Origin of the sequence: Nocardia sp. BMG51109 (assembly GCF_000526215.1) — a bacterium.
Classification (GTDB): domain Bacteria; phylum Actinomycetota; class Actinomycetes; order Mycobacteriales; family Mycobacteriaceae; genus Nocardia.
This window is the reverse complement of the sequence record NZ_JAFQ01000004.1, coordinates 226,107-283,777: the sequence shown is the minus strand read 5'-3', so window position 1 is coordinate 283,777 and position 57,671 is coordinate 226,107. Positions and strand designations below refer to the sequence as shown.

The following is a 57,671-nucleotide window of genomic DNA, read 5'->3' as shown; positions in this document are numbered from 1 at the left end:
GGTGAGCACGTTCGACGCTGAACGGCGTCTCCGGTGCGTAGTGGGTTTCCTGCCCGGTCAGCGCAATGGTTTGATGCATGGCCAGGGTGTGCATTCGGAAGTCGCCGAACCCCAATGCGGACAACGTTTCCGGTGCGGTATCGCCGTCGAGCGTGCGGGCCGCGTCGAGCACGAGCCATCTGTCGAGGCTGCTCAGCATCCATGCCGCGCGCAGCACATCCGTGCACAGATGTGCCTCGGGCACAAAACCGCTCAGTGCTGCCGCGATCTCGCGTTCGGACGGGACGGTGACAGTCATCCTCACCTCGAATCTCGTGGTTGTGAATCATTGGGGAATCGGCTGCTGTCCGGGGTCAGTTCGCCGTTGTCGACCAGCCAGCGGTAGGCGTCGCGCTTGCTGGCGCACCAGTGCCGGTCGCAGTTGCGATGCAATTGCATCCCACGATGGGCGGTCGTCGAATCGGCGATCGGTGCACCGCGGCCCTCATGGTCGAGACGGAGCCGGATCGTGTACGTCCCCCTTTCCGGTTGCGGTTCCGGTGCCGGGGTGTCGTCGGCAGGAATCACCTTCGCGAACCAGTACAGGGTCATGCACACGAACGCCCAGACCGCCAGCGTCATGCCCAGCGCGGGCGCCTCGCCGCTCACGGCCGGTCCACCCGCCGGCCGCGTAGCCAGCATTCGCGCGGCTCGACGGCCATCACGGACGCGAACGCGGATGCCGTGATCAGGCCGTCGCCGAGGTGTTCGCTACTCGGGGTGAATACGCCGTCGACGTCGGCGGCCGCGCACGCGCTGATCAGTTGTGCCGTGGGCGCCGCCCACATGCTCGCGGCACCGATGTACTCGCGCACCAGCTCGTACGGGCCGTCGTCGATCTCGCGGCGGATCATCCGATAGTGCCGGTCGGCGCTTGGGCCCGACAGATCGGCGCGTATCCAGATGATGACTCGCATCGGCCGGTCGGCCCCACTGGCGGACGGCTCCACTGTGCGGGCGTTCACTCGTAATCCCCCATTCCGGCGCTGGTGTACGCGGCCGCGGCCAGGTACGACGGGCACACACCCGGCGCCGCGTGGTCGGCGTGCATCCTGAGTAGCCACCCTGCATATTCGCGATCGGTGATCATCGGCTCCGCGCTGCACTCGTTTCGCTCTGTCCCGCAAGTCATCTCGACTACCTCGGTCGACTCGACAGGGTCGGATGCCTGCCGCCGGGGCGATGAAGGAAGACCCCGGCGGGGAGGCGCCCGGAGACGCCGAAGGCCAGAACCGCGAGGGATGGCGAAATTGCCGCGAGGACACTCCGCCACTTGTGGGTCCAACTCCAGCCCATTTTCGGATTCCCTTTGACTCAGATCGGGCAATCTTTCTGTTCCAGTACGTAACAAGGCTGGACCTGCAACGATCCTGAGCAAAGGGTAGGACTACACGGGCTTTAGCGATTTCTAGCGAGGCGATGTGACCACTTGGTGGACGGGCGCGGCAGTGAAGGCGCTGCGCATGGCGCTGCGGATGAGTCAGGCCGACTTCGCCCGGATGCTCGGCTGCGGCCAGAGAACTGTAAGTGGTTGGGAGAGAGGACAATCCGGTATTAATAAGACCGCCCAGCTTGCGCTGGACGAGGTTTGCGCAACACTGGATCCTGTGGTGCGAGCACGTTTCGAAGTGCTCGTCGAGGAGGATGACGTGGATCGAAGGGAATTCCTGAAGACAGCGGCTCTGGCGGCAGCCACAGCGGGTTCGGCTACGCCGACTGTCACCCCGGCGTCAATCGGGCATCTGCGGCAAACCGTGCACACGCTGAAGCTGCTGGACGACTCACTGGGTTCCGACGCCGCTAAACCGCTCATCGACGCCGCGGCGCGTACCTGCACGTCGCTGTTGCCGTACTGCCCGGAGCTGTTGAAACCTGATCTGTCACGGCTGACCGCTGAATCGGTTGCTTCCAGCGCGTGGGCGGCATGGGATCAGAAGGAGACCAGGCTGGCCGACCGGCTGTACAAGCAGGCATACGAGCACGCACTAGAGGCGGGCGACACCGACGTGCAAGCCGGGATCCTGGTAGATCGCACCTGTCTCGCTGTGGGGACCCACCGGTACTCCGATGCCGCCGACTACGCCGAGGGTGCGCTGGCCATCCGAGTACGTGACCCCCGGATGGCCGACCTCTTGGCATTGCACGCTGCGGAGGCGTACGCGCACGCCAACCGACGACAGGATGCCCGTAAACAGCTGGAAACTGTCTCGCGAAAATACACGGACAGGACGACGCCCGCCCAGTCGTACGCCTACATGATGGCCGAATGGGTCTCCATCTACCTCAACGGTTCCGTCTTGGAAGCGACCGGCGACCGCCGGGGTGCGGCTGAGGCAGTGGAGGAGTCGTTGCCACTCATCCCGTCGGATGCTGTACGCGATCAGGCTTCGACACTGCTCCGATTGGCTCGGCTCACCGCACCGCAGGACCTCGATCGCGCCACCGACGCCGCCAAGCAAGCCGTTCAACTCGCCAGGAAGAACACCTCGCCACGGTTGCGGGAGAACTACCGGAAGACCCGTGATCTGCTGTCACCGTGGGACGGTAGTTGTGCACTGCGCGATCTCGATGCGGTCGCCGATGAGGTGCTGTTCATCCGATGATCGACCGAATACAGTGACATAGGATTATCGCACGCATTAATAGAATTACGCGTTGTGCCACAACAATACTGGATGCTACGGGATGTGGTCGAGCCGCTCATTCGGCGGCCCCCCGCCGGATGAGCGGCTCGCCGAATCGGATGTCTCCCAGAGGATGAGATCGTCGTCTTCGGCGATCGTGACCATAAGCCGCCCGTCCGGACTGAACGCTATCGAGCGCACGTAGTTATCGTGCTCGGTGAGCGGCGCATTCACTACGCCTGGGCGCGTTGGCGGACACAACCGCGAGCGACATCCCGAACCTGTAGGCTCGAACTCTAGACGACTCCCGTTCCGGCAGGTCGGGCTGCCCGGTGGGCGGGCAGGGTGAACCCCTGTTGGCCGTGGGTGTTCCAGGCGTGGATGATGCCGAGGCCGAGCATTTCGTATTGCCAGAGTTCGGCGGTCTTCAGGGCGTGGTGGAGTCGGCACAGGCATTGCAGATTGCCGAGGACGCTCCAGCCGCCCACTGCCGGGTTGCGGTGGTCGAAGGGGACGATGTGGTCTATCTGGCAGTCGGTGGCGGGGGTGGTGCAGCCCGGGTGGCGGCAGGTCCCGTCGCGCAGCCGGACCGCCGCGGTGAGTGCGGCACCGGGTTGGTAGGTGAGGGCACCGGGTGGTGCTTGGTGAAATCCGCCGTGCCCGTGTGGATCCCAGGCGCGAATTGCCGCGGGATTCTTGTCGGCCATGGCTTCGAGGTTGTCGATGACCTGTTGCCAGAGCACGGGGGAGGGGCGGGTGGTGCGGCGCGGAGCCGTGCCGAATACGGCGCCGGCGGGTAGGCGGCGGGTGCGGGCGACGCTCACCCCAGTGTCCGGGGGCGGCTGGGGGACCAATTCTCGTGCGGCGGCGCTGTGTTCGACGGATGTGTCCGGACGTGGCCGTGACGGCGAACCCGCACTGACGGCGTCGGCTGCGGGGGAATCGTCAGAATATGTTTCGAAATGTCTTGTGCCGCAGTCGATATGCGGACTGTTGTCGATATGTGGACTGTTCCGGGTGCGGTCGCGCCTCGGCTCGGTGCGGCGGCGAATCTTGTGGCCAGGATATGTCGCCAGCAACGGATTGTTGGCGGCCATCGCCTCCGCGCCGACATCGGCAGGCGCCATGCCCGCGTGGACCGCTGAGCGCGTGGGAGCGATGTCGAGCCGCTCGGCGGTGTGGATGATGGCTTGCCAGGTCGCGTCTTTCGCGAGTTCACGGGTGGTGGCGGCGTCCAGGCAGCCGTAGCCGTCGAGGACGGCCGGGCTACCGCCGATGCCGAGCAGGGTGTCGACATCGCAACTGATGTGCAGCTGAACCTCGGGCGTGGCATGGACCGGGTTGTGGCGGGCGGCGCAGTCCGCGCTCTGGCAGGTGCATCGCAGGCTACTGTGTCCGCGCACCACCGCCATGTAGGCGTCGGCATAGCGCTGCTGCACATCGCGGTGATCGAGGGCGCACACGGTCTTGACCATCTGCCGCAGCTGCTGCCAGATCTCGGTGGTCTCCGCGGCGGTAAGCACCGCCCTGACCGCACCCATTCCGTGCGGCGCCCGCTGCGAATTCACCCGCCGACTCTGCTGTGCCCGCTCGACAGCATGCTCGGCGCCCTCCGGATCGGATTCCAGCAGTAGCCGATCGATCTCGACCCCCAGCGCTCGTGGCGCCAGGCGCTGCGCCACCGCGACGACGGTGGGTTCGATGGCGAACACGACCGCCGCCGGGGCCGCGGCGGTGTGTTCACAGATCGTGCGCACCTGTGCCGTGCCGATCCGGCCGGTAACGAACGCCTCCCGGATATCGTTGTGCCGCTCCAGAGTTCGGGTGGTGCGGATCCATGCACCGACGGCCGGATAACTGTTCGTGGTAGCCAGTGCCACCTCCGCGATCCCCGACCTCCGAGCAGCCTCCGCATCGAAATCGGCCCCGGGTGCGGCAGCGGCGTGATCGGACCGCAGGGCGACATACTGTGCCGCCAGCGCCATCTTCCGGGCGGCCGCGGCGGCCTCCTCGCGAGCGGCCGCGGCGATTTCGGCGAGCAGTTCCCGCTCGCCGTCGAGGATCGCCACGCTGTCGCTCATGTGTTCGATATTAGTGTGGACTTGATTGTTGGACAACGCTTTTCACATCGGCCTCGGAGAGCATCTGCGGTGCATTCCGGGTGCCGAAACCGGCCCGGCCCCGGTCACCGTTGACTCGAGTTCGTATCCGCGGTGGTGCGGCCGAGTTCGGTGCGGGCTCGGAGCAGCCTGCGGTCACCGCTGCCTACTATCGGATCCGCGTCGTCGAGCTGTTCGGCGGAGGCGACTTGTGATCTGCGGGGTGCTCAGCGGGTTCGGGTCGGTGGGACCGCCGGGGATTCCCAGGCTCGGGCGTAGCGCCGCTTGTCGGGGGCGTCTTGTTCCTTGCTGCGATAGACGATGTAGGGGCGGGTCAGGTAGCCGATGGGGGCGCTGAACATGTGGACCAGGCGGGTGTAGGGCCAGATGCCGATGAGGGTGAGGACCAGCAGGCCGTGGGCCTGGAAGGTCCAGGGGGTGCCGATCATCAGCTCGGGTTCGGGGTGGAGCGTGAAAAGGCTTCGGAACCAAGGGGATACGGTTTCGCGGTAGTTGTGCCTGCCCCAGAGCAGGTTGCTGCCTACGGTATTGAGCAGGCCGGTGATCAGGGCCCCGGCGAGCAGGACGTACATCACCTTGTCGTTGGTGGTGGTGGCCTGCCGGACGGCGGGCACGGTGAGGCGGCGGTAGAGCAGGATGGCGATGCCCGCGATGACGGCCACGCCTGCGATCGTGCCCGCCGAGACCGCGACCAGGTGGTAGACGTGCTCGGAGATGCCGACCGCCGCCGTCCACGACTCCGGGATGAGCACGCCGAGCACGTGCCCGCCGATGACGCCGAGCATCCCGAAGTGGAACAGCGGGCTGCCCAGGCGCAGCAGGCGGCTCTCGTAGATCTGGGAAGACCTTGTGGTCCAGCCGAATTGGTCGTTGCGGTAGCGCCACAGGTGGCCGAGCAGGAACGAGGTGAATGCCACGTAGGGCAGGGTCATCCAGAGGACTGTGGTCATCGTCGGCCTTCCGTTCCGGCGAACAGCGAGGGGTCCATGGCGAACGGGTCCAGGCCGACCTCTTCCTCCGGCGGGCCCTGGGCGGCGAGCTCGGCGATGCGGCGGCGGTCCGCGGTGGTCAGCGGCGGGAGGGTCGCGACCACGGCGGCGAGGACGCCCGCGTACGGAGATCCGCTGTCCGACAGCGACAGTCGCAGCAACTCGATGACGGGGACGTGCTCGCCGAGCAGGCGTTCGCCGCCGATCGGATCGACGGTGGCGGCGAACTCCAGCAGCACCGGGAGGTGGTCCGGCAGCTCCGTGTCGTCGAGTTCGGCGCCGGCGTGGCGGTAGGCGTGCTTGAACCTGAGCAGGGCCATGCCGCGCTTGCGGGTGTCGCCGTAGGCGTAGTAGGTCAGGTGCAGGCTGGCGCGGCGGCGCAGGTCGAAGGTCTCGACGTACTGCTGGGCCAGGGTGAGCGGTTCCGTGGTGCACAGATGGACGAGGAAGCGGTCCAGGTCGTCGCGCACCCCGTCCGGCAATTCCGCGATGGCGGCACTCAGTTCCTCCGCCATACCCAGGGTTTTCTCGCCGGGGTAGTCGAGCAGTAGTGCCGCTATCCGCCACACCAGGCGGCGGTCGCGCTCGGGCATCCGCACGGCCGGCTCGGGGCGGCGGCGTAGTTTCAGCAGGCTCATCGGGTGGTCCTTCCGTCGCGGCCGTCCCGTCGTCCGGGCGGACGTCGGCGATCGGGCGTTTCCGGTGGTCGAGCGGACCGGCGAGAGATGCCGCCGGAACCCGGCTCTCGCCGCGACGATGCGACGTGCCACGTGCGGGCGGGCCGGGCTACCGTGTCGGGTCGGATCGGATCGGACGGGTATCGAGCCCTCGGCCGCGACCTCCGCGGTCGTTGTGCCGCCTCCGACCGTCGGGGCCGGATGTGGGGGTGAGACGTCATCTCGCCACCCGGCTCGGCGCGGGCGTGGTGGCGCCGGAACCGCCTGTTGTATCGGCGTGGGAGCCATTGCCGTTCGTATCGACCGCCGACACGCGGTCGGCTCCGTCGGCGCCGGACCCGTTGTGCCCGTTGCCCTTCGCCCCGTTCCGCTCGGGCAGCAGGCCGTCGGTGTGCTTGCCGTCCCAGTTGAGCAGGTTGACGCGGTTCGACTTCTCCTCGGGTGCGGCGCCGTTGGTGTCGGTGAGGTGGAACTTCTCTACCATGGTGTCGAAGGCGGTCATACCGGGGCCGCCGTCGGTGTCCAGGCTGCACCCGGTCGCCAGCGAATCCAGTTCGTGCGCACGGGAGGTCGCTCCGCTGGGGATGACGTAGCGGTCCTCGTATTTGGCGATGGCCAGCAGCCGGTACATGGCCTCGATCTCCTCGGGCTCGAGCCGCACCGACTCCGGGATGGACAGGTCGGGCTCCTGGCCGAGGTTGATCGAGCGCATGAACGACCGCATACCGGCCAGCCGCTGTAGCGCCGCGCGCACCGGGCCGACATCACCCGCGGTGAACAGTTCGGCCAGATACTCCACGGGGATGCGCAGGGCGTCGATGGCGCCGAACAGGTTCGACACGTTCTCGCCGTCGTTCCCGGTCTCCGACAGCACATCGACCACCGGCGACAGCGGCGGCACGTACCAGACCATCGGCATGGTCCGGTACTCCGGATGCAGCGGCAGCGCGATCTGATAGTCGACGATCAGCTTGTAGACCGGCGAATCCTGCGCCGCGGCAATCCATTCGGGCGAGATTCCGGCGCGCTCCGCCTCGGCGATCACGCGCGGATCGTGCGGGTTCAGGAACACGCCCAGCTGCGCCGGGTAGAGGTCGGTGTCGTCGGTCGCGGACGCCGCGTCGAGCACGGCGTCCGCGTCGTACAGCATGACCCCGATGTAGCGCAGCCGCCCCACGCAGGTCTCCGAGCACACCGTCGGGATGCCGACCTCCACGCGCGGGTAGCAGAACGTGCACTTCTCCGCCTTGCCCGTCTTGTGATTGAAGTAGATCTTCTTGTACGGGCAGCCGGTGACGCACTGCCGCCAGCCGCGGCACTTGTCCTGGTCGACCAGGACGATGCCGTCCTCGGTGCGCTTGTAGATCGCGCCGGAGGGGCACGACGCCGCGCAGGACGGGTTGAGGCAGTGCTCGCAGATGCGCGGCAGGTAGAACATGAAGGTCTGCTCGAACTCGAGCTTCACCTGTTCGGACAGCTTGGCCAGCAACGGATCCTTGCCGACCTGCTCCGGGCCGGAACCCAGGTCGTCGTCCCAGTTGGCGCCCCAGGTGACCTTCGTATCCTCGCCGGTGATCAGCGATTTCGGCTTGGCCACCGGGGTGGTGTCCATGGCCGGTGCGCTCAGCAGATTGTCGTAGTCGTAGCTCCACGGGTCGTAGTAGTCCGACACCGTGGGCAGGTCCGGATTGGCGAAGATGTTGAGCAGCCGCTTCATTCGCGACCCGGATTTCAGGGTGAGCCGGCCCTTGCGGTCCAGCCGCCAGCCGCCCTTCCACTTCTCCTGATCCTGGTACTGCTTCGGATATCCTTGTCCCGGACGGGTTTCGACGTTGTTGAACCACACGTACTCGGTGCCCGCCCGGTTGGTCCACGCCTGCTTGCAGGTGACCGAGCAGGTGTGACAGCCGATGCATTTGTCCAGGTTCATCACCATGGCCAGCTGTGCCATGACACGCATGTCAGTACTCCTTCCGTGACGACGTGTACCGCCGCCGGACGGTGGTGGCGTTGCCGGTCGTTCCGGCGCGGGGCATGTCAGTACTCCACGTGCTGGGAGCGTTTGCGGATGGTGGTGACCTCGTCACGCTGGTTGCCGGTGGGGCCGTGGTAGTTGATCGCGAAGGACTGCTGGGCGTAGCCGCCGATCAGATGCGAGGGCTTGATCATGATGCGGGTCAGGGCATTGTGGATACCGCCGCGCTTACCGCGGCCGACGAAGGAGTCGCCGTTGGCACCGCCGCCGGAGGAGGTCCCATTTGTACCGCCGCCGGAGGAGGCCCCATTTGTACTGCCGCCGTTGTTCTTCGGTCCCTCGATGCGGGGCACGGCGACGGCACGGTCCTGGGCGTGGTACATGAACACGGTGCCCTCGGGCATGCGGTGGCTCACGATTGCGCGGGCGACGACGACACCGTTGCGGTTGATCGCCTCGATCCAATCATTATCGGCCACACCGATTTTCGCGGCGTCCAGCTCCGACATCCAGATCGCCTGACCGCCGCGGGAGAGCGTGAGCATGTGCAGGTTGTCCTGGTAGGCCGAGTGGATCGACCATTTCGAATGCGGGGTCAGGTAGCGCACGGTGACGCCGTGCTCGCCGACCTCGCCGACGCCGGGCTCCCGGAACAGGGCGGTCATATCGAGGGGTGGCCGGAAGATCGGGAGTTGTTCGCCGAGTTCGATCATCCAGTCGTGGTCGAGGTAGAAGTGCTGGCGGCCGGTGAGGGTGTGCCAGGGCTTGAGCCGCTCGGTGTTGATGGTGAACGGCGAGTAGCGGCGCCCGCCGGTCTCGGAGCCGGACCATTCCGGCGAGGTGATCACCGGAACGGGCCGGGCCTGGGTGTCGGCGAAGGTGATTCGCTTGCCCTCGTGCTCGGCCGCCAGGTCGGCCAGCTCCGTTCCGGTGCGGCGTTCCAGGGCCTGGAATCCCTCGACCGCGAGCCGCCCGTTGGTGGTGCCGGACAGCGCCAGGATCGCCTCGGCCGCGTGGATGTCCTTGGCCAGCGACGGACGGCCCTGTCCGGCACCGGAAATCACGGTGCCGTTGACGCCGGCGAGATAGCTCACCTCGGCCTCGGGGTGGGTGGTGACGCCCTTGGTGGTGAGGCCGAGCGACTCGACCAGCGGCCCGAGCGCGGCCATCTTCTCCGCGAGCTTCGGGTAGTCGCGCTCGACCACAACGAGTTTCGGCATGGTCCGGCCGGGGATCGGCTCGCACTCGCCGGCCTTCCAGTCCAGCACCCGGCCGCCGGGCTGGGCCAGCGCGTCGGGGGAATCGTGTTGCAGCGCCACCGCGACGAGGTCCTTGCGGACACCGAGGTGCTTCTCGGCCAGCCAGGAGAATCCGCGCGCGATGCGGTGGAACGCCTCGAAATCGGTCTTCGCCTCCCACGGTGGGGAGATGGCGGGGGAGAAGGCGTGCACGAACGGGTGCATATCCGTCGAGGACAGGTCGTGCTTCTCGTACCAGGTCGCCGCCGGCAGCACGATATCGGAGAACAGCGTGGTCGAGGTCATCCGGAAGTCCAGTGACAGCAGCAGATCCAGCTTCCCGCTGGGCGCCTCGTCGCGCCATTCCAGCTCCTGCGGCCGGATTCCGGTGGTGTCGGTCGTCTGCAGGTTGGAGTCGGCGCCGAGCAGATGCTTGTGGAAGTACTCGTTGCCCTTACCGGACGAGCCGAGCAGGTTCGCCCGCCACACCGTCAGGCAGCGCGGGAAGTTCTCCGGCGCGTCCGGATCCTCACACGCGAACCGCAGGTCGCCGGACTTCAGCCCGTCGACCACGTGGTCCTGCGGCGTCTTGCCCGCGGCCTCGGCCTCGTCGACCAGGTCCAGCGGATTGCGGTCGAAGGTCGGATACGACGGCATCCAGCCCAGCCGCGATGCCAGCGCGATGTTGTCGGCGGCGGTGCGCCCGGCGAACCGCCCCGATGCCAGTGGGGAGGAGAAGGATTCGGCGGTGAACGGGTCGTAGCGCCACTGATCGTTGGCCAGGTACCAGTACACCGTGCCCTGCATCTGCCGCGGCGGCCGCTGCCAGTCCAGGCCGAATGCCAGTGTCGCCCAGCCGGTCACGGGTCGGCACTTCTCCTGGCCGACGTAGTGTGCCCAGCCGCCGCCGTTCACGCCCTGACAGCCGGTCAGCAGCGTCAGCGTGAAGAACGACCGGTAGATCTGATCGGAGTGGAACCAGTGATTGGTGCCGGCACCCATCAGGATCATCGAGCGGCCGCCGGACCGATCGGCGTTGTCGGCGAACTCGCGGGCGATGCGCGCCGCCTGCACGGCCGGGACGCCGGTGATGGCCTCCTGCCAGGCCGGTGTGTAGGGCCCGTCGGGATCGTCGTAGCCGGTCGGCCAGTTGCCCGGCAGGCCGTCACGGGCCACGCCGTACTGAGCGAGGAGCAGATCGAACACGGTCGTCACCCGCTTGCCCGCAACGATTCTGGTCGGTACCCCGCGGGTGAGCACCCCGCCCTCGCTGCCGTCGAAGCGGGGAAACTGCACGGCCGCAGCGTCGTTGGTGCGGCCGTGCAGCGTCAGCAGGGGATCGACGTCCCCCAGGTCCAGATTCCAGTGCCCGGCGCCGGATTCGGAGAAGCGGTGGCCCAGCGTGCCGTTCGGCACCACCGGATTTCCGTCGGCGTCCAGCAGCACCGTCTTGTGCTCGGCGCCCTCGGAGCCGAACTCCGCGAGCCCGCTCGCGGCGAGATCGGCGGCGGTGAGGAACTTTCCGGGCACCCAGGTATGTCCGCGGTACTCGCCGTCGGCGTTCCAGCCCTCGTGCTCGTCGAGGGTGATCAGGAACGGCAGATCGGTGTACTGCCGCACGTAGTCGAGGAAACGGGGCGTGGACTTGTCGACGAAGAACTCCTTCAGCACCACGTGCCCCATCGACATGGCAAGCGCCGCATCGGTTCCCGGCCGGGCCGGCACCCACTCGTCGGCGAACTTGGTGTTGTCGGCGTAGTCCGGCGAGACCACGACCACCTTCTGCCCGCGGTAGCGCGCCTCGGTCATGTAGTGCGCGTCCGGGGTGCGCGTCACCGGCACGTTGGAGCCCCACATGATCAGGTAGCCGGCGTCGAACCAGTCGGCGGACTCCGGTACGTCGGTCTGGTCGCCGAACACCTGCGGCGAGGCCACCGGCAGATCGGCGTACCAGTCGTAGAACGACAGCATCGACCCGCCCAGCATCGAGATGAACCGCGCCCCCACCGCATGCGACACCATCGACATGGCCGGGATCGGCGAGAACCCGGCCACGCGGTCCGGTCCGTACCGCTTGATCGTGTGGACGTGCGCGGCCGCGGCGATCTCGGCGGCCTCCCACCACTCGGCGCGCACGAATCCGCCCTTGCCGCGGGCGGCCTTGTACCGCTTCGCCTTCTCCGGATCCTCGACCAGCGACTCCCACGCCATCACCGGGTCCTTCAGCCGCGCCTTGGCCTCTCGATACATCTCCAGCAGCACCCCGCGCACATACGGATACCGCACGCGCGCAGGCGAATACGTGTACCAGGAGAACGACGCGCCGCGCGGGCAGCCGCGCGGCTCGTACTCCGGCTTCTCCGAGCCGACCGACGGGTAATCGGTCTGCTGCGACTCCCAGGTGATCACGCCGTCCTTGACGTAGATCTTCCACGAGCAGGATCCGGTGCAGTTCACCCCGTGCGTGGAGCGCACCACCTTGTCGTGCGCCCACCGGTCGCGATAGAACTCGTCGGCGTCGCGCCCGCCCACCTTGTGCACCGTTCGCAGGTCGTCGGCCACCTCGCCGCGGTGGAAATATTTGCCCAACCGGAGTAGCGCGTCGCCCGAGCCGTCGGCTCGTCCATTCGTATGCGAAATAACCACAGCGCCCCCTTCGAGCTGAGAATCCGGGCTGCTGCTCCGAGAGTAAGGACGTCGGGAGGTGCCGTAAAACGCTTCTCTCACAACGCTCCGAGGGGGCCGGTGAGCTGTGAGGCCGGGGAAACGTGGTGGTCACTGTGCCGTAGCGATGCGACCCGACCTGCTCGGAGGCGACCTGGGCGTATACCGGTTTCCGAGGTTTCGGGGGGTCGTGCCGGGCCGGTCGGGTGATGCTTTGGAAACGGCTGGTTCTCGGGCACTTTACATTTGTTTACATATCCGGGAGCCGTGGCAGGGGCCGATTTTCCCACCACGGCGCGACCGGCGACGCCCAGGCTACGGCGCCCGAATTACCGCGTGGTAAATCGTTTGCCAGGCGGTCGCCACCGGATTTCCACCACCCCCCGCCGGTGTCCGGATAGGGTGCGGATCATGGAGCGATTCGAGGCCACCATCCGTGCGGCCCGCGGTGGTGGCGCGTACGTCCCGGTGCCGGCCGGCGTGGTGGCGGCGCTCGGCGGCGGTGGCCGGATCCCGGTGCGTGCCACCTTCGACGGCGTCGAGTACGTCGGGTCGATCGTGTCGATGGGCGACGGCCCGTGCATCGGGCTGCTGAAGGCGATCCGCGCGGCTCTCGGCAAGGAACCCGGTGAGACGGTGCGCGTCACCGTGGAACGGGACACCGCCGAACGCACGGTGGCGGTCCCCGACGACCTGGCCGCGGCCCTCACCGCCGCGGGCCTGCGCGAGCAGTTCGACCGGTTGTCCTACACCCGCCGCCGCGAGCACGCCGCCTCCGTCTCCGACGCCAAGCGAGCGCAGACCCGCGCCCGGCGCATCGACAAGATCCTCGACGGCCTGCGCGGATAGCCTCACCAGCAGAAACGCATCGGGTTGGCGAACATCGCCGCGACCACGACCAGGTCGACCACGACGGCCACCCAGGCGGCGGGGACCGCCCAGCGCGAGCGAAACACGAACGCGCACAGGGCGAACGGCAGCGTCCAGATGGCCAGGGTGGCGATGACCCACCAGCCGCCGGCCATATCCACTCGGGGCGTGGTGGATCCGCAGCGGGTGTCGGCGGCCGCGAACAGGCCGATCGCAACACTGCAGGCCGCCACGGCGGTCCACACGGTCGCGGCACCCGCGGCGGCCACCCACGGAACGTGCCGATGCGGCTGCACAATCCCTATCCTGCATCGATGCGCTCTCCGTTGGGGCCGATTTCGGTCCGATCGGTGTGCCGTCTTCGACGGGACCCGGTTATTCGGCTACGAGTTCGGCCTCCGACTCGACGGCACGGGCCGTCCGCTCGGGGACGCGCAGCTCTCCCGAGGTGTAGGTGACCGCGCGCAGGTCGCCGGTGTAGCGGAACGGTCCGCGGCGTTGACGCAGGTCCCAGTCCACCGGTCCGCGGGCGTCGAGGCCGACGGAGATGCCCGTCCACGGCGACATGCCGACCAGCTGAACCCGATCGGGCAGGCGCGCGGCCGTCGTGCCGTCGATGCCGAGGGCGAAATCCCAGCGCAGCCGCGGTCTTACGGACGCGGTGATGCTGATCTCCCGCGCCCCCACCGGGAGCGGGGCCGTCGCGGTGGCGTAGCGGCCGTAGCCGTTGTACCCGAACACGACTCGGCCGTCCTCGACATACAGCAGGTAGCCGCCCTGCGGGTCGCCGTGCGCCACCAGCACGCCCTCGTCCCCGGAGCGATATCCGCCCAGTTCGGCGGTGACGGTGAAGTCGCGATAGGCGATCAGCCGCTGGGATCGGTACCGCTCCAGGGTCGGGGTGCCGGGTAGTAACCGCACCGGCTCGGCCAACCGGGCCTCCTCGGGCCTGCGCCGTGCCAGATCCGCGCGGGTGAGCAGCGGGAATACGGTGTTGCGCCAGGCGGCCTCGTCCCAGGCGCGGGCCAGTTCGGCGACCTTGTCCGGAAAATCTTGCGCGACGTCGTGTAGTTCGGTCGGGTCGGTCCGCACGTCGAACAACTGCCAGCGCGGGTCGTCGATATCCGTGCCCGGTTCGTGCAGGGCCAGCAGTTTCCAGCCGTCGCGGTAGAAGCCGCGGTGCCCGGTCATCTCCGAGTACTGCTCGAGGTGCCGGGAGCCGGCCCGCGGATCGCGGAGTACCGGCACCGCCGAGACGCCGTCGAAGTCCTTGGCGGGCTTCCCGTTGCGCACGCCGGGCCGGTGCAGGCCCGCCAGTTCCAGCAGGGTCGGGGCGAGGTCGGTCACGTAGGTGTACTCGCGGCGGATCTCGTTGGCGGGCAACCCCTTCGGCCAGGAAACGACGAACGGTACTCGCACGCCGCCGGCGAAGGTCTGGCCCTTGTAGAACCGGAACGGCGTATTCGACGCCTGGCCCCAGCCGCGCGGATAGTGCACGCCGAGCCGGGCGGTGCCGATCAACTCCTCGTCGTGCGGCACGTCGCCGACCCAGTCCGGATCGTCGACGTGCGCGAACTCCGCCAGGTAGCTGCGGGTTCCGATCGGACCGCCCTCGGCGGTGCCGCCGTTGTCGGAGGTGAACACCACGATGGTGTCGTCGAGTTCACCCAGCAGGTCCACCGTATCGAGCAACCGGCCCAGGTTCTGGTCGATGTTGTCGACCATCGCCGCGTAGACCTCCATGTAGCGGGCGAAACGGCTCTGCTGGTCGGCCGGTAGCGAATCCCATTCCTGGGCCTCGTATCCCGGCTCGGTGTTGCGCGGCTTCTGCCGTGTCCCGGCCGGGAACAGGCCCTGCGCGAGCTGGGCGGCGAAACGGCTGTGCCGCAGCCGGTCCCAGCCCTCGGCGTAGCGGCCCCGGTACTTGTCCAGATCGACCTGCTTCGCTTGCAGGGGGCCGTGCACGGCGACGTGGGCGAAATACAAGAAGAACGGTTTCGTCGCGTCGTGCGCCCGCAGGTCCTTCAGATACGACATCGCCCTGTCGGTCAGGTCGTCGGTGACGTAGTAGTCGTCGGGATAGGACTCGACATCGACTACCGAGCTGTCGGAAACGATCTGATTCGGGTAGAAGAAGGAGTTGAACCCCTCCAGCGACCCGTAGTAGCGGTCGAAACCGCGCTGTGTCGGCCACGAACCACGGTGTGCCGCAGGGTTCATGGTGGCGTCGCGTACCAGATGCCACTTGCCGACCGCGTAGGTGGCATAGCCGTTCTCCCGCAGGATCTCCGGCAGCGTGAGCACATCCTCGGCGAGCTCCAGGCGCAGCCCCGGATAGCCCGGATCGGCATTCGCGACGAATCCGAAACCCGCTCGGTGCGCATTGATTCCGGTGAGCAGCGCGGCCCGCGACGGCGAGCACAGCGGGGTGGTGTGATAGTTGGTGAGCCGGATCCCGCGCTCGGCCAGGCGGTCCAGGTTCGGTGTCTCGATCTCCGAACCGAACGGCCCGATATCGCTGAAGCCCATGTCGTCGACGAGGACCACGATGATGTTCGGGGCCTGCGCGGGGGCGGTCGGCGGAGAGGTCCATCGCGGGGTGGAATCGGCGGCGGTGCGGCCGGCGGTTCCGGTGAAGTTCTCGTAGCCGCGGGCGTGGTCGGGCACTGACATCGGTCCAGCGAAACCGCCCGCCGAGGCGGTTCACCAGAGTTTGACGCAGAGTGCGCGCAACCGGTGCCCGGCCGCATCCGGCTGGTTAGCGTGAACGCCATGCACGCGAGTCGACCCCGGCCGCCCGGAGACAGTTCCGGCGAGCCGTCGTGCCGCTGCCGTTTCGGATGTGACTGACGCCGGCATCGGCGCGCCCCACCGAATCCGCTTCGCCCCCGGTGCCGTGCGAGCACCGCAGCCGACCGGCACACGGTCGTATTCCGAGGATCCCGATATGAGTTCACCATCCGCAGCCCTGGGGCGGCGCACCTTTCTGCGCGGCGCCGGAGCCGCCGCGCTCGCGGTCGCCGGCGGCGGTGCGCTGGCGTCGTGCACGTCGGCCGTGCGCGAACTCGACGCGGCCGGCGACGACGCGACGCCCGTGCACGGCGGAACGCTGAAGGTCGGCACGCCGTGGGATATCGTCCCGGCCAACCTGCTCACCAACACCGCCACGATGCCGGCGCTGGTCGGCCTGGTCTACGAGACCCTGGTCCGCTACCCGCACGACCGGCTGGAACCCCAACCGCTGCTGGCGAAGTCGTGGAGCCTGGCGCTGGACGGGCTGTCGCTCGCGCTGGACCTGCGCGACGACGTCACCTTTCACAGCGGACGCCCGTTCACGTCGGCCGATGTCGAGTTCTCGCTGCGCACCTACGCCGACCCGAAGTGGACCGCGCAGCTGAAGAGCACGGCCGCGGCCGTCACCGGCTTCGACACCAGCGCACCGCATCGCGTCGTGCTCACCTTCGCGCACCCGCTGGGCAATATCTTCGACCTGCTCAACACCGCGCCGATGCTGGATCGCGACACCCTCGACCGGGCGGCCGTGGGCGAGGAGTTCGTCGGCACCGGCCCGTTCCGGCTGACCGAGCGAATCCCCAACAGCCGGTTGGTGTTCGAGCGCAACGAACGGTACTGGGTGCCCGATCGGCCGTATCTGGACGGCGTGCAGCTGTCGATCATCCCCGACAGCCAGGCCCAGCTGAACTCGCTGAGGTCGGGCCAGGTCGGGCTGGCACACGGGCTGAACTCCCGCGATATCGAAAACCTCGCCAAGCGAGCCGGATTCAAGTCCATCACCTACGACGGCGCCGAACTGCAGGTGTATGTCGGTGTGAACGTGCGCAATCCGGCGCTTGCCGATGTCCGGCTGCGGCAGGCGATCGCGTACGCGATCGACCGGGAACGCATCATCACCGAGATCTTCCGCGGCGCCGGCTACCCGCTGAACGTCCCGTGGCCCAAGACTTCTCCCGCCTACGACGAGGGGCGCAATACGCGGTTCGCGCGCAACCCGGACCGGGCGCGCGAGCTGATGGCGCAGCTCGGCAAGCCGCCGGAGATCCCGCTGACCTACAACGTCACCCTCCCCGTCTACGCCGCGACGGCGCAGATCGTGCAGGCCAACCTGGCCGAGATCGGCATCGACGTGACGCTCGACCCGACCGACGACGCCACCTTCGTGAAAAAGCTGATCGGCGGCCAGTTTCCGGGCCTGTGGGTGACCGACCACTCCTGGGCGCAATACACGCCGTCCACGCTCAACGTCAGCGCCTATCCGTTCAACGCGCGCAAGAACGCGTCGAACTACGAATCCCCGGCCTACGTCGCGGCCGCCGACGCCGCCTGGCGGCGTGCCGATGGCACCGGACCCGGCGCGGTCGCGGCCTACCGGGACGTCAGCGACCGGCTGCTGGAGGGGCTGTTTCTCATCGAGATCGGCGCGCGGCTGCTGCAGGCCGCGGCGTCCAAGCGGGTGCACGGGGTGAACTGGACCCGCAGCCGCGAGACCCTACTCACGGAGGCATTCCTGTCGTGACCCGATATCTGTTGCGCCGCTTGCCTTCCGTGGCCCTGGTGCTGTTCGTGGCGTCGGTGCTGATCTTCCTGCTGATGCGGCTGGTTCCGGGTGATCCGGCGAGCACGCTCGCGGGACCGGACGCGACACCGCAGAGCATCGAGGCCATCCGGCACCAGCTGGGGCTGGATCGTTCCCTCCCGGCGCAGTACCTGAGCTGGCTGCGCGGCCTGGTCACCTTCGACCTCGGCCGGTCCTACGTCCTCGGCGGGCAGATCACCGAGCTGGTGGGGCAGGGGCTGGCCAATACGCTGGTGCTGACCGGTTCCGCGCTGCTGCTCGCGGTGGTGGCGAGCCTGAGTCTCGGTGTGGCGTCGGTGGTGTGGCCCAGCCGGTGGTTGCGGACCGTCGTCACGGCCGCCGACACCGTGGCCGTCGCGCTGCCTCCGTTCGTGACCAGTGTGCTGCTGGTGCTGGTGTTCGCGGTGGTGATTCCCGTGCTGCCCGCGGGCGGGGTGCCGCCGGACGGTTTCCTCGCGCGGCCGGATATCGCCGTGCAGTATCTGGTGCTGCCCGCGGTGTGCCTGGCGCTCCCCGTGGCCGCCGCGCTGACCCGCTTCCTCACCGAGGCGCTGCGCACCGAACTCGCCAAACCCTATGTGCTGACGGCCCGTTCGCAGGGGATACCGCGCCGGCAGATCGTCGCCCGGGGCGCGCTGCGCAATGCGCTGCCGGCCATGCTGACCGCGCTGGGTATCCAGACCGGCCATCTGCTCGGCGGCGCCGTGCTGGTCGAGGCGGTGTTCGCGTGGCCGGGCATCGGTCAGCTCATCGAGCAGGGCATCAACCGGCGCGACTATCCGGTGGTGCAGGTGCTGTTGCTGCTGTCGGTGACGGTGTTCGTGGCGATCCAGCTGTTCACCGACGTCGTGCACGCCTGGCTGGATCCGCGGATCCGGATCGGCGGGCAGGCATGACCGGCGCGGTCTCGCAGAGCGAAACCCTCTCGACGGCAGCGGATTCCGTCGGCCGCCGGTCCTGGTGGCGTGGACAGACGCTGGCCGGCCTGATTCTCGTCGGCGTCATCGTGCTCGCCGGAGTGTGCGCGGGGCTGCTGGCCCGCTACGACCCGCTCACGCAGAGCGTCGGTGCGAACCTGGTGCCGCCCGGCGCCGAGCATTGGCTGGGCACCGACGACCTGAACCGCGACGTGTTCGCGCGATTGCTGTACGGCCTGCGGGTCGATCTGCTCATCGTCTTCGTCGCGGTGCCGGTCGCCGCGGTGCTGGGTTCGGCGATCGGACTGGTGGCGGGTCTGCACCCGGTCGCCGACACCGTGGCGCAGCGGGTGTTCGATGTCGTGCTGGCATTCCCCGCGCTCATCCTCGCCATCGCGCTGGCCGCGATCACCGGTCCCGGGGCGCACGCCGTGATCATCGTGATCGTCGCCGCCGAGGTGCCGGTCTTCGGGCGCCAGCTGCGCACCGCGGTGCTGCGGGTGCGCGAGCAGGCGTTCATCGAGGCCGCCGAGGTGATCGGCGCCGGAACCTGGTGGACGCTGCGAAAACATGTGCTGCCCAACGTGTTGGAACCGCTGGCGGTGCAGCTGGCGTTGTCGATGTCGATCGCCGTGGCGGTCGACGGGGCGATGAGCTTCATCGGGCTCGGGGTGCGGCCACCGCAGCCGTCGGTGGGATCGCTACTCGCCGAGTCGTTGTCGACCATGGATGCCAATCCGGCGATGGCGGCCGGGCCGCTGGTGGTGGTCGCGGGGCTGACGCTGGGGTTCCTGCTGATCGCCCAGGGGCTGGGCCGGGCGAGGAGGATCGGATGAGTATCACCGATACGGTGCCGCGCGTGGCGGATTCGCCACGCGTGCCCGGCGGGACGGCCGACGTCGTGCTCGATGTCCGCGGGCTGTCCGTGCGGTTCGGGGCGCGGACCGTCGTCGACGGCATCGATCTGACCGCGCGGCGCGGTGAAGTGGTGGCGCTGGTGGGGGAGTCGGGCTCGGGCAAGTCGATGACCGCCCGCTCCGTGCTCGGATTGCTGCCCGAGGGGGCCGAGCCGCAGGGGTCGATCGTGCTGGGCGGCACCGAGATCATCGGCGCGAGCGAGCGGGAGTTGCAGGACGTGCGCGGCACCCGGGTCGCGATGGTGTTCCAGGAGCCGCAGACCGCGCTGAATCCGGTGCAGAAGATCGGCACCCAGATCGGCCAGGCGCTCCGCGCTCGCGGACCGATCTCCCGCGCGGACGCCCGCGCACGCGCGGTGGAGCTGCTGGGACTTGTCGGCATTCCGGAACCGGAGCGGCGGGCCGGCTGGTACCCGCATCAACTGTCCGGCGGGCAGAAGCAGCGCGTGGTCATCGCCCTGGCCCTGTCGGGAGAACCGGACCTGCTCATCGCCGACGAGCCGACGACCGCCCTGGACGTCACGGTGCAGGCGGAGATCCTCGATCTGCTGCGAGAACTGCAGCGCCGCAACGGAACCACCATCCTGTTCATCACCCATAATCTGGGCGTGGTGGCCGAGGTCGCCGACCGGGTGGTGGTCCTGCACGGTGGACGGGTGATCGAACAGGGGCCGGTGCGCGAGCTGTTCGCCACACCCCGGGAGTCCTACACGCGTGACCTGCTGTCCTCGGTGCCGCTGTTACCCGGCACCGGTACGGAGGTGAACGATTTTGGGGCAGTGGAGGATACGACGCCCGGTCCGCTGTCGCCGGAATCCGATCCGAAACCGGTTCTGCAATTGACGGAACTCTCGGTCGTCTACCGGTCGCGCGGCAAGCGGTTCCGGGCTCTGCACGATGTCTCGCTGTCCGTGGCGCCCCGCGAGGTGATCGGTCTGGTAGGCGAATCGGGTTCGGGCAAGAGCACGCTCGGCCGTGCCGCGCTCGGGCTGGTGCCCGCGCAGAGCGGCGAGGTGACCCTGCACGGCACCTCGCTGAGCGGGTTGAGCCCGCGCGAACTGCGTGCCGTCCGTAAGAATGTCGCGCTGGTGCATCAGGACGTGGCCGCCTCGCTGGATCCCCGGCGCACGATCGAGGACTCCGTCGGGGAACCGCTGCTCGTACACCGGGTGGCCGGTGGAACCGTGCTGCGGGCCAAGGTGGGCGACCTGCTCGAATCCGTTCGCCTGCCCCGTGATTACGCCCAGCGCCGCCCCGGGGAGCTGTCCGGCGGCCAGCGCCAGCGAGTCGCCCTGGCGCGTGCCCTGGCCCTGGCGCCGCGCCTGCTGGTCGCCGACGAACCCACCAGCGCCCTGGACGTCTCGGTCCAGGCCCAGGTCCTCGACCTGTTCGCCGACCTCCGCGCCGAATACCACTTCGCCTGCCTGTTCATCAGCCACGACCTCGCCGTCGTCCACCGCGTAGCCGACCGCGTCGTGGTGCTGCGCGACGGCTCGATCGCCGAAACTGGTTCCCCCGGACAGGTTTTCGGCAGCCCTCGCGCCGAATACACGCGCCGGTTGCTTGCGGCGGTACCGATCCCCGACCCCGATCGCGCCCGCCGCCGGTCCCTCGGTTTCGGGAGCTGAACCCGCGCCGTGGCCGGAAGTGACTGTGCGTGAACGAGATCCGCGCGACCCGCCGTCGGTGACCGGCGCCTTCTCCGATTCCGGGCATAGCGTCGCGTCGTGATCGACAGCGGCGGTGGCCGGTGCGCGCCTTGCCGGTCGACGGCGGATATTCGATGTCACACCGCAGTCCGGTCCCAAATCTCATACCAGGGGACTACACGTAACGAGAGTTCAGCCGATAGCTTCGGGGTATAGCAATAGTCACCCAGCCCGCGGCACACCGAGCAGTGCCCGCGGGATCAGATCTCCGGTCGGCATCGAGGACGGGCGGAGGTGGCATCTTCGACTCAGCTCTCAGGAAGATTTATGACGACACCGGCCTTGGTCCCAGAGTCCTCTACGCGGTCATCGCGGCGCGGCGGCACGGGCGGTGATTACGCCCGGCTGCTGCGCCGGATCTCCGACGCGGGACTGATGGACCGGCGGCCCGTCTACTACGCCGTCCGGTTCGGCCTCGTCGCCCTCGCGTTCGTGGCGGGTTGGGCGGCATTCGTCCTCGTCGGCGACTCGTGGTGGACGCTCGTGGTCGCGGCGCTCATGGCCGTGACGTTCGCTCAGGTCGCACTCGTCATGCACGATGTCGCGCACCGCCAGGTCTTCCGGCTGCGACGGCCGACGGAGGTCATGGGCCGGGTCGTCGGCAACGCCGGCATCGGCCTGGGCTACGGCTGGTGGCAGGACAAGCACACCCGGCATCACGCCAATCCGAACCACGAGGAACTCGATCCCGATGTCGCGCCCGACATTCTGGTCTGGTCACAGCGGCAGGCGCGGGCCAGCCGCGGTCTGCCTCGACTCGTCGGGAGGGCGCAGGCATTCCTGTTCTTCCCCCTGCTGATGCTGGAGGGCGTGAACCTCCACGTGTCCGGTGTACGCGCACTCGGGAATCGTTCGATGAAACACCGCGTCATGGAGGGCGCGCTGCTCTTCGGCCACTTCGGCGCCTATCTGGCCGCGGTGTTCGCGGTCCTGCCCGCCGACAAGGCCCTCGCGTTCCTCGCGGTTCACCAGGCGCTGTTCGGCCTGTACATGGGCTGCATCTTCGCCCCGAACCACAAGGGCATGCCGACCCTGACCGGCGACGACCGCCCCGACTACCTGCGCCGGCAGGTGCTGACCTCCCGCAACGTCCGGGGTGGCCTGCTGACCGACGTCGCCCTCGGCGGGCTCAACTATCAGATCGAGCACCACTTGTTCCCGAACATGCCGACGCCGAATCTGCGTCATGCCCAGCCGATCGTCCGCGACTACTGCACCGAAATCGGCGTGCCCTACCACGAGACCGGACTGATCTCCTCCTACAGCGAGGCGCTGCGGCACCTGCACCACGCCGGCGCACCCCTCCGCCCCGCCGACCGGATGCCGGGCCACGCATAGGGCCGCGGTTACGGTGTACGGCCCAGATCGTTCGAGTAGCCGGGGAGGGGTGACCAGGTCGCCGGGCAGCCGAGATTCCCGAGCATCCTGGGCGGTTTGTTTGTTGATCGGTTGTCGGTGGCCGGGCGTAGGGTCGCCGTCATGCCCGCGGAGTGGTCCAACCCCCATGACTCCTATGCCCGGAAAGTGCTGGGGCGTGGTGAGAACGCGGCCTCGGAAATCCGCCCGCTCGTGCCCGAAGCGCTCACCGTCCGGGTCGACTGGGCGAACCTGGAACTTCAGCCGGGCAGTTTCATCTCACCGGAATTGCGGAACCGCTTCAGCGACCTACTGTTCCGCACACGTCTGGATGGTCACGCTGCCTACATCTACATACTGCTGGAACACCAGTCCGGTAGCGATCGGTTCATGGCGTTCCGGATGCTGGAATATATGGTCGCTATCTGGCGCCAGCATCTGACCCGCAATCATGACGAACACAAACACACTCCCGGCCGCGTCGCGAAGGCCACCACACTGCCGGTGGTGATCCCTGTCGTCGTACACGTGAATGCGCGAGGACGGGCGTGGTCAGCCCCCACCGAACTCGCCGAACTGCTCGACATCGACCCGGCCGGACGGGAAACGATGGGCCCGTATCTGCCGCGGTTGCGGTTCCTGCTCGACGACGTGGCGGTGGTCGATCCACAGGAGTTGCGTGCGCGGGATCTGACGCCGGCAGTGCGGGTGTTGCTGGTGTTGTTGCGGACCGCACCCCGCAATACCGAGCTGGACCGGGTTATGCTGGATTTGCTGGAAGAGCTGCGTGCATTGGAGGCCGGTCCGGATCCGCTCGGTGATTTGAAGGCTGTGCTGACCTATATCTTCAAGGTCGGCGAAACGTCCGAAGGTGATCTGACGACGGTGTTCGAGCGGCTGGGTCCGCACGCGAAGGAGGCAATCGTGACCACGGAAGCAGTCATCGAGGCGCGGGGCGAAGCGCGGGGAGAAGCGCGGGGCGAGGCACGGGGGCGCGCAGAAGGTCGCGCGGAGGCGTTGCTCGAGCAGATGACCGTGAAGTTCGGCCCGTTGTCGGCCGCCGTCATCCAGGAAGTCCGATCCGCAGATCCGGCTCAGGTTCGCGCGTGGACGACCCGCGTGCTGACCGCCGCCACGCTCGACGAGATGCTCGCCTGACCCTGGAACGCACGCCGACGTCGGCTGTCGAGAGCACGCGGGCGGCGCCGAACTACTGGCAACTTGCCGTGCCGACTACCTGTGGTGCGGGCGAATCCGGCTGGGTCCACCGGGCTTCCGGGCCGGTGCGCGGTCAGCGCCGGAACACCACCCAGCGCATGGCGCAGTACATGTACACCGCCTCGCAGGCGCCGGCGGTGATGCGGGCCAGGTGGTATTCGACGCCGATCGCGCTCAGCAGGCTGGATACGCCGAGGATGAACGCCAGATAGTTGATCACCACGACTATCACGTACACCGTGAGCTGCGGGCCCACCGCCGCGTGCGAGCGGAAGTTCAGGGTTCGGTTGCCCAGGTACGCCAGCCCGAACGCGCAGGCGTAAGCCACCGTCACGGCGATCGGCAGCGGCATGCCCCACCAGCCGTGCAGGGCCGTGAGCAGGATCAGATCGATCGCGAAGGTGCAGCTGTTGATGAGCGCGAAACCCAGGAATGTCGCGGGAACCACCCGGTCGAGTCCCCAGGGGAGTCGCGAAACCACCACTTCGCACCATCGATGGAACCACGCGGCTCGCCCCGCCGTCTCGGCACTCGTGTCGGCCAGCATGCCGCCACGGTGCCATCGGCAGGTAACCGAAAGGTGATCGGCGGGTTATCCGCGCTGCTACTGCTACTGCCGCATCGCTGCGAACGGGGGTGTTCGCGGTCGCGACAACAGGAACTCCCCGGGGATCGCGGGCGGAGGCGCGAAATCAGGCGGGCAGTGGCAGAAACTCGACGCGGGCGCCGTCGGCGGCGTTCGGTGGGACGATCACCAGGCCGTCGCGGTTCAGCAGGCCCGCGAGGTGGGCGGTGCGGATGTGCGGGTCGCCCAGCCAGCCGTCGGGAACGGCGCGTGCGGGGACGATGCGCGGTGTCGCACCGGCGATGTCACCGGCATTGAGCAACGGGCCGGTGCTCGGTCGGCCCGGAATGCGGCCGGTGCGGCCCTCGACGATGGCCGGCGCCACGGCCAGCAGGGTGGCGACCGCCGCGTACGGATTGCCCGGCAGCCCCAGAACCGTGGTGCCGTAACCGGTTTCGGCGATCACCGTGGATCCGCCCGGCCGCATCAGCAACCGGTGCACCAGGATTCGCGCGCCGGCCCGATCGAGGGCGGCGCGCAGCTGATCGGCCGCCCCGCCGCCGGTGGCGCCGACGACCACCAGCAGCTCACCGTCCGCCGCTGCCGCCAGCAGCTCGTCGAAGCCGCTCGGGGTGTCCCGCAGATGCGCCCGGTCCATCGGGTGAATTCCGCACCACGCCAACAGCTCCGGAAGCACCGGGCCGATCGAGTCGCGGGTCTGGCCGGTTTGCAGCGGGCCCTCGCTGCGGATCTCGTCACCGGTCATCACGATGCGTGCCCGCACCGGCCCGCGCACCGCGGCCGTGCCGACCTCGGCGGCCGCGGCCACCGACAGCAGCGCCGGACCGACCGGGGTGCCCTCCGGTGCCACCGTGTCACCCGGCAGCCAGTCGTCGCCGCGGTGGCGCACGTCGTCGCGAACCGGCGTGTCCGGCAGCCGCGACAGCAGATCGCCCTCGTCGCGATGCACGAACTCGTCGCGGATCACCGTGCTCGTGCCGTCGGGCACGTGCGCGCCGGTCGCGATGCGCACCGCCTCGCCGGGCCGCAGCCCGGCCGGGCGCTGCCCGCCCGCGAAGCCGATGTCGTGGCGCAGCCGCCAGGGCCCCTCCCCGGACACCGCGTATCCGTCCATCGCGGAGACGTCGAACCGGGGCAGGGCCTCGGTGGCGACCAGCGGTGCCGCCAGCGCCGCTCCGCGCGCCGCCGCATGCAGTGGCGCATGCCGGATAGGCAGCCGGGTCAGCGTGCCGCGCAGTATCTTTCGCGCATCGTCCAGCGCCAGCGGCGCCGCCTGCGCGCGGGCCCGCCGCAGGTCGTCGTCGGTGTCGCAGTCGGCGACGCCGGACAGCGGCACGAGTGCGGTCGCGGCCGGAACCAGCGCCTTCATCGGCTGGTTGGGAAGCGAGTCGAGCCGGTCCAGGGCCGCCAGCAGGGCAGTGCGCCGCCACACCCCGACCAGATACTGCGGGCGCCCCGACTCGTCGGTCGCGAAGACCGCATCGGCGCCGGATTCGTCGGCGTGCCGGAGCAATTCGGCGATCGCGTCGGCGGTCAGGAACGGCATGTCGGCGGCCAGCACCACCACCGAGCCGGCCGGAGCGCCGGATTCCGCCAGCGACCGCATCCCGGCGGCGATGGCCGCGACCGGCCCCGCACCGGCCGGAGTCTCTTGCACCTGCCGGATCCCGGGGCCGAGTTCGGGGCGGGGCGGGCCGACCACCACCGTGCTCGCGCAGCCGGCGACCGCGCTCAGCGCGGCATCCAGCATCGACCGCCCGCCGACCACGATCGCGGGCTTGTCCACGCCGCCCATCCGGGTGGCGCGCCCGCCGGCCAGCACGATCGCGTCCGCGTCGATCACGAGGCGCCCGGGAGGTTGTTCATGGCGCCGATCGTAGTTCGTGGGCGTGTCGGTGCCGTGTCGCCCGGCGCACCCGGCCGGCTCACTCGCTGTGCGGGCGCAGCAGGCAGAACTCGTAGGTCTCCGGATCGGCCAGTACCAGCGGCGGATCGGTCGAGCGAGAATCGCTGGGCCGCACCGGAACCGCACCGGCGGCCCGCAGCCGCGCGACCTCCTCGGCGGGGTCGTCGGTGGCGTAGGGGACCAGATCCAGGTGCACCCGGCCCGATACCCGGATGCCGCCCGGGTTGCGCAGGAACTCCAGCCACGGGCCCTGCCCCGTCGCCGATCGGATGCCGGTGAGCCGGTCGTCGTCGAGGATCACCGGCCAGCCCGCGGCCGTCGACCAGAACCGGGCCAGCCGGCCCGGATCGCGGGTATCGACCACGATGGCGGCGATCGAACCGGTGTCGACGTACTGCTCCCGGGGCTCGAGCACGCAGAATTCGTTGCCCTCCGGGTCGGCCAGCACCGTCCACGGCACCGTGCCCTGCCCGATATCGATCCGCCGCGCGCCCAGCGACAGCGCCCGATCCACCTGCACCCGTTGATGATCCAGCGATCTGCTGGCCAGATCGAGATGAATGCGGTTCTTACCGGACTTGGGGTGGCGCGCCGCCAGGAAGGTCAGCGCGACATCGGCCGCGTCGGGATCGGGGGCGGCCACGTCGACCAGGCCGGGCCGGTCCACGGTGACCTCCCAGCTCAGCAGTTCGGCCCAGAAGCGGGCCACGGCACGCGGCTGCACCGCGTCGAACACCACGCACGCCAGACGGGTGGACATGGCTCCACGGTAGCCGCCGAGCCGGGCCTCGCGGGCCGGTTCGGCCGCGTGTCCTCGAGCCCGGGCGGCGCCCGTCCGGACCGGACCGGGTCAGGTTGTGCCGCCGGGGGATTCGAAGCGGTGCCGGGCGACGGCCAGATCCACCCGGTCGCCGCGGACCGGGCAGCCCTCCTCGGCGAGCAGCCGCAGCTGGCGGTGGTTCAGGTGCGGTGCGGGCGTGCCGTTCGCGCGCAGCACGCGGTGCCACGGCAGATCGGCGGCGTCGGTACGCATGATCCAGCCGACCGTGCGCGGTGTCGACAGCCCGGCCGCCGCGGCGATGTCGCCGTAGGTGGCGACCCGGCCCGGCGGGATCGTGGCGACCAGTTCGCGGACCCGTTCTATCTCGGCGTCGGTGGTGGGCATCGGGTACGTCGCCTCCGGATGTGTCAGAGCGCCGCGCGCAGGACGGCGGCGGTCTCGGCGGGGCGGGCCTGGGCCACCATGTGGTCGCAGTCGAATTCGTGCACCGTCAGGCTCTCGCCCAGCTGCCCGGCGAGCGTCGCGCGCAACTGCGGGGTGACGAACGGGGCCTTCAGTGCCTGCACCACGACAGTCGGCAGGCCGGCGGGGGGAAGGACGAGATCGCGGGCGAGCTGGCCCCAGTAGGAGACGACGGCGGGCAGGCTCATCCGCCACGTCAGCCGGCCGGACGGGGCAGCCACCAGATGTTCGGCGAGTTCGGCCTCGAGCAACTCGGGCGCGACCTCGCCCCAGGACGTCTCCAGCTTGTCGCGGCGCGCGGCCTCGGCATCGGGATAGTCGGGCCGGGCGAGCAGGCTCTCGGCGGTGTCGAGCATCAGGGCCGGATCCAGGGCGATGGCCGGATCGAGCAGGACGAGGCCCCGGACCAGCTCCGGATACCGGTGGGCGAGATGGATTCCGGCCGCGCCGCCGAACGAATGCCCGACCACCACCGCCGGCTCGCCGTCCAGCAGCGGGACCACATCGTCGACCACCGCCTCGAACGTCCACGGCGGCAGCGCGGTGGACCGGCCGTGCCCGCGCAGATCGGGCGCGACGATCCGGACATCCGGCAGCTCCCCGGTGGCCAGCGCCTCCCACCGCCTGCCGTGGCCGGTGAGCCCGTGCAGGGCGAGGACCAGGGGGCCGGTAGCCGGGCCGTAACGATGGACGTGGAGATCGGGCACGCGCCCATTGTGCCGGGTGGGTCCGACAGGTGCGACTGCTCACTCCTGCAAGCGGGCCGAATCTCTGTCACCCTGTTCGCGGACCGCATGTGCGGCACCGAAGATCCAGGAGAAGCATCATGATTCGTAAATTCACCACAACGGCCGCCGTTGCCGCGGCCATGATCGGCGCTGGTGCCGGCATCTCCCAGGCCGCCGCGCCCGCGCCGGAGCCCGCCCCGGTGCGGCCGGTCGTCGAGCCGGTCGCCGCCGGGCAGACCCAGGCCGTCCCCGGCCAGGTCGTCGGCGGTGTCGTGGGCGGCGCCGTCGGCACGGTCGCCGGCGCGGGTGTCGGCGCGGTCGCGGGCGGCGCCACCGGATGCGTGGCGACGACGGTCGCCTGCCCGGTCGGCACGGTCGCCGGCATCGCGGTCGGCGCGGGCATCGGCGCCGCGACGGGTGGGGCCCTCGGCGCCGCGGCGGGCGCGGGCGTGGGCGGCGCTGTCGGCGCGCAGATCCCGGCCTGACGTAGATCCCGGTCCGGCAACGGCAACGGCGCCCCGGGTCCCGATGTGGGGGACTCGGGGCGCCGTCGCGTGTGCGGGTTGCGTGGCTCGATGCCGACGTCGTGCCGAAAGGGATGGTGCGGTAAACGGAAATTCGAAAATACGTTCGAATTAGGATCGAGCTGTATCCGCGTACGGAAATGACGGTGCGGCAGATAATCGTGTGACGGATAACAACGGCCTCGGGACGCCTATCACGGCTCGGATACGTCCGCACGGGCTCGGCAATTTGCTGGGCCCGCAATTTCTGTCGGGGGTGTCTGTTGAAATAGCGGTCGTGATGCGATCGGATGGCTCGGTGCGATTGGTGCGTCGCGGCGAGCCGGCCCCCCGAACGCGAGAATGGGGCGCCGATGTCCGCGCGCTGTTCAGCGAGGGCGCCGCGGCCGGATGGCGGCCGTGGCAGGTGCTGGGCGGTCCGGGCACCGGCAAGACCGCGCTGCTCGTCGACCTCGCGGCCGACCGGATCGCGGGCGGCGCCGATCCGGAATCGGTGCTGCTGCTCACCCATTCGAAGCAGGCGGCGCTGCGGGTCCGCACCGCCGTCACCGCGCGGCTGGCCGACTCGCTGGGCGGCGTGCCCGGTGCCACGCGGGAGCCGCTGGTGCGCACCGTGCATTCCTATGCCTTCGCGATCGTGCGCAGGCATGCCGCCGCGCACGGCAATCCGCCGCCGCGGCTGCTCACCGGCGCGGAACAGGATGTGGTGCTGCGCGAGATGCTGCGCGGCGAGCTGGCCGATATTCAACAGGGCACCGGCGGGGACACCGAGTTCTGGCCGCAGCGGCTGCATCCGGCGCTGGGGACGGTCGGATTCGCCGAGCAGTTGCGCGATCTGATGCTGCGTGCCACCGAACGCGGTCTGGGGCCGGAGGATCTCGTCGAACTGGGTCGCCGGCACGATCGCCGGGAATGGGAGGCGGCCGGCCGCTTCGCCGAACGCTACGAGCAGGCGATGCTGCTGCGCTGGTCGGTCGGCGTCGAGGCGCCGGAGGCGAGCGCGCCCGCGTTGGACGCCGCGGAACTCGTGGGCGCGGCGCTGGACGCGCTGGCGCTGGATCCGGAGCAGCTGGCCGCGGAGCGCGAGCGCCTCGGCTGCCTGCTCGTCGACGATGCCCAGCATCTGGATCCGCTTGCGGCGCAACTGGTCGGCGCCATCGGTTCGGGCGCCGCGACGGTGGTCGTAGCGGGCGACCCCGACCAGGCCGTCTTCACCTTCCGCGGCGCCGACGCCCGCATCGTCGCCGATCTGGACGCCCCGGCCGACCGGCGTATCGTGCTGCGCGACGACCGGCGCTGCACCGGCCCGGTGCACGAGGCCGTCGCCCGGATCTCGGCGCGACTGCCGGGCAGCGCGCCACACCGGTTCGACGGCCGCGAACATACCACCGGCGCAGCGGAACCGACTGGCGCGGGCGCCGTGCAGGTCCGGGTTCTGACCACTCCGGCGAAGGAGGCGGCCCTGATCGCCGACCATCTGCGCCGCGCCCACCTCACCGACGACGTGCCCTGGTCGCGGATGGCGGTGATCGTCCGATCCGTCCCGCTGTCGCTGGCTCCGCTGCGCCGCGCCCTGCTGGCCGCGGGAGTGCCCGTCCTGCAACCGAAACCGGATGTGCCGCTGGCCCGCCGCCGCGGCGCGGCCTGGATGCTGCTCGCGCTGCGCGCCCTGCTGGCCGGCGAGCGCGCCCGCCCCGACCTGTTCACCGAGGACGACACCCTCGACCTGCTGTCCGGCCCGCTCGGCGGCGCCGACCAGATCAGCCTGCGCCGCCTCCGCCGCGGCATCCGCCGCACCCTGCTGGAACGCGGTCGCTCCCGCCCCGACGATGACCCGTGGCGGGAGCGTGCGGACGGCGATACGGGCCCCGCCGAGCTGGAACATGCCGGCGCACCGGAAGAACGGGAAGCCGCTGGTGATGTCGGCGCAGCCGCCGAGTCGGCCGAGTGGGCCGGACAGGGTGTTCCCGGCAACCGGCCGCAGGCGAGCGATCGGACCGGACCGCCCGACCCCGACGACTGTGGGGCCGTGTCGGACCGTGCGGTTCCTGCGAGTGCTGACGCGGGCTCGGCCTGCGGGGCAGCCGACCCCGGGAACGCGGAGGACCCGGCCGGGTTGCCCCCCGAGGAGGCGGAATCGGCTCGCGGTGCCCCGGTTTCGCGTGCGGTCGATGGCGCCGGCGAGATGTCGGCTACAGGTCGGTCGGAGGCCGAGGATGCCGGGCAGAGCCACCCGAGTTCCGCAGGCTCCGGACATGGTGAGGTGCAGGGAGCCGGCGGGCCGACTGTGGTGGGCTCCGCATCGAGACGCAGGGGGGCCTCCGGCACGGACGACGATTTCGCGTGGGAGGCGGTCGATTCCGCCTATACCGCGGATCTGGATCGGTCGTCTGCCGAGGTGCTGCGGGAACTGGTTACCGGGGTCGGCGACCTCACCGTTCTGGATCGGCTCACCGAGGTGGAGGCGGCGCCGCTGCGGCGGGTGTTGAAGGCCGTGGGGCGGGCGCGGCGGGTGTTGCGGCGCGGTGCGGGGCTGGAGGACGTGCTGTGGGGGGTGTGGACCGCATCGAATCTGGAGCGGCGCTGGGTCGGGCAGTCCGAGCGCGGTGGCGCCGTGGGCATGCAGGCCGATCGCGATCTGGATGCCGCCGTGGGCCTGTTCGATTCGGCGGCCGCCTACGTCGACAGGCTGCCGCACGCCACCGTCGAGGGTTTCGTGGAATACCTGGAACTGCAGGAGATTCCGCAGGACTCGGCGCCGCTCACCGATTCCGGCGAGGCGGTCGCCATCGTGAGCGCGCATGCGGCGGCGGGCCGGGAGTGGGATGTGGTCGCGGTCGCCGGTGTGCAGGAGGGGATCTGGCCGAACCTGCGCCCGCGCGGCACGCTGCTGGGTGTCGAGGATCTGGTGGATCTGGTTGCGGGCGTGGTCGATTCCGGCGACCGGGTGAGCCGGGCGGCGCCGATCCTGGCCGAGGAGCGGCGGCTGCTGCTGCTCGCGTGCAGCCGGGCTCGGCGCTCGCTGCTGGTGACGGCGGTCGAATCGGTCAGCGGCGACCGGGATCTGGTGCCGTCCCGCTTTCTCGGCGAACTCGACGATACCGCGGGCACCGACGAACCCGGCCGCATTCCGCCGCCCATCGACCCCGGCCGAGCCCTGATCATGCAGACGCTGATCGCCGAATTGCGCGGGGTGGTCTGCGATCCCGAGGTCGAGCCGCCGCGGCGGCAGCGCGCATCCCGGCAGCTGGCCCGGCTGGCGCGGGCGGGCGTGCGCGGCGCGCACCCCGACGAGTGGTACGGCACCGCCGAACTCAGCTCGCAACTGCCGCTGTGGGGCGACGACGAGGGCCCGATCGCGTTGTCCCCCTCCACCGTCGAGTTGCTGCGGACGTGTCCGCTGCGGTGGGCCCTGGAGCGGAACGGCGGCAGCGACGGCGACAATCCGCACGCGGTCAAGGGCAATCTGGTGCACACCCTCGTGCAAGCGCTGGCCGGTCAGGTGTCGGAGGCGCAGGTGAAGGCCGCGCTGGCGCGGGCGTGGAAGGCGGTCGACCCCGCCGCCGCCGACTCCGGCCCGCGCAGCTGGCATTCCCGCCAGGATTTGCGGCGCACCGAATCGATGCTGGACACGTTCCTGGACTGGCTGCGCAACACCCGCGCCGAACTCACCCAGATGGGCGTCGAGGTTCCGGTCGACTGCGTCCTGCCGGCGCGCGCACCGGGCGAGTACGCGGTGCGGGTCCGTGGTCGCGTCGACCGGGTCGAGCGAGATGCGTTCGGGCGCTTCGTGATCGTGGATGTCAAGACCGGTAAGACGCCGATCTCCAAACAGGCCGCGCAGGACCACGCCCAGCTGGCGACCTATCAGGTGGCGGCGGCCGCCGGGGCGCTCGACGACACGGCCGCGGGCGGCCTCCACGACACGGCCGCGGGCGGCCTCCACGACACGGCCGCGGGCGGCCTCCACGACACGGCCGCGGGCGGCCCCGACGACACCGCCGCGGGCGGCCCCGACGGCTCGCCCGGGGCCGAACCCGGTGGCGCGCGCCTGGTCTACGTCGCCAAGCCGAGCGCCAAGGAGGGCGCCGCCCAGCGCCTCCAGGCCGCGCTGGACGGCGACGGCGTCGAGCAGTGGCGCGACGCCATCCACGAGGCCGCCGCCGCCACCCGCGGCCCCAGCTATCTCGCGATGCGCAACGACGGCTGCCGGCACTGCGCGGTGTCGGGCAGTTGCCCGGTCCAGGACACCGGCCGGCAGGTGACCGACACGTGAGCGGCGCGGGCGGGAGAATCACGCCCGGCCTGCTGGCCGAGGCGCTCGGCCTGCCGCCGCCGACCGAGGAGCAGGCCGCCGTCATCGCGGCCCCGCCCGGCCCGACGCTGGTGGTCGCGGGCGCGGGCGCGGGCAAGACCGAGACGATGGCCGCCCGGGTGCTGTGGATGGTCGCCAACGGGCTGGTCGCGCCCGACGCCGTACTGGGCCTGACGTTCACCCGAAAGGCCGCGCAGCAGTTGACCTCTCGCATCCGCACCCGGCTCGCCCGGCTGGCCGGATCGCCGCTGCTGCGCGAGATCGATCCGAGTGGCCGGCTGCGGTCGCGGCTGACCGCGTCCGAACCGGAGATCAGCACCTACCACTCGTACGCCGGGCGGCTGCTCGGCGAGCACGGCCTGCTGCTGCCGGTGGAGCCGAACGCGACCCTGCTCACCGCGACCCAGCTGTGGCAGCTGGCGCACCGCGTGGTCACGGGCTGGGACGGCGACCTGGACACCGACCGCACCCCGGTATCGGTCACCGAGGCGGTGCTGGCGCTGTCCGGTCAGCTCGCCGAGCATCTGGTGGAACCCGAGCAGCTGGCCGAGGCGCACACCGAACTGGAGAAGCTGATCCTGACCCTGCCGCGCGGTCCGCGCCAGCGCGGCGGCCCGAGCCAGGAACTGCTGGGCATCCTCGAGGTGCAGCACGAGCGGGTGGCGCTGCTGCCGTTGGTCCGCCGCCTGGGCGAGGAATTGCGCCGCCGCGGCGCCTTGGACTTCGGCGCCCAGATGTCGCTGGCGGCCCGCCTGGCCGCCGAACATCCGGAGGTCGGCGCCGCCGAACGAGACCGCTTCCGCCTGGTCCTGCTGGACGAATATCAGGACACCGGCCACGCCCAGCGCATCCTGCTGGCCGCCCTGTTCGGCGACCTGGACAGTGCCCAGGGATCGACTTCGCCCACCGCCGAACAGGTTTCGAGACCGTCCGGGGAGGAGCGGCCGCCCGGAGAACTCGCGGGCGACGGTTCCGGCATTGCCGCGGATACCGCGGCGGCGCGGAGTGCGCGGGTGAGACGTGCCGACACCGTTGCGTCGCCGGGGATCTCGTCTGTGCGAAAGCCCGGCGAGCAAAATCCGGATCGAGCATCGACCGGGCCCTCCGACTCGGGCGAACTCTCGCAATCGAACCTGGAATCGAGTTCCTCGCCGGGAGATGACATGTCCGGCAGCAGAGGTTCGCGTCGGTTCGACGCACCGGACCGAGTGCCGGAGCCGAGATTCGGATCGACGGTCGACGCGGATGGTGGTGAGGGCCGCGGGGCAGCCCCTGGTTCCGAGGGCGATGGCCGGGCGGCCGGACCCGTCGGCGGCTCGCAGGTGAGTAGCGAAGGTGAGCCGAATCCGACGGGTGCGGAAGCGGAATCGGCGGGCGGTGATTCGAAGCGCGGTGCCGACGAGCGCGGCTCGGGTCTCGGCGGCGGGGCTCGTCCGCACGGAACCGATGCCGATACGGCCACATCCGCTGGGTCGGGACCGGATTCGATCGGCTCCGAGGTGGCGTCGGCGCTCGACGGACCAGGTGTCTCCGGCTCGATCCCGCAGCGGTTGGCGGTGACGGCCGTCGGCGACCCCATGCAGTCGATCTACGGCTGGCGGGGAGCTTCGGCGGCCAACCTGCCGCGGTTCGCCACCGACTTCCCCAGTGCGCCGGGCGTTCCCGCGCCGATTCTGCCGCTGCTCACCAGTTGGCGTAATCCGCCGGAGGCGCTGGCGCTGGCGAATCTGGTGGCCGAACCGCTGCGGCAGGCCGAGGGCGGGGTGGCGGTCGACGCGCTGCGGCCGCGACCGGACGCCACCGCGGGCACGGTCGCGCTGGCGCTCACCGATACCGTTGCCGACGAACGGGACTGGGTGGCCGAGCGGGTCGCCGCCGAATGGGAGGCGCGGGCCGACGCCGGTTCGCCTCCGCCTACCTCCGCGGTGCTGGTGCGCCGCAACGCCGATGCCGCGCCGTTGGCAGAAGCGCTGCGCGAGCGGGGATTACCGGTGGAGATCGTCGGCCTCGGCGGCCTGCTCGCCACGCCGGAGGTGGCCGATGTCGTCGCGACCCTGCGCCTGATCGCGGATCCGGCCGCGGGCAGCGCCGCGATGCGCATCCTCACCGGGGCCCGCTGGCGGCTCGGCGTCACCGACCTGGCCGCGCTGGCCCGGCGGGCCCGCGAGCTGTCGATCACCCGGCCGCCCGACCAGACGGCCGCGATCACCGATACGGCCACCCTGGCGGATGCCCTGCGCACCGTGGCCCCGGAGCCCGCCGAACAGGCCGGTCTCGCCGACGCCATCGCCGATCCCGGTGCGGCGGAACAGTACTCGGAGCCCGGATACCAGCGCATCGTCGCGCTCGGCCGGGAACTTGCCGCGCTGCGCGAACGCAGCGGCCAGACGCTGCCGGAACTCGTCTCCGATGTGGAGCGCACCATCGGCGTCGGCGTGGAGACCCAGTCCCGCCGCGCCTCCGCAGGCGGTGGTGCCGGCCGCGAGCACCTGGACGCCTTCGCCGACGTGGTCGCCGACTACGCGAGCGATCACCGCGCGTCACTGCCCGGGTTGCTGACGTTCCTGGCCGCGGCCGAGGAGGTCGAGAACGGTCTGGAACCGGGCGAGGTCGAGGTCGCCCGCGACCGCGTCCAGGTCCTGACCGTGCACGCCGCCAAGGGCCTGGAATGGGAGGTGGTGGCCGTGCCGCACGTGACCCGCGGGGTCTTCCCGTCCGGCGCGGCCGCGGGCACCTGGCTGGGCGCGCTCGCCGAACTCCCCACCTCCCTGCGTGGTGACCGGCAGCGCGATGCGGTGCCCGCGGAACGTTCCGGTTCGGTCGCCGCCGTTGGTGCCGAGCAGGGTCGTTCCGCGGTCACGCGGTCCGCCGCCGGGGCCGACCAGGGCCGGTCTGCGGTAACCCGGGCCGCTGTTTCCGAGGGGGACGTCCCTTCCCCTGGGCTGCACGATGTTTCCCAAGGGCTGCGCCACGCTTCCCAGGAGCTGCGCGACGACGCGGCGCCGGCCGACTCGGCCACGGCGGCATCGCCGGTCTCGCGGTCCGGCGCTCCAGCGGTGTCCGACGGCGTCCCCGTGCTGGACCTGTCGGACCTCTACGACCGCAGCGATCTCGACCGGGCCATCAAGCAGCACAAGGACACCCTCGCCCGGCGTCGGCTCGACGAGGAGCGGCGCCTGTTCTACGTCGCCCTCACCAGGACCGAACGCATCCTGTTCGTATCGGCGCACCACTGGGCCGAAACCGGCTCGACGCCGAAGGGCCCGTCCGATTTCCTGCTCGACCTCAAACGCGCTGTCGAACACCCAGATTCGACACCGTCCACGGCCGTGGGCATCGAGACACTATCCGCGGCCGCGGGCATCGAGACACTATCCACGGCCGCGGGCATCGAGACACTATCCACGGCCGTGCGCATCGACCTGTGGGCCGATCCGCCGGCCACCGACGCGGTCAACCCCTTCACCGACGACCCGGCGTCGGCCACCTGGCCCCGCGACCCACTGGGCAAGCGCCGCACCGCGGTTCAGGACGGTGCCGCCCTGGTCCGAGAGTCCCTACGAGACCTGGCACACGAGCCCGACCCCCCAGCCACACTCGACGACGCCGCCACACTCGACGACGCCGCCGCACCTGATTCGGCCGCGGCCGATACTTCCGCCGCTGCCGGAACCTCCACCACGATCGATGTGGCCGGCGCACCGGAACACTCTGGTGCGCTCGATAACCCCGCCGCACCGAGCCCGGCCGAGCCCGAGGGTACGGATGAAAGGGCCGGTGGCGCAGGGGAATTCTACGGTCAGCTGTCGCTGTTCACGGATCCGGACGAGGTCCCCGAGCCGCCGGGGGAGCCGGCCGAGTTCTCCCCAGCGGCCGAACACGCTGGCGACCAGGCGTATTCGGAGCACCAGGACCTCGACCCCGAGGGCTGGGCGGCCGATGTCGACGCCCTGCTCGCCGAGCACTTCGCGGCCGGGGAGAGCGTGCGGGACGTGGAACTCCCCAGCCAGCTGCCCGCCACGGCCCTGGTGGAGATGCGCGCCGACCCGGCCAAGCTGGCCGCGCGGCTGCGCCGCCCGCTGCCGTATCCGCCGAGCCCGTTCGCCCGGCGCGGCACCGCCTTCCACGCCTGGTTGCAGCAGTGGTTCGGCTCGGCGCGGCTGCTGGGCCTGGACGAACTGCCCGGCGCCGCCGACAGCGGTGCGGCCGACGCCGACCTGGTCCGGCTGCAGGAGGCGTTCCTGTCTTCGCCGTGGGCCGACCGCAACCCCGCCGAGGTGGAGGTGGGGTTCGAAACATCCCTGGCGGGCACCCTGATCCGCGGCCGCATGGACGCGGTGTTCGCCGAACCCGGCGACCGCTGGCTGGTGGTGGACTGGAAGACCGGCGCCGAGCCCACTCGCGCCGAGGAACCCGCGGTCGCCATGCAGCTGGCGGTCTACCGGCTGGCCTGGGCCCGGCTACTGGCCGCCCGCACCGGCGCCGACGAACACGAGATCCTCGAAAAGATCAGCGCCGCATTCCATTACGTGCGCACCGGCCGCACCATTTCCCCGCCGAATCTGCCGGGTCCCGAGGAACTCGCGGAATTCCTCGAGACGGCCGCGCCGAACTGGTCGGCACCCGACGGAGCGAACGGGTCGGCACCCGACGGGGAGGCTGAGTGAGGCGTCAGGCCGCCTCGCGACGAATCTTCCACGCCTGCGCCATCATCGGGATCTGCAGCGGCAGCCGCAGCACCGAGACGGCCTTCAACGCGAACGGCGCCTGGGGATTTCGGACGCTGTCCACCGCCATCTGAACGTTCGCCGGATATACGGCCACGAACAGCAGCACCGCCAGCAGCCCGCCGAACCGCCGGGTGCTGGGCAGCGCCAACGTGGTCGCCACGCCGAGCTCCGCGACCCCCGACAGGTAGGTGTAGGTGCGTGCCGACCCGGGCAGCACACGCGGCACGATCGAATCGAACGGCTTCGGTATCACGAAATGCAGCGTGCCCATTCCGAACAACGCGGCAGCCATGAGCTGTGCGCGCCGTGGCCGGGCAGCGGAATCGGTCATGCCTGCACAATGCCATTCCGCGTGCCGAGCTGTCGACCCCGGCGCGGCCCGGTACGCTGCTGACTCGTGGTGCAGGACAACGGCGGTGATTACCGTGTTCGATGAGCAGCGGCGTGGCCTGCGCCGACTCACCGATCGCCCGGACTACGCCCTCGTCGGCGTGCTGCGCATTCCGGAAATCCAATCCAGCCCTTGGGTTTCCCTGACGCGCCGGGTGGCGTTCGCGTTCGGATTGCTGGTAACCGCGACGCTGGTGGTGTATTTCGGCCGCTCCGGATACAACGACAACAGCGGCGGCGAGCTGTCGCTGCTGGATGCGGCGTATTATTCGACGGTGTCGCTGTCGACCACCGGCTACGGCGACATCACTCCTTTCACCCCGTCGGCCCGGCTGATCAATATCGTCGTCATCACGCCGCTCCGGGTCCTGTTCCTGATCGTCCTGGTCGGGACCACCCTGCAGGTGCTGACCGAACGGTCCCGGCAGGCGTTCAAGATTCAGCGATGGAGGCACAGGGTGCGCAATCACACCGTGGTGGTCGGGTACGGGACGAAGGGCCGCACCGCCGTCGACGCGATGCTGGGCGACGGCGTGGCGCCCGGCGAGATCGTCGTCGTGGACACCGATCCGGTGGCACTGGAGCGCGCGGCCGCCGCGGGCCTGGTGACCGTGCACGGCTCGGCGAGCCAGTCCGATGTGCTCCGGCTGGCCGGTACCCAGAACGCGGCGTCGGTGGTGGTGGCGGCCAATCGCGACGACACCGCGGTGCTGGTCGCGCTGACGGCCCGCGAGCTGAACCCGAAGGCCAAGATCGTCGCCGCGATCCGGGAGGCGGAGAACGTCCACCTGCTGCGTCAGTCGGGCGCCGATTCGGTGGTGGTGTCGTCGGAGACGGCGGGGCGTCTGCTCGGCATCGCCACCACCACCCCGAAGGTGGTCGACATGGTCGAGGATCTGCTCACTCCGGAGGCGGGCTTCGCGATAGCCGAGCGCGACGTGGAGCAGGACGAGGTGGGCGGTTCCCCGCGGCACCTGCGCGACATCGTGCTGGCCGTGGTCCGCGGCGGCGAGCTGATCCGCGTCGACGAGCCCGAGGTGGACGCCCTCGATTCGGGCGATCGCCTGCTCTACGTCCGCCGCGCGCAGAAGTAGCAAGCCGGACGGATACGCTCGAAGAGTGCCGGATTTTCAGCTGAACGACGTTCCACTTCTCTCGCGTTCCGCGCTCGACCGGGCCGAGCACCTGCGCTCGGACGAGCAGGCGTTGAAGGAGGGCTGGCCCGGCGCGCGCGTGCTGCGAATGAACCGGCGCGGTCAGGTCCGCGTGGAAGACGGCTCGATTCTGCTGGAACCGGCGACGACGCTGGCGCAGGAGCCGGTCGACGAGGCGGTGTTCGTCGGTGTCGAGGCGGGCCGCCACCTGTGGGCCCTGCGCGACAACGATCTCGACGGCGAACTGATGGACCTGCGGGCGGTCGGCGGCGCGCTGCACCTCGACGACATCACCCTGGGTGTCCTGTCCACCGCCCTCGCGCTGCTGAACTGGCACGACCGCGCCGGATACAGCGCCGCCGACGGCACCCCGACCGCACCCGCCAACGGCGGCTGGATGCGGATCAGCGAGTCCGGGCACGAGGAGTTCCCGCGGATCGATCCGGCGGTGATCTGCCTGGTGCACGACGGCGGCGACCGCGTGCTGCTGGCCCGCCAGCACAGCTGGCCGCCGAAGATGTTCTCGCTGCTGGCCGGGTTCGTCGAGGCGGGCGAGTCGCTGGAGCGCTGCGTGCAGCGCGAGATCGGCGAGGAGGTCGGCGTCGGCGTGCGCGACATCCGCTACCTGGGCAGTCAGCCCTGGCCGTTGCCGCGCTCGCTGATGCTCGGCTTCGCCGCGCTCGCCGACCCGGAGCAGCCGCTGGTCTTCTCCGACGGCGAGATCGTCGAGGCATACTGGTTCACCCGCGCCGAGGTGCGGCAGGCGCTGGCCGCGGGTGCGTGGGGCGCGCCGACCGGGCTCTCGCCGGACGCCGAACAGCAGAAACTGTTCCTGCCGGGGTCGATCTCGATCGCCCGCAGCATCATCGAGAGCTGGGCGGCGGAGTAGTCCGGCAGCCGTCAGCCGGCAGTATTCAGGCGATGGCCGCCAGCGCCTGCTTCACCTGGACCAGGGTCGGATTCGTGGCGGTGGAGCCGTCGGCGTACTTCACGGTCGGCACCACGTGGTTGCCGGCGTTGACGCTGCCGACGAATTCGGCGGCCGCGGGATCCTGTTCGATGTCGACCTCGGTGTAGGTGATGCCCGCCTCGTCGAGCTGCTTCTTGAGGCGGCGGCAGTAGCCACACCAGGTCGTCGAATACATGGTCAGGTCGAATGCGCTCACGTCTGCTGTCAACAGCGGCCGCGGCGAACCTGTTCCCGCGGCTTGCCGAACTTTTGATAAGTGCGCATACTATATGTCATGACCTCCTCGTCTTCCCCATCGGCGGGCACCCGGTACTGGCTCGGCGTGGTCTCCCGCGAGCACGTCCGGCGCGGCGTCGACCTCGGCATCGCGCAGGCGAACCACGGCGAGCGTGCCCCCGTGGAGCGGATGCGCCCCGGCGACGGGCTGGTGTACTACTCGCCGCGCACCGGCATGCGCGAGGGTGCGCCGGTGCAGGCGTTCACCGCCCTCGGCGCCATTGCCGATCGGCCCGCCTGGCAGGCCGAGGAGCAGGACGGGTGCTTTCGTCCCTGGCGGCGCGCGGTCAGCTATGAGCCTGCGGCACAGGAGGTCCCGATCGACGCGCTGCGGGGCGAACTCGATCTCACCGCCGTGCCCCACTGGGGCGTGGTGCTGCGGCGCGGGCTGGTCGAGCTGAGCGCCCACGATTTCGCCGTGATCTCGCGGGCCATGGTCGGCGCGTGAGGCATCGACCGTGAGGCATCGACTGCGCACCGAATTCGGGCACGCCGACGAGAGTCCCGGCCTGCTGCTGTGGCAGGTGACCAATCGGTGGCAGGCGGCCCAGCGCGCGGCGCTCGCCCCCTTCGATCTCACCCATGTGCAGTTCGTCCTGCTGGCCTCGCTCACCTGGCTCGCCGATGCCGCCGGTGCGCCGGTGATGCAGCGCGACATCGCCGCCCACGCCGCCACCGACCCGATGATGACGTCCCAGGTGTTGCGCACCCTCGAGCGCAAGGGTCTGGTGGAACGCCACGACCACCCGCACGACCGGCGGGCGAAGTCGCTGCTCCCGACGGAAACCGGTGTGGCGCTGGCGGATCGGGCCATCGTCGCGGTGGAGGCCTGCGACCGCGAGTTCTTCGGACCGCTGGGGGAGCGGGCTGCGCGATTCGCGGAAGCGCTGCGCGGCCTGCGCGACCGCGAAGGCTCGTGACCGCCGGGGCCGCATGGCAGAATCCGCTCCGCGATCGGATGCTGCCGGGACGTATCCGCCGACGAGGGTCCGTTCCTGTCGGACCGCACTGTCATGATGGAGCCCGTGCCCGCATCGACCACCCCACCCGCGCTGCGGCTCGACGGACTCGATCCCGAGCAGGCCGCCGCCGTCACGGCGCCGCGCGGGCCGGTCTGCGTGCTGGCGGGCGCGGGCACGGGCAAGACCCGCACCATCACCCACCGCATCGCGCACCTGGTGTCGGCGGGCCACGTCCGCGCCGATCAGGTCCTGGCCGTGACGTTCACCGCCCGCGCCGCCGGGGAGTTGCGTACCCGCCTGCGGGCGCTGGGCCTGGGCGGCGACGCGACGGCGGTGCAGGCCCGCACCTTCCACGCGGCCGCCCTGCGGCAGCTGCGCTACTTCTGGCCGCAGATCATCGGTGACGTGCCGTGGCGGCTCATCGACAGCAAGTTCCCGATCGTGTCGCAGGCCGCGCACCGGGTCGGCCTGTCGACGGCCACCGAGAGCGTGCGCGATCTCGCCGGCGAGATCGAATGGGCCAAGGCGTCGCTGGTCGCCCCGGAGGATTACGCCGCCACCGCCGGGCGCCTGCGCCGCGACACCCCGTACGAGGCGGGCAAGGTCGCCGATGTCTATGCCGGCTACGAGCAGGCGAAGAACACGGCAGACGGCCTGCTCCTCGACTTCGACGATCTGCTGCTGCACACCGCGGCCGCGCTGGAGGACTACGTCTCGGTCGCCGAGGAGTTCCGGGGCCGCTACCGCTGCTTCGTGGTCGACGAATACCAGGACGTCACCCCGCTGCAGCAGCGCGTGCTCGACGCCTGGCTGGGCGATCGCGACGATCTGACCGTCGTCGGCGACGCCAACCAGACCATCTACTCCTTCACCGGCGCCACCCCGAACCATCTGCTGGAGTTCTCCCGCCGCTTCCCCGACGCCACGGTGGTCCGGCTGGAGCGCGACTACCGCTCCACCCCGCAGGTGGTCTCGCTGGCCAACCGGGTGATCGGCGCGGCCCGCGGCCGCATCGCCGGCACCCGCCTGCAGCTGATCGGCGAGCGCCCCGACGGCCCCGATCCGGCCTTCGCCGAACACGACGACGAGCCGGCCGAGGCCCTCGCGGTCGCCAAGTCCATTGCCCGCCTGCTCGGCCAGGGCGTCTCCGCCGGTGAGATCGCCGTGCTGTACCGGATCAACGCGCAGTCGGAGGTGTACGAGCAGGCGCTCACCGAGGCGGGCATCCCGTATCAGGTGCGCGGCGGCGAGGGTTTCTTCCAGCGCACCGAGGTCCGCCAGGCGGTCCAGGCGCTGCGCCGCACCGCCGCCCGCGACGATCTTCCCGACGCCCGCGGCGCCGACCTGGTCAGCCTGGTCCGCGCGGCGCTGGCCCGGCTGGGCCTGACGGCCACCGAGCCCAGCGGCGCCCAGGCCCGGGAGCGCTGGACGTCGCTGGTCGCGCTGGTGCAGCTGACCGAGGAACTGACCGGCCACGACCCCGACCTGCCCTTGGGCGGCCTGTTGCGCGAGTTTGCCACCCGCGCCGAGGCCCGCCACCCCCCGACAGTGCAGGGCGTGACGCTGGCCTCGCTGCACGCCGCGAAGGGGCTGGAGTGGGACGCGGTGTTCCTGGTCGGCCTCGCCGACGGCACCCTGCCGATCGGGCACGTGCTCGGCGACGACGGCACGGTCGCCGACGACGCCGCGCTGGAGGAGGAGCGCCGGCTGCTCTACGTCGGCGTCACCCGCGCCCGGGAACATCTGCGGTTGTCCTGGTCGCTGTCGCGCGGTGCCGGCGGCCGGAAGACGCGGCGGCGCAGCCGATTCCTCAACGATCTGGTGCCGGAGGATTCCCCGGCCTCGCGCATCGCCCGGGCCACGGGCGACAGGCGCACCCGCAAGCATCCGTCCTGCCGCATCTGCGGCCGCCCGCTGCTGGGTACCAAGTCCACCATGCTCGGCCGCTGTTCCCGCTGCCCGGCCGAGATCGACCAGGGCCTGCTGGCCGCGCTGCAGGAGTGGCGGCAGGAGAAGGCCGACGAGCTGTCGGTCCCGCACTTCGTGGTGTTCAGCGACACCACGCTGACCGCGATCGCCGAACAGCTGCCGACCGACGACCGCGCGCTGGTCGCCATCCCCGGCATCGGCGCCAAGAAGCTCGGCGAGTTCGGTGCCGACGTACTAGCGATAGTCCGCTCGCGCGTCGGCGCACAAGACCCTAAAAGTGCAGGTGAAAAATAGGTTGTGCGGTTGTGTAGACCGCCCGTAGGGTGGGGACCACGCACCGGGAGGTCATTCCGGCGCGCACAGTGACCATCAGGACAAACGAGCAGGAGGGAGGCAGACCGATGAGCGTAATCGTAACCATCGCATCGACCGGCGTTGCGGCGACGGCGATTCCGTCCATGTCCGTCTCCCGGGGGGTCCTCGCCTTGCAGGGGACCGGCCTGTCCGCCGTCAGCATTCTCGGAGCCGAAACGCAGGCGCCGCAGTATGCCCTCGAGACGGACAAGCCCGAGCGGGGATGGCTGGCCTTTGCCGACGCATCCGCGGACGCATTCGCCAATGCCCATGCTGCCGACCACCCGACGGGCGGTATGCCGGCAGCGCACCTCCGCCGCACCACACCAGCGACCGTGATCAGATCTCGACATCGAAGTCGACTCAGGTAGGGATCACACCCACTGAGCCCCCTGGCCACGGATCGCCCGAAGCGAAACCGTGGCCATAGTTTTTACCGGCTCTCCAGCCACCGGCACCGGTTTCGCGGAAGAACGAAACGACCGCTGCACGAGCTGAAGGAGAGACGACGTGTCTACCGCGACCGTTCCTCGCGTGACATGCTGCCCGACCGTGGCCCCGACCTCCCGCAACCGGGGAGTTACCCTCAACCTGCCCTGCCGGGTCGGCGACCCCGACCTGTGGTTCGCCGAGAGCCCGGCACAGCTGGAGGAGGCGAAGGCCCTGTGCGCCACCTGCCCCATCCGCAAGGGTTGCCTTGCCGCCGCGCTGGACCGCGGCGAGCCCTGGGGCGTGTGGGGCGGTGAGATCTTCGACCAGGGTGTCGTGATCGCCCGCAAGCGGCCCCGCGGCCGCCCGCGCAAGGTCGCAGTGGCGTAATGCGCGCGCATGATCCGAATTCCGACCGAGCCCCGCATCTCTGTTCGAGATGCGGGGCTCGCCCTTTTCCGCGGAGTGGTGCCGGGCGGTCTCCCGCCGGCACCGAAATCTCAACCGGCGGTTCGGTATTCGGTGTAACCGGGAACCCAGTCCTGCATCAGCTTCATGAACGGCACCTCGGCGTCGAGTTGTGCGCAGATCCCGATCGAGCCGCCGAGCACGCGGAAGATCATCACGTACTCCGGCGGAAGTTGCAGGGACATACCGGTTTTCACCTCGGGACGGCTGAGGTCGGTGGCCTTGCCGGCGACGCGCTGCATCCACTTGCGGGTGAAGTGGAACGATTCGGTCTGGATGGGATCGGTGAACGGACGCAGGTAGTCGGCGATCTCCCGATGGGTGATGGTGCGGCCGGGGATGACGAATCCGTGGGAATACATCAACTCGGTCAGCTCGTCGAAGCGCTCCTCGACCGCCAGGGCCACCATCTGCCCGAGAATGGGCGGGAACCCGTTCGGCAGTGGCGCGCACGCGCCGAAGTCGATGACCGCCAGGCGGCCGTCGGCGAGCATCATGAAGTTGCCCGGATGCGGGTCGGCGTGCAGCTTGCCGACCACCGAGGGGGAGGAGAAATGGAACTCGCCCATCAGCCCGGCGACCCGGTTGCGTAGCTCGACGGTTCCCTGCGGATCCTCCTGGCCCCGCTTGATGATGGCCGAAACCGGTTCGCCGTCCAGCCATTCGGTGACGAGCACCTTGGGCGCCCCGGCCACCACCTTCGGCACCACGAACCGCGGGTGGCCGTCGAAGCCCTTGGCGAAGGCGCGCTGATTGGCGGCCTCGGTGCGGTAGTCGAGCTCCTCCTCCGTGCGCTCGGTGATCTCGGCGAGGATCGGTTTCACGTCGGCGCCGGGGATGACCGAGCCGATCATGCCCGTCATCCGGTTCAGCGTCTTCAGGTCGGCGCGCAGCGCCTCGTCGGCGCCCGGATACTGCACCTTCACGGCGACGGTGCGGCCGTCGGACCACTGTGCCTTGTGCACCTGGCCGATGCTGGCCGAGGCGGCCGGCTCGTCGTCGAAGGAGGCGAACCGCTTGCGCCAGCCCGTGCCCAGCTGCTGATCCAGCACCCGGTGCACGTCGGCGATGGGCATCGGCGGGGCGGCGGCCTGCAGCCGGGTCAGCGCGTCGCGGTAGGGCTCGCCGAACTCCTCCGGGACGGCGGCCTCCATCACCGACAGCGCCTGGCCGAATTTCATCGCGCCGCCCTTGAGCTCACCGAGCACGGCGAACAGCTGCTCGGCGGCCTTCTGGTTCAGGTCGGCACTGATCTCGGTCCGGTCGCCGCCCGCGAGCCTGCGCCCGAATCCCACCGCGGCCCGGCCGGCGATCCCGAGCGGGATCTTGGCCAGCTTGGCATTCCGGGACGAGGGACGACGCACAATCTCAGACACCGTTCCATCATGGCCGACGAACCTCGCGGTGTGCCACGGGAATCGAGTGAACTTCCGGGTCGTGACCGGGGGTGGGATCGGTCACAGTCGCGGATCGGGCGGGCCGGTGAGGACGGCGCGGCAGCCGCAGGCGGCGTGCGGGCGCCAGCCGCGGCGGTGCACGCGGTGGCTGTTCGGATCCAGCTCCAGGGTGGTGTCGAGGGTCTGCGGCGGCGGGTCCGGGACCCCGCCGACGATGATCTCCAGATCGCGCAGGGCCAGGGCCGCGGTGGCCGCGATCATCGCGGGGGAGCCGTAGCCGACGCGGCCGAGCAGCTGGGCGGCCAGGTGCGGCCAGTTCGGATCGAGATCGCGGCGGGTGAGGTCGGCGCATCGCAGGCAACTGGTGCCGCCGGGCAGTACCAGTGGCCCGACCACGCCGCGGCCGTCGCGAATGCGCACCTGCAGATGCGGGATCCGCCGCAGGACCAGGTCGTTCACCAGATGCGGCTCCGGCACCAGGGCATCGGCCAGCACCACCACATCGGCGCCCCAGCCGTCGACCGGAAGCTCGGTGTCGAGATCGCGGGAACGGCCGGGCCGCAGGCCGAGCCGGCGCACCCCCGCGGCCACGGCCTCCGACAGTGGGCCGCGGCCGTGTACGTGCACCACCCGCACGGCCACCTGCGGCTGCGGCCGGACCAGTAGTCCGGCTCGGTCGATATCGGCCAGCAGGCGCAGCGTTTCGCCGGCCGCGAGCCCGAGACGATTTGCCTCCCAGAGGATCTGCGGATGGCTGTGCATGCCGTCCAGCAGTCGCAGGAATTCCACGATCGGCTCCGCGTCGATCCCCGGCGGGTTCACCAGCACCGCCCGCTCGGGATCCCAGCCCAACTGAACAACCCCCGAGGGGCGCCGCAGCACCGCCACCCGCGGATGCAACATCGGCCCGCGCGGCCGAAATATGGTCATAGCGGCAGTATCCGCACCGCGCCCGTCTCCCGGTCCGCGAAAAGCGCTGGTTATCCCCAGGATTCGCCGCCCATCCACAGGGCATTCCGTCAGGACACCGGGCTGTCCCCGGCCGCTCGCCGGTGTCCTCCCCGCCGCCGGACGGCGGGCCGATCCCCAGCCGGGCAGATCTTTCGGGACACGGTCTGCGTAAACCGTCTGGGCCACTGGGCGGCTCGTTGTGGTGTTCACAACGGGTTCGTCCGCAGGCGGTGATTTATCCAGATCATCGGCGTACCCGAGTGAGTGGGGCCGGATGTGGGCAAACAATGGATGTTCCGCACCGAAGTACCCGCCCGAACGGTTCGGCCCGGATCCGCTGCAAAGGAGCATCATGGGAAGCGCATCCGTCGACGTCCCGCACGTGGCATCGAACGAACGACTGCGTTCGCGCAACACCTTCACGGTGGACGCCGCCCGCATCCGCGACTACGCGCGGGCGGTCGGCAACGACGACAGCATCCATCTGGATGCCGGCGCTGCCGCTGCCCGCGGCTTCGGCGCCCTGGTGGCGCCGCCGACCTTCGCCACCATGGTGTGGATGCGGGCGGAGGAGGAGACCCTGGCCGCCCTGGTGCCGGGCTTCCACATCGGCCGCATCCTGCACGCCGACCGCACCCTGGACATCCTGCGCCCGTTGCTGGCGGGCGACCGGGTCGGCTGCGATGTGCATTTCGAGTCGTTCCGGCACTACCGCGACTACGACATCGTCTCGATGACGACCACCCTGCGCGATCAACCGGGGCAGATCGTGACGGTCGGCAGCTCCACGCTGCTGGTGCACACGCAGCGGCTCTCCGCGCGCGGCGCCGGACCGATCGGCTACGAGCGCGGGCTAGAACTCGTTCCGGCCCGGCACCGGCCGCGCACCGCCGGTCCCGGCGACCATCTGCCGATCCGGCATCGGGGTGTGGCGGTGACCCGTTCGCCGCAGCCGGTGATCGACTTCACCGGCCTGCGGGTCGGTTCCGAACTCCCGGTCCGGCGGCACGCCCTCGCTTCCGCCGACGTGATGCACCACGCCAGCGTGGTCGGCCGGCCGGGCGGGCTCGTCGCCGACGACCGGGCGCCGGCGCCCCCGCCGGTCGCCGCGACACCCGGCATGCTCAGCCTCGGCCTGGCCGCCGGATACCTCTCGTCCTGGCTGGGCGACCCGACCGCCGTGACGAAGTACCGGGTGCAGTACGCGCCCAAGATGCACTACCTGCCGGTCGGCACCGCCGAACCCACGCCCGTCGAATTCCGCGGCCGGGTCACCTGGCTGAACCCGGTCCGCCGCACCGCCACCGTCGTCATCGAGGCAACGGCCAAGGGCCGCAAGCTGTTCGGCTACGCCACCGCCGAGGCCCGCTTCGCCTGACATCCCGGCCGGGATCTCGGTCCGCCGCCGACCGAGAGGGATCGTTCCCAGCGGCGCCGTCCCTGCGATCGACGCCGTGCCTGCGATCGGCGCCGCCCGTGCGATCGTCGATCCGCCGCGAGGACGTAGCGAACGGTCGGTTGTGGCACTGCGTGATTATTCTGGGACGCATGGTGGAAAGTGGCGTCACACCGGACCCGGATCTGATGCGGGCCCTGCGGGCGCTGGCGAATCCGATGCGGCTGCAACTGCTTTCGTGGCTGCGCGACCCCGAGCGGAACTTTCCGATGGAGCGGGCGATCGCCGACCCGCACGAGGTGGGGATCTGCGTCAGCCACATCCAGGAGAAGGCCGGCCTGGCGCAGTCGACGGTCTCGGCGTACCTGGCGGAACTCGAGCGGGCGGGCCTGGTGCGATCGACGCGGGTCGGCAAGTGGACCCACTACAAACGCGACGAACAGCGCATCGCCGAACTCGTCGCCGCACTGGGCCACACCCTCTGACACCCGGGGCCGGGGCGTGCGCTAGTCGTCGTCCGGCTTCTCGTCGTCCGTTTTCTCGTCCTCGGTGTTCTTGCCCTGGGCCTTCCTGCCCTCGGCGCGCTCGCGGGCCTCGGTCTCGGCCAGCTGGGCCAGCGGGTCGTCGAAGGCGTCCGTGCCGCCGCCGATCACGCCGTCGATGAAGCCGGCCGGATTGTCGAGATCCTCCGAGCTGGGCAGCAGATCGGGGTGCGCCCACACCGCGTCGCGGGCCTGCACGCCCGCGTCGGTGGTCAGGCGCCGCCACAGCGCGGCGGCCTCGCGCAGCTTGCGCGGCCGCAGTTCCAGGCCGACCAGGGTGGCGAAGGTCTGCTCGGCGGGGCCGCCGGTGGCGCGCCGGCGGCGCAGCGTCTCGGACAGCGCGCCGGCGCCGGGCAGCCGGTCGCCGACGGCGTCGGTCACGACGACCTGCACCCAGCCCTCGATCAGCGCGAGCAGCGTCTCGAGCCGCTCCAGCGCGGCCTTCTGCTCCGGTGTGGTCTGCGGTTCGAAGGTGCCCTGCGACAACAGTTCTTCCAGCTTGGACGGGTCGGTCAGGGAGGACGGATCGATGTTCTGCGCCGCCTCCTCGATCGCCGAGAAGTCCATCCTGATGCCGCGCGCGTAATCCTCCACCGCCCCCAGCACCTGCTGGCGCAGCCACGGCACGTGCCCGAACAGCCGCTGATGCGCGGCCTCCCGGGCGGCCAGATACACCAGGATCTCGCTCTCCGGCCGCTCCAGCCCCTTGCTGAACTCGGTGATCGCCTCCGGCAGCAGCGCCGCGGTGCCGTCCGGGCCCAGCGGCAGGCCGATGTCGGTGGAGGTCAGCACCTCCTTGGCGAGCTGGCCCAGGGCCTGGCCGAGCTGCGATCCGAACGCCATGCCGCCCATCTGGCCGAGCATGCCGATCATCGGCGCGGCGAACTCCCGCGCCTCCTCGGGCAGCGTCGACGTCCACATGCCCGACACCTGCTGGGCCACCGGATCGCAGAGCCGGCGCCAGGTCGGCAGCGTCTCCTCGATCCAGTCGTTGGGCGTCCAGGCCACCGTCTTCGAGGCCCCGGCGGGCAGCGTGGTGACCGCGTCGAGCCACAGTTCGGCCAGGTGGGCCGCGTCGGCCACCGCGCGCTGGGTACCCGGCGTCACCGGTTCGACGGACGAGCCGAGCTGCTGGCGGGCCAGCCGCTTGGCGATGTCGTAGTTCACCGGGCCGCCCGACTCCGAACCCGGCTGGCCCATGGTGGAGAACATCTGGCCCAGCGAGGTCAACATCTGCCCGAGCTGCGACGGATCGAACCCGCCCGCGCCCGGGCCCCCGATCCCGAAGGCGAACGGGTTGTTCGCACCGGAACCGGATTGATCCCCGCGCTTGTCGCGGTCGGGATCGTCATCGCGGTTCGAGAATCCGAATGGCACGTCGCTCATAACCCTCAGGCTACGCGGACGGCAAGAACCGAGCCGCTACTGTGGGCCGGGTGAATCGCCGGATCCTCACGCTGTTGGCAGCCCTGGTCCCCGTCCTCGTACTCGGCGTCATAGGCAGTGCCGTCAGGGTGCCGTTCGTCGCGTTAGGCCCCGGTCCCACCTTCAATACGCTGGGCGAGGTCGAGGGTAAGCAGGTCGTCGACGTGGCCGGTTCACCGGTGGATCCGACCGCGGGCAACCTCAACATGACGACGGTGTCCGTTCGCGACGGGCTGAATATCTTCGAGGCGTTCGTGCTGTGGGCCGACGGCCGCTACGGGCTGGTGCCGCGCTCGGAGGTGTACCCGCCCGGCGTGCCGCGCGATCAGATCGACAAGTCCAACGAGCAGGATTTCAAGGACTCCGAGGACAACGCGGAACTCGCGGCGCTGCACTACCTGAAGTATCCGACCACGGTCCAGGTGCGCTCGGTCGCCGAGGACGGCCCGTCCAACGGGCTACTGCGCAAGGGCGACGCGCTGGTGAGCGTGGCCGGTAAGCCGGTGACCACCTCCGCCGACGTGATCGACGCGGTGCGGGCGGCCCAGCCCGACGCGGTGGTCCCGCTCGTGGTGCGCCGCGACGGCGCCGAGCAGCCCGTCGAGGTGAAGCTCGGCGCGCGCCCCGACGACAAGTCGAAGGGCTATCTCGGCGTGACGCCGGGAGAGGTGCCGCAGGGTCCGCTGGACGTGACCTTCAACCTGGCCGATATCGGCGGCCCGTCGGCCGGGCTGATGTTCAGCCTGGCGCTGATCGACAAGCTGAGCCCCGGAGAGCTGAACGGCGGCAAGTTCATCGCCGGTACCGGCACCATCGATACGACCGGCGAGGTCGGCCCGATCGGCGGCATCCAGTACAAGATGATCGCCGCCCGCGAGGCCGGTGCCGAGACCTTCCTGGTGCCCGCCGGCAACTGCAACGAGGCGCGCCAGCGCATCCCCGAGGGCCTGCGGCTGGTGAAGGTCGACACCCTCACGGGCGCAGTGCAATCCCTCGGCGACATCAACGCCGGCCGCGACACTCCCAGCTGCGGTTAGTCGCGGTTGGTCCACGGCACGCCGGAACGATCGCGGGCGGCACCGCAACGGCGCGGGCGCCGTCGCGGTATCAGTCGTCCGGCTCGGTCTCGAGGGTGTGGTGCAGGGCCTCGACCAGGCTCGGGGCGAGGTTGGGCGTGGTGCGCAGGTCGAGGTCGCCGAACGGGTCCTCGTCCGCCTCGTCCGGGCGGACCTGCAGCAGGCACAGCGAGACGCCGTCGCGCAGCACGCCGGCGAACAGGCGGGCGTCGCGGCGTCCGGGGTGGGTGACCGCGGCGTAGCGGGCCGCGCGATCGGCGGCGTCGCGGTCGGCCAGCAGCGGGACGATGGCATCGTCCAGGGTCTGCTCGGCGTCCGGGGGCAGCACCACGATCTGCTGCACCAGCACGCATCCGGCCACCGCCGGTGACCAGCTGGTAGTGGCCAGGAACTCCTCGAGCGCCATCGGGTCCTCGCGCACGGTGTCCGGAAGCGGTTCCTGCGCAATGGGAGTCAGCTCCGCGCCGTCGCCGAGCTGATCCTCCAGGCTCGGCTCGGCCGCCACCAGGTCCGCGGTCGGCACCAGCGCGAACAGCTGCGGTGGCCGATCCCACCCTTCGCCGTCGGCGTACTCGGCCACCTCGCGGATGCAGCGGAACAGAGCGGAGGACGGATTAGCGATGGTCACGCGCGCAGAGTCTAGGGGCCGGCGGGCGCGGCGCGGCCGGCCGGTGCCACCCAATTCTGCGGATGTGGCGGCACACGGGCAGGGACGGTCATCCAAGCGGACCCGTTTTACGTAGAGTGGGGCGCGAGAGACGGTCCGCAGGGACCTCCGCAACATCGGACTGCGGTGTGCCGGCCGGGAAGTCGCGCGCCGCCGGACCCCTGGGAGAGTGGAATCGTGGGCATGCGCCCCCCGACAGGCTTACCTTCGCTGTCCCGCCGCAGCCGGGTGCTGCTGGTGACGGCCCTTGTGCTGGCGGCACTGCTGCTGATCGGGCCGCGCCTGGTCGACGCCTATACCAACTGGCTGTGGTTCGGTGAGCTCGGCTTCCGCCGGGTCTTCGCCACCGTGCTGGTGACCCGCATTCTGCTGTTCCTGGTGGTGGCGGTGGTGGTCGGCCTGGTGATCTGGCTGGCGATGCTGGCGGCGTATCGCACCCGCCCGGTGTTCGTGCCGGTCGCCGGTCCCAACGATCCGATCGCGCGGTATCGCACCACGGTGATGGGCCGGCTGCGGCTGTTCGGCATCGGCATCCCGGTTCTGGTCGGCCTGCTGTCCGGGCTGGTCGCCCAGTCCAGCTGGGTGACGGTGCAGATGTTCCTGCACGGCGGGGCGTTCAACATCAAGGATCCGCAGTTCGGCCTGGACGTCGGCTTCTACGCCTTCGATCTGCCGTTCTACAAGATGCTGTTGAACTGGCTGTTCGTCGCGGCGGTGATCGCCTTCTTCGCGAACCTGGTGACGCACTACGTCTTCGGGGGCCTGCGTCTGGCCGGCCGCGAGGGCACCCTGACCCGCCCGGCCCGCATCCAGCTGGCGGTGATCGCCGGAACCTTCGTCCTGCTGAAGGCGATCGCCTACTGGTTCGACCGGTATTCGATGCTGTCGAGCACCCGCAAGGAGCCCACGTTCACCGGCGGTTCCTATACCGATATCAACGCCGTGCTGCCGGCCAAGCTGATCCTGATGTCGATCGCGGTCATCTGCGCGCTCGCCTTCTTCACCGGAATCGTCCTGAAGGACTTGCGGGTTCCGGCCATGGCGGCGGCGCTGCTGGTGCTGTCGTCGATCCTGATCGGCGCGGTGTGGCCGCTGATCGTCGAGCAGTTCGAGGTGCGCCCGAACGCGGCGACCAAGGAGTCGGCGTACATCGAACGCAACATCGCCGCCACCCGGCAGGCCTACGGCCTCACCGACGACAAGGTCCGGTACCAGGACTACAAGGGCACCCCGACGAAGGATCCGGCCACCATCCCGAGCGACCAGCAGACCATCCAGAACATCCGGCTGCTGGATCCGAACCTGTTGTCGCAGACCTTCGTTCAGCGCCAGCAGCTGCAGAACTTCTACGGCTTCCCGGACCCCCTGGACATCGATCGCTACACCGTGAACGGCGACGTCCAGGACTACATCGTGGGCGCCCGCGAACTGGTCCCGCAGAACCTGTCCGGTAACCAGACCGACTGGATCAACCGGCACACCGTCTACACCCACGGCAACGGCTTCGTCGCCGCGCCGGCCAACCGCGTGAACGTCGCGCCGCCGAAGGAGACCCAGCAGGCCGCCTCCGGTTCCGCCGGATCCAATTCGGGCGGCTACGGCTATCCGACGTTCAATGTCGGCGATCAGTCCACCGTGAGCGATCTGTTCACGCCCAAGGACAAGCAGGCGATCAAGGTCGACCAGCCGCGCATCTACTACGGCGAGCAGATCGCCAAGTCCGATGCCGATTACGCCATCGTCGGCGGCAACGGCCAACCGCCGCGCGAATACGACACCGGCACATCGCAGTACACCTACACCGGTGCCGGCGGCGTCCCGATCAGCAACTGGTTCAACCGGCTGGCCTTCGCCGCCAAGTACGCCGAGCGCAACATCCTGTTCTCCGGCGCGATCGGCGACGACTCGAAGATCATCTACAACCGCAACCCGCGCGACCGGGTGCAGCAGGTGGCGCCGTGGCTGACCGCCGACGGCGACGTCTATCCCGCGGTGATCGACGGCCGCATCAAGTGGATCGTCGATGGCTACACCACGCTGGACAACTTCCCCTACGCCCAGCGCACCTCGCTGGACGGCGTGATAGAGGATTCGATCGATCAGGACACCGGCCGGGTGCTGCCGCGCAAGGAGGTCAGCTACATCCGCAACTCGGTGAAGGCCACCGTCGACGCCTACGACGGCAAGGTGGACCTCTACGAGACCGATCCCAAGGATCCGGTGCTGAAGGCATGGGAGGGCGTGTTCCCGAATTCGGTGAAGCCGCAGAGCGAGATCACCCCCGAACTGCAGGCGCACTTCCGCTATCCGGAGGACCTGTTCAAGGTGCAGCGCGACATCCTGTCCCGCTACCACGTGAACGATCCGCGCGAGTTCTTCACCACCAACGCGTTCTGGTCGGTGCCCAGCGACCCGACCTCGGACACCCCGACCAACGCCCACCAGCCGCCGTACTACCTGCTGCTGGGCGATCCGAAGACGGGTAAGCCGTCGTTCAACCTGACCAGCGCGATGGTCGGCTACAAACGCCAGTTCCTGGCCGCCTACATCCAGGTGAGTTCCGATCCGGAGAACTACGGCCAGTTCACGGTGCGCAAGCTGCCGACGGATTCGCAGACACCGGGCCCGCAGCAGGTGCAGACGTCGATGACGACCGACGCGCGGGTGTCGAGTGACCGCACGGTGCTCACCGGCGGCAATACCAACAAGATCAAATATGGCAACCTGCTGACCCTGCCGATCGGCGACGGCGGCATCCTGTACGTGGAGCCGTGGTATCTGGAGCGCAACGCGGGCCCGAACGCCGCGTCGTTCCCGCAGCTGGTCAAGGTGCTGGCCAGCGCCGGTGACAAGGTCGGGTACCAGGCCACCCTCGGCGACGCCCTGGACGACGTCCAGGAGGGCCTGGGCGCGAAGGCGACCCAGCAGCCCGGCCAGCAGTCGGCGACCAGCCCACCGACCGGCCAGAACGGCACCGCGCCGCCGTCGAGCCAGACCGTGCAGCCCCCGGCCACGCCGTCCACCGGATCGGCCGGTAGGGATGCCGCGGTCACGGAGCTCAACAACGCCCTGAAGGGCGTCCAGGACGCGCAGCGATCCGGCGATCTCGGGCAGCTGGGCCAGGCGCTGGAGACCCTGCAACGGGCCGTCGACTCCTACAACAAGGCCGGGGGATAAGGGACCCGCACACGGCCGACGGCGCTGCCATCATCGATGATGGCAGCGCCGTCGGTGGTTCTCCCGGTATGGAAGGGGAGTCTTCGGGTCAGCGGCCGAGCGACTCGATCAGTCCGCTGTTCTGCTGCAGGATCCGCTGGTACTGATCGGTGACACCGAACTGGCCGGCGAGCTGATCGCCCGTGCTCTTGGCCTGATCGATCAGGGCCTGCCGCTCGGACGGGGCGGGAGCCTGGGCCGGCGCCTGCTCCTGCGGCGCGGGTTCGGGCTCGGCCGCCGCGGTGTCGTCGGAGCCGGCACCCCAGCGCAGGTACTGGCCACACACCGGCCAGGCGCCCACACCCTGCGAGTCGAGCACGTTCTCCGCGACGCGGATCTGTTCCTCCTTGGACGCGTTGGCGGGGCTGCCGCTGCCACCGTTGGCATGCCAGGTGCTCTGCGTGAACTGCAGGCCCCCGTAGTAGCCGTTGCCGGTGTTGATGTTCCAGTTGCCGCCGCTCTCGCACTGGGCGACACCGTCCCAGTCGTGCGCCGGGGCGGCCGAAGCCGTGCTGGACATGGCGAACGGGACGGCAACAAGGGCACCCGTGACGGCGGCGAGGCCGAGGGCGCGACTGCTGATCTTCCGGTTCTTGTGCATCGTATTTCCCTCCCCGCGCCCACCGGCATGGCGATCGTCCGCCGTGTCCCTGCCCCCAGGAGGTCGGGGATCCCTCGAACCGCGGGGCAGGGTCGCCGGCGTGCAGCGGTTCGGGTCGGTGCCCGTCACGTGGTCGTTCAGGGCCGAGCACGACGGTAACGAACAGATTTCAACAGATCACGTCTTGATAACAGGAGGAATGCATGATGCGAATAACTGCTTTTAAAGCGTTGATGCAGACTAGCTATGCTGCATTTGGCTATTCTGGTCGGTCTGTTATGTGTTCGTTATGTGTTGCATATCACTCTGTGATTGTGATCCGGTTCACGTTTCCTGGGGGTTGTCCGGGCAACGCGCGTGTGCGCGGGGGGTTGAGGTAGTCGGCGTTGGTCGGTGACGCGGGGTCCGCTTGGTCGTCCGGGCAGGGTGTCGAGCGATGCCGGATGGTAGCCAGTGTGGCCGGTGTGGCTTTGCTCACAGCGGCTCGATCGCTGCGTCCGGGAGTGGGCGTTCATGATCATCTCCAAACCCCCGAAATCGGCTCTGACCATACGATTTGTATACCGACAGCACGTGTGTGTAATGTTGTGTTCACCGACGCGGGGTGGAGCAGCTCGGTAGCTCGCTGGGCTCATAACCCAGAGGTCGCAGGTTCAAATCCTGTCCCCGCTACTAGGGAACGGCCCCGGAACATCTTGTTCCGGGGCCGTTTCGCATTGTCCGGAGGTTCGTGGTGCGGGTCCCTTGTAGCGCTCCCGCCTCGGTCGTTCGCGGTTCGATCGCTCTGCCGAGCCCGCTGTGCAGCAGGAGCATTGTGACCGGCCGAGGTGGTCACAAAATTCCACCGGACTGACGTTCGACCGGGGTGAGTCGTGTACCGCCCCGACCGCGCGGCACGGGCTGACGATCACCTGTTCTGGGGCACCTGATGATCGGATCGCCCCCGACGGGCCACGGGCCGGATCGGGCCGACCGGAAGGGCCCGCGAGTCCGTTTTGGTTATTCGGCCCCGAGTGCGTAAGGTTGCACCTACCCGACGCGGGGTGGAGCAGTTCGGTAGCTCGCTGGGCTCATAACCCAGAGGTCGCAGGTTCAAATCCTGTCCCCGCTACTAGGGAAACGGCCCCGGAACCATGGTTCCGGGGCCGTTTTTCGTTCGGTTTGGCATCACGTTTGGCATCATTAGCCAAACTAAGTTTCAGTTGTGCTGTGGTGTCCGTGGTGTTCCGCCCAGTAGGTGCGCGGCTGCGATGGCGGCGGCGTCTTCGTCCATGCCGGGCAGGACGTGTTGGTAGGTCTCCATAGTGAATGCCACGTCGGTGTGGCCTACGCGTTGGCTGACGACTTTGGGGTTGATTCCGGCCATCAGGGCACCGGTGATGTAGGTGTGGCGCAGATCGTAGAAGCGGATCTCGGGCAGCCCGGCGCGGGCGGCCAGGCGCTTGAATCGTTCCCGGACCGAGTCGGGGTGGGCGGGGCGGCCGTCTTCGTAGGTGAAGACGAAGTCGGTGTTGCGGTAGTCGTCGCCG

Annotated in this window: 45 protein-coding genes and 2 tRNA genes (2 of these 47 cut by a window edge); 24 read left to right on the top strand and 23 right to left on the bottom strand. The window is 69.8% G+C overall.

Features of this window, described 5'->3' with window-relative positions; all coding sequences use genetic code 11:
- The 3 genes in view from D892_RS0102640 to D892_RS0102630 are tightly spaced (at most 2 nt apart) and all read right to left on the bottom strand, a layout consistent with a single transcriptional unit that may run on beyond the window.
- Positions 1-298, bottom strand: the 5' portion of a protein-coding gene (locus D892_RS0102640) for a hypothetical protein (protein WP_024799759.1). The gene continues 116 nt to the left of window position 1, outside the view; 298 of the gene's 414 nt are visible here — the first part of the coding sequence; the start codon lies at positions 296-298; its stop codon lies beyond the left edge, outside the window.
- A gap of 2 nt (positions 299-300) precedes the next feature.
- Complete coding sequence (locus D892_RS0102635; RefSeq protein WP_024799758.1) at positions 301-648, bottom strand: hypothetical protein; 348 nt, start codon at positions 646-648, stop codon at positions 301-303.
- Positions 645-1,004, bottom strand: a complete 360-nt coding sequence (locus D892_RS0102630) for a hypothetical protein (protein WP_024799757.1) — start codon at positions 1,002-1,004, stop codon at positions 645-647. The genes D892_RS0102635 and D892_RS0102630 overlap by 4 nt, the downstream gene beginning before the upstream one ends.
- A gap of 483 nt (positions 1,005-1,487) precedes the next feature.
- Between D892_RS0102630 and D892_RS0102620 the strand changes: the two genes are divergently transcribed.
- Complete coding sequence (locus D892_RS0102620) at positions 1,488-2,642, top strand: DNA-binding transcriptional regulator (protein WP_156959352.1); 1,155 nt, start codon at positions 1,488-1,490, stop codon at positions 2,640-2,642.
- A 317-nt stretch (positions 2,643-2,959) separates the two neighbouring features.
- Here the strand turns inward: D892_RS0102620 and D892_RS0102610 are convergent, their stop codons facing one another.
- From D892_RS0102610 to D892_RS0102585, 5 genes are all read right to left on the bottom strand, one after another.
- Positions 2,960-4,744 carry an HNH endonuclease signature motif containing protein gene (locus tag D892_RS0102610; RefSeq protein ID WP_024799754.1) on the bottom strand — a complete coding sequence of 595 codons (1,785 nt, stop codon included), beginning with the start codon at positions 4,742-4,744 and terminating at the stop codon, positions 2,960-2,962.
- Positions 4,745-4,989: 245 nt separating this feature from the next.
- Complete coding sequence (gene narI, locus D892_RS0102600) at positions 4,990-5,733, bottom strand: respiratory nitrate reductase subunit gamma (RefSeq protein ID WP_024799753.1); 744 nt, start codon at positions 5,731-5,733, stop codon at positions 4,990-4,992.
- A complete protein-coding gene (gene narJ, locus D892_RS0102595; RefSeq protein WP_024799752.1) occupies positions 5,730-6,410 on the bottom strand; it encodes a nitrate reductase molybdenum cofactor assembly chaperone in 681 nt (226 codons plus the stop codon). Before narJ ends, narI begins: the two co-directional genes overlap by 4 nt.
- Before the next feature lie 256 nt (positions 6,411-6,666).
- A complete protein-coding gene (gene narH, locus D892_RS0102590) occupies positions 6,667-8,400 on the bottom strand; it encodes a nitrate reductase subunit beta (RefSeq protein WP_024799751.1) in 1,734 nt (577 codons plus the stop codon).
- An 86-nt stretch (positions 8,401-8,486) separates the two neighbouring features.
- Positions 8,487-12,308: a nitrate reductase subunit alpha gene (locus D892_RS0102585; protein ID WP_024799750.1), complete on the bottom strand. Its 3,822-nt coding sequence runs from the start codon at positions 12,306-12,308 to the stop codon at positions 8,487-8,489.
- Between the two features lie 429 nt (positions 12,309-12,737).
- Between D892_RS0102585 and D892_RS0102580 the strand changes: the two genes are divergently transcribed.
- Positions 12,738-13,175, top strand: a complete 438-nt coding sequence (locus D892_RS0102580) for a YdeI/OmpD-associated family protein (RefSeq protein WP_024799749.1) — start codon at positions 12,738-12,740, stop codon at positions 13,173-13,175.
- 2 nt (positions 13,176-13,177) lie between these two features.
- Here D892_RS0102580 and D892_RS0102575 read toward each other — a convergent pair whose 3' ends face one another.
- Together D892_RS0102575 and D892_RS0102570 are read right to left on the bottom strand one after the other, a co-directional pair.
- Positions 13,178-13,492, bottom strand: a complete 315-nt coding sequence (locus D892_RS0102575; protein ID WP_024799748.1) for a hypothetical protein — start codon at positions 13,490-13,492, stop codon at positions 13,178-13,180.
- Between the two features lie 79 nt (positions 13,493-13,571).
- Positions 13,572-15,869, bottom strand: a complete 2,298-nt coding sequence (locus D892_RS0102570; protein ID WP_024799747.1) for an arylsulfatase — start codon at positions 15,867-15,869, stop codon at positions 13,572-13,574.
- 274 nt (positions 15,870-16,143) lie between these two features.
- On the opposite strand from D892_RS0102570, the gene D892_RS0102565 reads away from it, so the two are divergent.
- The 6 genes from D892_RS0102565 (at position 16,144) to D892_RS0102540 (ending at position 23,847) form a co-directional block, all read left to right on the top strand.
- The gene (locus tag D892_RS0102565; protein WP_024799746.1) at positions 16,144-17,730 is read left to right on the top strand and encodes an ABC transporter substrate-binding protein; all 1,587 of its coding nucleotides are present in this window, start codon (positions 16,144-16,146) and stop codon (positions 17,728-17,730) included.
- A complete protein-coding gene (locus D892_RS0102560; protein ID WP_024799745.1) occupies positions 17,727-18,686 on the top strand; it encodes an ABC transporter permease in 960 nt (319 codons plus the stop codon). The genes D892_RS0102565 and D892_RS0102560 overlap by 4 nt, the downstream gene beginning before the upstream one ends.
- Positions 18,683-19,543 carry an ABC transporter permease gene (locus D892_RS0102555; protein ID WP_024799744.1) on the top strand — a complete coding sequence of 287 codons (861 nt, stop codon included), beginning with the start codon at positions 18,683-18,685 and terminating at the stop codon, positions 19,541-19,543. The genes D892_RS0102560 and D892_RS0102555 overlap by 4 nt, the downstream gene beginning before the upstream one ends.
- Positions 19,540-21,252 carry an ABC transporter ATP-binding protein gene (locus tag D892_RS0102550; protein WP_024799743.1) on the top strand — a complete coding sequence of 571 codons (1,713 nt, stop codon included), beginning with the start codon at positions 19,540-19,542 and terminating at the stop codon, positions 21,250-21,252. Before D892_RS0102555 ends, D892_RS0102550 begins: the two co-directional genes overlap by 4 nt.
- 348 nt (positions 21,253-21,600) lie before the next feature.
- Entirely contained in the window at positions 21,601-22,671 is a 1,071-nt protein-coding gene (locus tag D892_RS0102545) for an acyl-CoA desaturase (protein ID WP_024799742.1), read from the top strand.
- A 141-nt stretch (positions 22,672-22,812) separates the two neighbouring features.
- Entirely contained in the window at positions 22,813-23,847 is a 1,035-nt protein-coding gene (locus D892_RS0102540; RefSeq protein ID WP_024799741.1) for an Rpn family recombination-promoting nuclease/putative transposase, read from the top strand.
- A 133-nt stretch (positions 23,848-23,980) separates the two neighbouring features.
- Here the strand turns inward: D892_RS0102540 and D892_RS0102535 are convergent, their stop codons facing one another.
- The 5 genes from D892_RS0102535 to D892_RS0102515 all read right to left on the bottom strand — a co-directional run bounded on the left by D892_RS0102535 (position 23,981) and on the right by D892_RS0102515 (position 28,349).
- The gene (locus D892_RS0102535; protein ID WP_369801725.1) at positions 23,981-24,388 is read right to left on the bottom strand and encodes a GtrA family protein; all 408 of its coding nucleotides are present in this window, start codon (positions 24,386-24,388) and stop codon (positions 23,981-23,983) included.
- Positions 24,389-24,599: 211 nt separating this feature from the next.
- Positions 24,600-26,336 carry an NTP transferase domain-containing protein gene (locus tag D892_RS0102530; RefSeq protein WP_024799739.1) on the bottom strand — a complete coding sequence of 579 codons (1,737 nt, stop codon included), beginning with the start codon at positions 26,334-26,336 and terminating at the stop codon, positions 24,600-24,602.
- A gap of 82 nt (positions 26,337-26,418) precedes the next feature.
- Positions 26,419-27,159 carry a VOC family protein gene (locus D892_RS0102525; protein ID WP_024799738.1) on the bottom strand — a complete coding sequence of 247 codons (741 nt, stop codon included), beginning with the start codon at positions 27,157-27,159 and terminating at the stop codon, positions 26,419-26,421.
- 90 nt (positions 27,160-27,249) lie between these two features.
- Positions 27,250-27,564, bottom strand: a complete 315-nt coding sequence (locus tag D892_RS0102520) for an MGMT family protein (protein ID WP_024799737.1) — start codon at positions 27,562-27,564, stop codon at positions 27,250-27,252.
- Between the two features lie 23 nt (positions 27,565-27,587).
- Positions 27,588-28,349: an alpha/beta fold hydrolase gene (locus D892_RS0102515; RefSeq protein ID WP_024799736.1), complete on the bottom strand. Its 762-nt coding sequence runs from the start codon at positions 28,347-28,349 to the stop codon at positions 27,588-27,590.
- Positions 28,350-28,468: 119 nt separating this feature from the next.
- On the opposite strand from D892_RS0102515, the gene D892_RS43400 reads away from it, so the two are divergent.
- The 3 genes from D892_RS43400 (at position 28,469) to D892_RS48285 (ending at position 37,876) form a co-directional block, all read left to right on the top strand.
- The gene (locus D892_RS43400; protein WP_024799735.1) at positions 28,469-28,855 is read left to right on the top strand and encodes a hypothetical protein; all 387 of its coding nucleotides are present in this window, start codon (positions 28,469-28,471) and stop codon (positions 28,853-28,855) included.
- A 346-nt stretch (positions 28,856-29,201) separates the two neighbouring features.
- Positions 29,202-33,170, top strand: coding sequence for a PD-(D/E)XK nuclease family protein (locus D892_RS0102505; RefSeq protein WP_024799734.1), 3,969 nt, complete (start codon positions 29,202-29,204; stop codon positions 33,168-33,170).
- Positions 33,167-37,876, top strand: coding sequence for an ATP-dependent DNA helicase (locus tag D892_RS48285; RefSeq protein ID WP_024799733.1), 4,710 nt, complete (start codon positions 33,167-33,169; stop codon positions 37,874-37,876). The genes D892_RS0102505 and D892_RS48285 overlap by 4 nt, the downstream gene beginning before the upstream one ends.
- Positions 37,877-37,880: 4 nt before the next feature.
- Here D892_RS48285 and D892_RS0102495 read toward each other — a convergent pair whose 3' ends face one another.
- Positions 37,881-38,270 carry a membrane protein gene (locus tag D892_RS0102495; protein ID WP_024799732.1) on the bottom strand — a complete coding sequence of 130 codons (390 nt, stop codon included), beginning with the start codon at positions 38,268-38,270 and terminating at the stop codon, positions 37,881-37,883.
- Positions 38,271-38,355: 85 nt separating this feature from the next.
- Here D892_RS0102495 and D892_RS0102490 point away from each other — a divergent pair, with 85 nt between their 5' ends.
- Together D892_RS0102490 and nudC are read left to right on the top strand one after the other, a co-directional pair.
- Positions 38,356-39,423, top strand: coding sequence for a TrkA family potassium uptake protein (locus tag D892_RS0102490; protein ID WP_232235961.1), 1,068 nt, complete (start codon positions 38,356-38,358; stop codon positions 39,421-39,423).
- A 25-nt stretch (positions 39,424-39,448) separates the two neighbouring features.
- The gene (nudC, locus tag D892_RS0102485; protein ID WP_024799730.1) at positions 39,449-40,372 is read left to right on the top strand and encodes an NAD(+) diphosphatase; all 924 of its coding nucleotides are present in this window, start codon (positions 39,449-39,451) and stop codon (positions 40,370-40,372) included.
- A 25-nt stretch (positions 40,373-40,397) separates the two neighbouring features.
- Here the strand turns inward: nudC and D892_RS0102480 are convergent, their stop codons facing one another.
- Positions 40,398-40,628: a mycoredoxin gene (locus tag D892_RS0102480; protein WP_051499435.1), complete on the bottom strand. Its 231-nt coding sequence runs from the start codon at positions 40,626-40,628 to the stop codon at positions 40,398-40,400.
- Positions 40,629-40,727: 99 nt separating this feature from the next.
- On the opposite strand from D892_RS0102480, the gene D892_RS0102475 reads away from it, so the two are divergent.
- From D892_RS0102475 to D892_RS40220, 5 genes are all read left to right on the top strand, one after another.
- Positions 40,728-41,177, top strand: a complete 450-nt coding sequence (locus tag D892_RS0102475) for an EVE domain-containing protein (RefSeq protein WP_036566664.1) — start codon at positions 40,728-40,730, stop codon at positions 41,175-41,177.
- A gap of 10 nt (positions 41,178-41,187) precedes the next feature.
- Entirely contained in the window at positions 41,188-41,649 is a 462-nt protein-coding gene (locus D892_RS0102470; protein WP_024799727.1) for a MarR family winged helix-turn-helix transcriptional regulator, read from the top strand.
- 96 nt (positions 41,650-41,745) lie between these two features.
- Positions 41,746-43,914 (top strand): ATP-dependent DNA helicase UvrD2, encoded by a 2,169-nt coding sequence (locus D892_RS0102465; protein ID WP_024799726.1) that lies wholly within the window; start codon positions 41,746-41,748, stop codon positions 43,912-43,914.
- Positions 43,915-44,021: 107 nt separating this feature from the next.
- Positions 44,022-44,345 carry a hypothetical protein gene (locus D892_RS46315; RefSeq protein ID WP_156959351.1) on the top strand — a complete coding sequence of 108 codons (324 nt, stop codon included), beginning with the start codon at positions 44,022-44,024 and terminating at the stop codon, positions 44,343-44,345.
- 163 nt (positions 44,346-44,508) lie between these two features.
- Entirely contained in the window at positions 44,509-44,793 is a 285-nt protein-coding gene (locus tag D892_RS40220) for a WhiB family transcriptional regulator (protein ID WP_051498967.1), read from the top strand.
- Positions 44,794-44,903: 110 nt separating this feature from the next.
- On the opposite strand, the gene D892_RS0102450 is transcribed toward D892_RS40220, so the two are convergent.
- Positions 44,904-46,247 carry an AarF/ABC1/UbiB kinase family protein gene (locus tag D892_RS0102450; RefSeq protein WP_024799723.1) on the bottom strand — a complete coding sequence of 448 codons (1,344 nt, stop codon included), beginning with the start codon at positions 46,245-46,247 and terminating at the stop codon, positions 44,904-44,906.
- An 81-nt stretch (positions 46,248-46,328) separates the two neighbouring features.
- Positions 46,329-47,198, bottom strand: coding sequence for a hypothetical protein (locus D892_RS0102445; RefSeq protein ID WP_024799722.1), 870 nt, complete (start codon positions 47,196-47,198; stop codon positions 46,329-46,331).
- A 373-nt stretch (positions 47,199-47,571) separates the two neighbouring features.
- Between D892_RS0102445 and D892_RS0102440 the strand changes: the two genes are divergently transcribed.
- Together D892_RS0102440 and D892_RS0102435 are read left to right on the top strand one after the other, a co-directional pair.
- Entirely contained in the window at positions 47,572-48,597 is a 1,026-nt protein-coding gene (locus D892_RS0102440; RefSeq protein WP_024799721.1) for a MaoC family dehydratase N-terminal domain-containing protein, read from the top strand.
- Between the two features lie 170 nt (positions 48,598-48,767).
- The gene (locus D892_RS0102435; RefSeq protein ID WP_024799720.1) at positions 48,768-49,100 is read left to right on the top strand and encodes a helix-turn-helix transcriptional regulator; all 333 of its coding nucleotides are present in this window, start codon (positions 48,768-48,770) and stop codon (positions 49,098-49,100) included.
- Positions 49,101-49,121: 21 nt separating this feature from the next.
- Here the strand turns inward: D892_RS0102435 and D892_RS0102430 are convergent, their stop codons facing one another.
- Positions 49,122-50,543, bottom strand: a complete 1,422-nt coding sequence (locus D892_RS0102430) for a zinc-dependent metalloprotease (protein WP_024799719.1) — start codon at positions 50,541-50,543, stop codon at positions 49,122-49,124.
- A gap of 50 nt (positions 50,544-50,593) precedes the next feature.
- Between D892_RS0102430 and D892_RS0102425 the strand changes: the two genes are divergently transcribed.
- Entirely contained in the window at positions 50,594-51,619 is a 1,026-nt protein-coding gene (locus D892_RS0102425) for a PDZ domain-containing protein (protein WP_198036816.1), read from the top strand.
- Positions 51,620-51,689: 70 nt separating this feature from the next.
- Here D892_RS0102425 and D892_RS0102420 read toward each other — a convergent pair whose 3' ends face one another.
- Positions 51,690-52,286 (bottom strand): PPA1309 family protein, encoded by a 597-nt coding sequence (locus tag D892_RS0102420; RefSeq protein WP_024799717.1) that lies wholly within the window; start codon positions 52,284-52,286, stop codon positions 51,690-51,692.
- 216 nt (positions 52,287-52,502) lie between these two features.
- Between D892_RS0102420 and D892_RS0102415 the strand changes: the two genes are divergently transcribed.
- Positions 52,503-55,502, top strand: a complete 3,000-nt coding sequence (locus D892_RS0102415; protein WP_024799716.1) for a UPF0182 family protein — start codon at positions 52,503-52,505, stop codon at positions 55,500-55,502.
- Between the two features lie 88 nt (positions 55,503-55,590).
- Here D892_RS0102415 and D892_RS0102410 read toward each other — a convergent pair whose 3' ends face one another.
- A complete protein-coding gene (locus D892_RS0102410) occupies positions 55,591-56,142 on the bottom strand; it encodes a transglycosylase family protein (RefSeq protein ID WP_024799715.1) in 552 nt (183 codons plus the stop codon).
- 598 nt (positions 56,143-56,740) lie between these two features.
- Here D892_RS0102410 and D892_RS0102405 point away from each other — a divergent pair.
- Positions 56,741-56,814: transfer RNA gene (locus D892_RS0102405), tRNA-Met, on the top strand.
- A 365-nt stretch (positions 56,815-57,179) separates the two neighbouring features.
- Positions 57,180-57,253, top strand: a tRNA-Met gene (locus D892_RS0102400).
- Between the two features lie 87 nt (positions 57,254-57,340).
- Here D892_RS0102400 and D892_RS48280 read toward each other — a convergent pair.
- On the bottom strand, positions 57,341-57,671 hold the 3' portion of the coding sequence (locus D892_RS48280) for a site-specific integrase (protein WP_232235960.1). 275 nt of this gene lie beyond the right edge of the window; the window shows 331 of its 606 coding nt (coding positions 276-606); the start codon falls outside the window, past its right edge; it ends in the stop codon at positions 57,341-57,343.

What these genes read in the sequence shown, in the direction of transcription:
- D892_RS0102475 (WP_036566664.1), top strand. Translation starts at nt 40,728, where the DNA reads ATGACCTCCTCGTCTTCCCCATCGGCGGGCACCCGGTACTGGCTCGGC.
- D892_RS46315 (WP_156959351.1), top strand. Translation starts at nt 44,022, where the DNA reads ATGAGCGTAATCGTAACCATCGCATCGACCGGCGTTGCGGCGACGGCG.
- D892_RS0102555 (WP_024799744.1), top strand. Translation starts at nt 18,683, where the DNA reads ATGACCGGCGCGGTCTCGCAGAGCGAAACCCTCTCGACGGCAGCGGAT.
- D892_RS0102525 (WP_024799738.1), bottom strand. Translation starts at nt 27,159, where the DNA reads ATGTCCACCCGTCTGGCGTGCGTGGTGTTCGACGCGGTGCAGCCGCGT.
- D892_RS0102545 (WP_024799742.1), top strand. Translation starts at nt 21,601, where the DNA reads ATGACGACACCGGCCTTGGTCCCAGAGTCCTCTACGCGGTCATCGCGG.
- D892_RS0102495 (WP_024799732.1), bottom strand. Translation starts at nt 38,270, where the DNA reads ATGACCGATTCCGCTGCCCGGCCACGGCGCGCACAGCTCATGGCTGCC.
- D892_RS0102445 (WP_024799722.1), bottom strand. Translation starts at nt 47,198, where the DNA reads ATGACCATATTTCGGCCGCGCGGGCCGATGTTGCATCCGCGGGTGGCG.
- D892_RS0102440 (WP_024799721.1), top strand. Translation starts at nt 47,572, where the DNA reads ATGGGAAGCGCATCCGTCGACGTCCCGCACGTGGCATCGAACGAACGA.
- D892_RS0102580 (WP_024799749.1), top strand. Translation starts at nt 12,738, where the DNA reads ATGGAGCGATTCGAGGCCACCATCCGTGCGGCCCGCGGTGGTGGCGCG.
- D892_RS0102465 (WP_024799726.1), top strand. Translation starts at nt 41,746, where the DNA reads ATGGAGCCCGTGCCCGCATCGACCACCCCACCCGCGCTGCGGCTCGAC.
- D892_RS0102610 (WP_024799754.1), bottom strand. Translation starts at nt 4,744, where the DNA reads ATGAGCGACAGCGTGGCGATCCTCGACGGCGAGCGGGAACTGCTCGCC.
- D892_RS0102435 (WP_024799720.1), top strand. Translation starts at nt 48,768, where the DNA reads ATGGTGGAAAGTGGCGTCACACCGGACCCGGATCTGATGCGGGCCCTG.
- D892_RS43400 (WP_024799735.1), top strand. Translation starts at nt 28,469, where the DNA reads ATGATTCGTAAATTCACCACAACGGCCGCCGTTGCCGCGGCCATGATC.
- narI (WP_024799753.1), bottom strand. Translation starts at nt 5,733, where the DNA reads ATGACCACAGTCCTCTGGATGACCCTGCCCTACGTGGCATTCACCTCG.
- narJ (WP_024799752.1), bottom strand. Translation starts at nt 6,410, where the DNA reads ATGAGCCTGCTGAAACTACGCCGCCGCCCCGAGCCGGCCGTGCGGATG.
- D892_RS0102520 (WP_024799737.1), bottom strand. Translation starts at nt 27,564, where the DNA reads ATGCCCACCACCGACGCCGAGATAGAACGGGTCCGCGAACTGGTCGCC.
- D892_RS0102565 (WP_024799746.1), top strand. Translation starts at nt 16,144, where the DNA reads ATGAGTTCACCATCCGCAGCCCTGGGGCGGCGCACCTTTCTGCGCGGC.
- D892_RS0102550 (WP_024799743.1), top strand. Translation starts at nt 19,540, where the DNA reads ATGAGTATCACCGATACGGTGCCGCGCGTGGCGGATTCGCCACGCGTG.
- D892_RS0102410 (WP_024799715.1), bottom strand. Translation starts at nt 56,142, where the DNA reads ATGCACAAGAACCGGAAGATCAGCAGTCGCGCCCTCGGCCTCGCCGCC.
- D892_RS0102430 (WP_024799719.1), bottom strand. Translation starts at nt 50,543, where the DNA reads ATGAGCGACGTGCCATTCGGATTCTCGAACCGCGATGACGATCCCGAC.
- D892_RS0102480 (WP_051499435.1), bottom strand. Translation starts at nt 40,628, where the DNA reads ATGTATTCGACGACCTGGTGTGGCTACTGCCGCCGCCTCAAGAAGCAG.
- D892_RS0102570 (WP_024799747.1), bottom strand. Translation starts at nt 15,869, where the DNA reads ATGTCAGTGCCCGACCACGCCCGCGGCTACGAGAACTTCACCGGAACC.
- narH (WP_024799751.1), bottom strand. Translation starts at nt 8,400, where the DNA reads ATGGCACAGCTGGCCATGGTGATGAACCTGGACAAATGCATCGGCTGT.
- D892_RS0102540 (WP_024799741.1), top strand. Translation starts at nt 22,813, where the DNA reads ATGCCCGCGGAGTGGTCCAACCCCCATGACTCCTATGCCCGGAAAGTG.